Annotated in this window: 45 protein-coding genes, 1 pseudogene and 1 riboswitch (2 of these 47 cut by a window edge); of the genes and pseudogenes, 16 read left to right on the top strand and 30 right to left on the bottom strand. The window is 43.0% G+C overall.

Translation table 11 applies throughout. The features are described from left to right. Window positions 1-617: the 3' portion of a DnaJ domain-containing protein gene (locus tag RAM70_RS15265; protein ID WP_002735645.1), read on the top strand. 649 nt of this gene lie to the left of the window's left edge; only the last 617 of its 1,266 coding nucleotides appear in the window; its start codon lies beyond the left edge, outside the window; its stop codon occupies window positions 615-617. Here RAM70_RS15265 and RAM70_RS15260 read toward each other — a convergent pair. Further along, entirely contained in the window at window positions 570-1,184 is a 615-nt protein-coding gene (locus RAM70_RS15260) for a molybdenum cofactor guanylyltransferase (RefSeq protein ID WP_002737829.1), read from the bottom strand. The two genes, RAM70_RS15265 and RAM70_RS15260, sit on opposite strands and share 48 nt — an antisense overlap. 27 nt (window positions 1,185-1,211) lie before the next feature. Between RAM70_RS15260 and RAM70_RS15255 the strand changes: the two genes are divergently transcribed. The 6 genes from RAM70_RS15255 (at window position 1,212) to RAM70_RS15230 (ending at window position 8,329) form a co-directional block, all read left to right on the top strand. After that, window positions 1,212-1,529 (top strand): hypothetical protein, encoded by a 318-nt coding sequence (locus RAM70_RS15255; protein WP_312674478.1) that lies wholly within the window; start codon window positions 1,212-1,214, stop codon window positions 1,527-1,529. Window positions 1,530-1,811: 282 nt separating this feature from the next. Next, window positions 1,812-2,951 carry a DegT/DnrJ/EryC1/StrS family aminotransferase gene (locus RAM70_RS15250; protein WP_312674477.1) on the top strand — a complete coding sequence of 380 codons (1,140 nt, stop codon included), beginning with the start codon at window positions 1,812-1,814 and terminating at the stop codon, window positions 2,949-2,951. Window positions 2,952-2,988: 37 nt separating this feature from the next. Then, entirely contained in the window at window positions 2,989-3,894 is a 906-nt protein-coding gene (gene crtB, locus RAM70_RS15245) for a cyanoexosortase B (RefSeq protein ID WP_312674476.1), read from the top strand. After that, complete coding sequence (locus RAM70_RS15240; protein WP_045357218.1) at window positions 3,887-4,633, top strand: cyanoexosortase B system-associated protein; 747 nt, start codon at window positions 3,887-3,889, stop codon at window positions 4,631-4,633. Before crtB ends, RAM70_RS15240 begins: the two co-directional genes overlap by 8 nt. Window positions 4,634-4,790: 157 nt before the next feature. Next, the gene (locus RAM70_RS15235; RefSeq protein WP_312675943.1) at window positions 4,791-6,005 is read left to right on the top strand and encodes a polysaccharide biosynthesis/export family protein; all 1,215 of its coding nucleotides are present in this window, start codon (window positions 4,791-4,793) and stop codon (window positions 6,003-6,005) included. Window positions 6,006-6,130: 125 nt separating this feature from the next. Beyond that, entirely contained in the window at window positions 6,131-8,329 is a 2,199-nt protein-coding gene (locus RAM70_RS15230) for a GumC family protein (RefSeq protein WP_312674475.1), read from the top strand. Between the two features lie 12 nt (window positions 8,330-8,341). Here RAM70_RS15230 and RAM70_RS15225 read toward each other — a convergent pair whose 3' ends face one another. From RAM70_RS15225 to RAM70_RS15200, 6 genes and pseudogenes are all read right to left on the bottom strand, one after another. Continuing rightward, window positions 8,342-9,784, bottom strand: coding sequence for a family 10 glycosylhydrolase (locus RAM70_RS15225; protein ID WP_312674474.1), 1,443 nt, complete (start codon window positions 9,782-9,784; stop codon window positions 8,342-8,344). Beyond that, complete coding sequence (locus RAM70_RS15220; RefSeq protein WP_312674473.1) at window positions 9,768-10,694, bottom strand: hypothetical protein; 927 nt, start codon at window positions 10,692-10,694, stop codon at window positions 9,768-9,770. Before RAM70_RS15220 ends, RAM70_RS15225 begins: the two co-directional genes overlap by 17 nt. 204 nt (window positions 10,695-10,898) lie before the next feature. Beyond that, complete coding sequence (locus RAM70_RS15215) at window positions 10,899-12,263, bottom strand: DUF3370 domain-containing protein (RefSeq protein ID WP_045357209.1); 1,365 nt, start codon at window positions 12,261-12,263, stop codon at window positions 10,899-10,901. A 90-nt stretch (window positions 12,264-12,353) separates the two neighbouring features. Next, window positions 12,354-13,592, bottom strand: a pseudogene (locus RAM70_RS15210) (RNA-guided endonuclease InsQ/TnpB family protein). A gap of 289 nt (window positions 13,593-13,881) precedes the next feature. After that, on the bottom strand, window positions 13,882-14,331 hold the full coding sequence (locus RAM70_RS15205; RefSeq protein WP_002782037.1) for a YlqD family protein: 450 nt from the start codon (window positions 14,329-14,331) through the stop codon (window positions 13,882-13,884). 61 nt (window positions 14,332-14,392) lie between these two features. Next, a complete protein-coding gene (locus tag RAM70_RS15200) occupies window positions 14,393-16,312 on the bottom strand; it encodes a long-chain fatty acid--CoA ligase (RefSeq protein ID WP_045357190.1) in 1,920 nt (639 codons plus the stop codon). A gap of 470 nt (window positions 16,313-16,782) precedes the next feature. Here RAM70_RS15200 and RAM70_RS15195 point away from each other — a divergent pair, with 470 nt between their 5' ends. Then, window positions 16,783-17,376 (top strand): Uma2 family endonuclease, encoded by a 594-nt coding sequence (locus tag RAM70_RS15195; RefSeq protein WP_045357188.1) that lies wholly within the window; start codon window positions 16,783-16,785, stop codon window positions 17,374-17,376. A gap of 1 nt (window position 17,377) precedes the next feature. On the opposite strand, the gene RAM70_RS15190 is transcribed toward RAM70_RS15195, so the two are convergent. The 13 genes from RAM70_RS15190 to RAM70_RS15130 form a co-directional block, all read right to left on the bottom strand. Then, on the bottom strand, window positions 17,378-18,019 hold the full coding sequence (locus tag RAM70_RS15190; RefSeq protein WP_045357186.1) for an OmpA family protein: 642 nt from the start codon (window positions 18,017-18,019) through the stop codon (window positions 17,378-17,380). Window positions 18,020-18,041: 22 nt separating this feature from the next. Next, window positions 18,042-21,368, bottom strand: coding sequence for a coiled-coil domain-containing protein (locus tag RAM70_RS15185; protein ID WP_312674471.1), 3,327 nt, complete (start codon window positions 21,366-21,368; stop codon window positions 18,042-18,044). Window positions 21,369-21,459: 91 nt separating this feature from the next. Next, a complete protein-coding gene (locus RAM70_RS15180) occupies window positions 21,460-24,615 on the bottom strand; it encodes a tubulin-like doman-containing protein (protein ID WP_312674469.1) in 3,156 nt (1,051 codons plus the stop codon). Window positions 24,616-24,632: 17 nt separating this feature from the next. Further along, window positions 24,633-25,757: a vWA domain-containing protein gene (locus RAM70_RS15175; RefSeq protein ID WP_312674467.1), complete on the bottom strand. Its 1,125-nt coding sequence runs from the start codon at window positions 25,755-25,757 to the stop codon at window positions 24,633-24,635. Between the two features lie 387 nt (window positions 25,758-26,144). Beyond that, window positions 26,145-27,176 (bottom strand): GntR family transcriptional regulator, encoded by a 1,032-nt coding sequence (locus RAM70_RS15170; protein ID WP_045357173.1) that lies wholly within the window; start codon window positions 27,174-27,176, stop codon window positions 26,145-26,147. 316 nt (window positions 27,177-27,492) lie between these two features. After that, window positions 27,493-28,203, bottom strand: coding sequence for a lysophospholipid acyltransferase family protein (locus tag RAM70_RS15165; protein ID WP_045357171.1), 711 nt, complete (start codon window positions 28,201-28,203; stop codon window positions 27,493-27,495). Between the two features lie 112 nt (window positions 28,204-28,315). Beyond that, window positions 28,316-29,950, bottom strand: a complete 1,635-nt coding sequence (prfC, locus tag RAM70_RS15160) for a peptide chain release factor 3 (protein ID WP_002782023.1) — start codon at window positions 29,948-29,950, stop codon at window positions 28,316-28,318. Window positions 29,951-30,009: 59 nt separating this feature from the next. Beyond that, entirely contained in the window at window positions 30,010-31,128 is a 1,119-nt protein-coding gene (locus RAM70_RS15155) for a hypothetical protein (RefSeq protein WP_045357169.1), read from the bottom strand. Then, complete coding sequence (yhdJ, locus tag RAM70_RS15150) at window positions 31,109-31,996, bottom strand: adenine-specific DNA-methyltransferase (protein ID WP_002801664.1); 888 nt, start codon at window positions 31,994-31,996, stop codon at window positions 31,109-31,111. The genes RAM70_RS15155 and yhdJ overlap by 20 nt, the downstream gene beginning before the upstream one ends. Window positions 31,997-32,211: 215 nt before the next feature. Then, window positions 32,212-33,582, bottom strand: coding sequence for a DNA cytosine methyltransferase (locus RAM70_RS15145; RefSeq protein ID WP_312674460.1), 1,371 nt, complete (start codon window positions 33,580-33,582; stop codon window positions 32,212-32,214). Window positions 33,583-33,820: 238 nt separating this feature from the next. Beyond that, window positions 33,821-35,836, bottom strand: coding sequence for an ABC transporter ATP-binding protein (locus RAM70_RS15140; RefSeq protein ID WP_312674458.1), 2,016 nt, complete (start codon window positions 35,834-35,836; stop codon window positions 33,821-33,823). A gap of 54 nt (window positions 35,837-35,890) precedes the next feature. Beyond that, window positions 35,891-37,063 carry a glycosyltransferase gene (locus tag RAM70_RS15135; protein WP_045357152.1) on the bottom strand — a complete coding sequence of 391 codons (1,173 nt, stop codon included), beginning with the start codon at window positions 37,061-37,063 and terminating at the stop codon, window positions 35,891-35,893. Between the two features lie 107 nt (window positions 37,064-37,170). Further along, window positions 37,171-38,508 carry an ArsB/NhaD family transporter gene (locus RAM70_RS15130; RefSeq protein ID WP_312674456.1) on the bottom strand — a complete coding sequence of 446 codons (1,338 nt, stop codon included), beginning with the start codon at window positions 38,506-38,508 and terminating at the stop codon, window positions 37,171-37,173. 229 nt (window positions 38,509-38,737) lie between these two features. After that, window positions 38,738-38,867: riboswitch (cyclic di-AMP (ydaO/yuaA leader) on the bottom strand. Between the two features lie 189 nt (window positions 38,868-39,056). Between RAM70_RS15130 and RAM70_RS15125 the strand changes: the two genes are divergently transcribed. Beyond that, the gene (locus RAM70_RS15125; RefSeq protein WP_045357147.1) at window positions 39,057-39,635 is read left to right on the top strand and encodes a DUF3172 domain-containing protein; all 579 of its coding nucleotides are present in this window, start codon (window positions 39,057-39,059) and stop codon (window positions 39,633-39,635) included. 71 nt (window positions 39,636-39,706) lie between these two features. Here the strand turns inward: RAM70_RS15125 and RAM70_RS15120 are convergent, their stop codons facing one another. Continuing rightward, window positions 39,707-40,024: a P-II family nitrogen regulator gene (locus RAM70_RS15120; protein ID WP_190721326.1), complete on the bottom strand. Its 318-nt coding sequence runs from the start codon at window positions 40,022-40,024 to the stop codon at window positions 39,707-39,709. A gap of 73 nt (window positions 40,025-40,097) precedes the next feature. Further along, window positions 40,098-41,078: a sodium-dependent bicarbonate transport family permease gene (locus RAM70_RS15115; RefSeq protein ID WP_312674449.1), complete on the bottom strand. Its 981-nt coding sequence runs from the start codon at window positions 41,076-41,078 to the stop codon at window positions 40,098-40,100. Between the two features lie 789 nt (window positions 41,079-41,867). Between RAM70_RS15115 and rimI the strand changes: the two genes are divergently transcribed. The 4 genes from rimI (at window position 41,868) to RAM70_RS15095 (ending at window position 44,987) form a co-directional block, all read left to right on the top strand. Then, a complete protein-coding gene (gene rimI, locus RAM70_RS15110) occupies window positions 41,868-42,443 on the top strand; it encodes a ribosomal protein S18-alanine N-acetyltransferase (RefSeq protein WP_045357139.1) in 576 nt (191 codons plus the stop codon). A gap of 41 nt (window positions 42,444-42,484) precedes the next feature. Continuing rightward, window positions 42,485-43,675, top strand: a complete 1,191-nt coding sequence (locus RAM70_RS15105) for a glycosyltransferase family 4 protein (RefSeq protein WP_045357137.1) — start codon at window positions 42,485-42,487, stop codon at window positions 43,673-43,675. A 90-nt stretch (window positions 43,676-43,765) separates the two neighbouring features. Beyond that, window positions 43,766-44,383 carry a CP12 domain-containing protein gene (locus RAM70_RS15100; protein WP_149986108.1) on the top strand — a complete coding sequence of 206 codons (618 nt, stop codon included), beginning with the start codon at window positions 43,766-43,768 and terminating at the stop codon, window positions 44,381-44,383. 97 nt (window positions 44,384-44,480) lie between these two features. After that, the gene (locus RAM70_RS15095) at window positions 44,481-44,987 is read left to right on the top strand and encodes a DUF1269 domain-containing protein (RefSeq protein WP_190380949.1); all 507 of its coding nucleotides are present in this window, start codon (window positions 44,481-44,483) and stop codon (window positions 44,985-44,987) included. Window positions 44,988-45,185: 198 nt separating this feature from the next. Here RAM70_RS15095 and RAM70_RS15090 read toward each other — a convergent pair whose 3' ends face one another. Both RAM70_RS15090 and acs read right to left on the bottom strand, forming a co-directional pair. Beyond that, window positions 45,186-45,677, bottom strand: coding sequence for a hypothetical protein (locus tag RAM70_RS15090; protein ID WP_312674444.1), 492 nt, complete (start codon window positions 45,675-45,677; stop codon window positions 45,186-45,188). Between the two features lie 259 nt (window positions 45,678-45,936). Next, window positions 45,937-47,907, bottom strand: coding sequence for an acetate--CoA ligase (gene acs, locus RAM70_RS15085; RefSeq protein WP_312674442.1), 1,971 nt, complete (start codon window positions 47,905-47,907; stop codon window positions 45,937-45,939). A 251-nt stretch (window positions 47,908-48,158) separates the two neighbouring features. Between acs and psaC the strand changes: the two genes are divergently transcribed. Further along, on the top strand, window positions 48,159-48,404 hold the full coding sequence (gene psaC, locus RAM70_RS15080; protein WP_002764973.1) for a photosystem I iron-sulfur center protein PsaC: 246 nt from the start codon (window positions 48,159-48,161) through the stop codon (window positions 48,402-48,404). 242 nt (window positions 48,405-48,646) lie between these two features. On the opposite strand, the gene RAM70_RS15075 is transcribed toward psaC, so the two are convergent. Beyond that, window positions 48,647-49,336 carry a Uma2 family endonuclease gene (locus tag RAM70_RS15075; protein ID WP_312674419.1) on the bottom strand — a complete coding sequence of 230 codons (690 nt, stop codon included), beginning with the start codon at window positions 49,334-49,336 and terminating at the stop codon, window positions 48,647-48,649. 75 nt (window positions 49,337-49,411) lie between these two features. Between RAM70_RS15075 and RAM70_RS15070 the strand changes: the two genes are divergently transcribed. Beyond that, window positions 49,412-50,140: an ABC transporter ATP-binding protein gene (locus tag RAM70_RS15070; RefSeq protein WP_312674418.1), complete on the top strand. Its 729-nt coding sequence runs from the start codon at window positions 49,412-49,414 to the stop codon at window positions 50,138-50,140. A gap of 2 nt (window positions 50,141-50,142) precedes the next feature. Here RAM70_RS15070 and RAM70_RS15065 read toward each other — a convergent pair whose 3' ends face one another. From RAM70_RS15065 to tnpB, 3 genes are all read right to left on the bottom strand, one after another. Continuing rightward, a complete protein-coding gene (locus tag RAM70_RS15065) occupies window positions 50,143-50,913 on the bottom strand; it encodes a class II glutamine amidotransferase (RefSeq protein ID WP_312674417.1) in 771 nt (256 codons plus the stop codon). Window positions 50,914-51,394: 481 nt separating this feature from the next. Beyond that, on the bottom strand, window positions 51,395-53,005 hold the full coding sequence (locus tag RAM70_RS15060) for a hypothetical protein (protein ID WP_312674416.1): 1,611 nt from the start codon (window positions 53,003-53,005) through the stop codon (window positions 51,395-51,397). 274 nt (window positions 53,006-53,279) lie between these two features. Next, on the bottom strand, window positions 53,280-54,476 hold the full coding sequence (gene tnpB, locus RAM70_RS15055; protein WP_045357087.1) for an IS200/IS605 family element RNA-guided endonuclease TnpB: 1,197 nt from the start codon (window positions 54,474-54,476) through the stop codon (window positions 53,280-53,282). 340 nt (window positions 54,477-54,816) lie between these two features. Between tnpB and thrC the strand changes: the two genes are divergently transcribed. Then, entirely contained in the window at window positions 54,817-55,926 is a 1,110-nt protein-coding gene (thrC, locus tag RAM70_RS15050) for a threonine synthase (RefSeq protein ID WP_061430419.1), read from the top strand. Between the two features lie 30 nt (window positions 55,927-55,956). Here the strand turns inward: thrC and hisB are convergent, their stop codons facing one another. After that, entirely contained in the window at window positions 55,957-56,586 is a 630-nt protein-coding gene (gene hisB, locus RAM70_RS15045; RefSeq protein ID WP_002782099.1) for an imidazoleglycerol-phosphate dehydratase HisB, read from the bottom strand. Between the two features lie 173 nt (window positions 56,587-56,759). Then, window positions 56,760-57,671: the 3' portion of an energy transducer TonB gene (locus RAM70_RS15040; RefSeq protein WP_045357082.1), read on the bottom strand. 603 nt of this gene lie beyond the right edge of the window; the window shows 912 of its 1,515 coding nt (coding positions 604-1,515); its start codon lies off the right edge, out of view; its stop codon occupies window positions 56,760-56,762.

Below are 57,671 nucleotides of genomic sequence, written 5' to 3'. Positions count from 1 at the left end.
TTCGCCGCTATTATGCCATTGAAAATAAATTAAGAGACCCTCAGAAAAGTTATCGACAACAGCAATCAATCAAGTGGTCAAAAACTATTTTTATTGTTTTTGATTTGCTGAAAATCTCTTGCTCATCTTTGCTAAAACCAAAGACTGGTATGGCAGAGGCTTTTTTAAAGTCCAACCGTAATCAGGCTTTAGCTACGGGAGTATTGGCAGCAATAATCAGCAGTTTTTTCATCGCTGTGACTTGGCAAAACTGGACAGTTAAATCTGAGTTTTTGCTGTTATTAGGCTGGGCAGTATTTCCTTTTATTATTCTGACTTTATCTAGTTGGTTTGGCAGAAAATTAAGTAATAAATATGGTAGTTTTACTGGCGATATATTTTTAGCTGGCCTAATAGTTTTGCCCTTTTCCTTCGTCATTTTGCTCACTTCCTATTTATCCATAAATAGCGATATTATCGGCGCAATTATCGGTGTAACCGGCGGTTATCTAACCGGAATGCTCTACTATGGTTATCGCCATTTATCCAATATTTCTTGGCCGATATCTTTACTTTTACTCCCTTTTGTGCTAGGTTTTCTTACGGCCAACATCTGGGGAGTTTATTATTATCTCTAAATCTTCTGGGGTATTACAGTTAAATAAAATCTCGGAATTATCGATGATTAATTCCTCCACCACAGACACATTTAACCATTTTTGAAAAGAAGTTCCCCCTTGCTGAATATAACTCTGCAAAGATGCTAAACAACGACGATGATAGAAAGCACAGAGAGGTTCCCAACGATCGCTGCACCGGGGAACCAAAGCGATGGCATTTTCTGGTACAGTGTCTAATAATCTTGACCATGCTTGAATAATTGGGGGCGTTAGTAAAGGTAAATCGCAAGGGAGCAATAAAACCCAATCGGTTGATACAAAAGTTAATGCCAAGGCAAAGGCCAATAAAGGCCCCCTAGTGGGGAGAGGTTCGTTAATTATCTGGCAGCATTGGGGAATGATCAGCTGGTAACGTTCCGGCCAAGGCGTAATCACAGACACTTGTACGGCACAATCTTGGGCAATTAAACAGATATTCTCCAGAAAAGAGAGACCCTGAAAAGATAACAATGCTTTATCTCGTCCCATACGGGAACTTTGACCACCAGCCAGAATTAACGCCGTTAAAGCGGGAAAATCACTCATAATAACCAGTTCTATCGGAAAAATACCATGATTAATCACGATCCTTTCGGCGATCGCAAATTAGAGCGCCTGCAATTAATGTTATATCTAATTCCCTTTCTAGGAGTGATTCCCTCCGCTTGGACATGGTATCGAGGGGAAAGAAAAGGAGAACAAGGGCAAATTAGTCGCTTATCCCTGAATTTAACGCTAGGATGGCTACTTTTGTACGCTTTCCTCTGGACTGGGGCTACTTTCACCGACCAAACCTTGAGTTTTCGCTTTTTATACTTAAACGGTTTATTAACTTCTGCTTATATTCTCCTCTGCCTAGGAATTATCTTCAAAGTTTGGCGGCAAAAATAAATAGCTAGGCAGTCCACTTGATTCTTTTGGCCGAGTCAAGGCCAAACCCCCTGAATACCAATCGGCTCTCTTGCTTTAGCCCCCTAGATACTTTTTCTTAGGTTATCCCAGAAGGGTTAAAAATAAACCACAGAGGCACGAAGAACACAGAGAAGAGGACAGATTCAATGAGTAAAACCTACCCATCACACAAAGGACAAGAGTGCCTAGAAATCTAGCCAACTTGCTCAAATCTATGCTAGTCTCTTGATACTTAATAATATCTCCATAAACAAGCACTAGATGAATTCCAATTTAATCAAAGTTCCCTTTGTCGATTTAACTTGGCAAAATCAGCCCCTACAAGCAAAAATTACCGAGGCAATCCAAACAGTTATCGACCAGGGAGATTTTGTTTTAGGCCAAGCTTTAGCCGAATTTGAAACCGCCTTCGCCCAAGCTTGCGGAGTCGAGTATGCTGTGGGAGTAGCTTCTGGCACTGCCGCTCTTGCCCTTGCTTTACAAGCTTACGGCATCGGTGCCGGGGATGAAGTGCTAGTCCCCGCTAATACCTTTGTCGCTACCCTCATGGGTGTTATACAAGCGGGAGCCAAACCGGTTTTAGTTGATTGTCACCTCGATACGGCCTTAATTGACCTCTCGGCGGCCGCCCAAAGCATTACCCCCAACACCCGCGCCATTCTCCCCGTACACCTGTACGGACAGATGGTATCACCCCAACAATTACAGGATTTTGCCCGCAGCTATAATCTGATTATCTTTGAAGATGCGGCCCAGGCCCATTTAGCCAGTAGAGAAGGTTATCGCGCCGGCAGCGTCGGTGTGGCGGCGGGGTTTAGTTTTTATCCCAGTAAAAATTTGGGTGCTTTTGGCAATGGCGGAATGTTAGTGAGCAATGATCCCGAAATTAGCCAAAAAGCCCGCAGTTTAAGAAATTATGGCGCACCGAGCAAGTATTTCCACACCGCTATCGGCACTAATAGCCGTTTAGATAGCATACAAGCCGCCATTTTAAACGTTAAATTACCCCATCTGGAAGGCTGGAATCGGTACCGTCAGCGAGCGGCAAGACAATATGATCAGCTTTTGGCCCCTTTAGCCGATCAAGGTATTTTACCCATAAGAGACGAAACCGAGACTGGTCATGTTTATCATCTCTATGTTATTCGCATCCTCGCCCATTGTCCCGTTGATCGCCAACAACTACAAAAACAATTAGCTGCCGTCGGTATTCAAACTGGTATTCATTATCCGATTCCTTGTCATCTGCAACCGGCCTATCGCTACCTGGGTTATCAACAGGGAGACTTTCCTCATGCAGAGATTCTCTGTGAAGAAATTGTCTCTCTCCCTATGTACCCCGGTATCAGCGAGGAGCAGATTGAAATCGTGGTTGAACAGATCACTGCGATCATCGGGTAACATAAATTCAGAATTTGTCACTAAATCGCTCTGTCAGATGGGTATTAGTCCTTCCTTGTCCACCGTCTCCCACAAAAATCGGCAATCTTGGCTGATTATCGGTTTCTTGGCGGTTATCTATGGTCCGGTGATCTTTCATTGGTACGATGGTTGGCTGAATAAATCGATCAGCACCGAACACGAATACTTTAGCCACGGCTTGATCGGCCTTCCCTACGCCGCCTATATTGTCTGGCAGAATCGCCAAAAATGGCAACGCCTCGAAGATCGCTCCCACCCCCTCGGAGCGTTTTTGTTGACCCTGGGAGCGATTTTTTATCTGCTCGGTTCCTCTCTTTGGGTTAGTCTGTCTTTCCCGATTATTTTAGCGGGAATCTGTCTCTGGTTAAAAGGAACGGAAGGTTTTAAATTACAGGGATTTCCCCTACTTTTAACAGCTTTAGCGACTCCTAATGCCATCCCCTACCTGATCGCTCCCTATACCCTACCCCTACAGGTTTTTATTGCCGCTTGCTCTGGTTTTATTCTCCAGCAAGCAGGCCTAAATGTCTCCGTTGACGGTATCTATATAGCGGTAGAAGGTCGGATGGTGGAAGTCGCTCCCTACTGTGCGGGGCTGAAAATGTTATTCACCAGTCTTTACGTCACGCTCCTGCTGCTCCATTGGACTAATACCATCGAAAACGGTCGTAAAACCTGCTTTATGCTTCTCAGTGCCTTTGGAATTAGTGTCGGGGCTAATATCGTTCGTAATGCGCTTTTAGCTTGGTTTCACGGCACAGGACAAGAGGAAAACTTTAAATTACTCCACGATAGCTGGGGGGGTGATTTATACTCCGTCTTGATGTTATTACTCATCGTTTTGGTCTTCCAAATTATGCAGTACCGCGAGGCGGCCAAGAAACAGTCCCTAGCTCAAGAGGAAGGTAGCCAGGATGATTAGTCAAAAAATTCCAGCCGAGGTAAGTTTAGTGTTAGATAAAGTCAAAAAAAAGCTCCCGGGTAATTATTTACTGCTGTTGTGCTTACTGCTGGTCTTGATTTTAGGCGGTATCTTGCCCAATTTAATTTCTGGCCAGTGGTCTTGGGTGGATCAACCGAGAATCGGTAATATTCAGAAAATGAAGATCATCCAAAAATCGGGAATCGAGTTGTCTGACCTGAAAACGATCAACCAGAGCCAAGGGCAAATCGGTGAGGGAGAATGGTCGGTACAAGTGGTGGAAAGTCCTGATGGCAAGAGGATCACCGTGCTTTTAAAGCCACAGGTTTACTATAAAAATCAACCAGCAGTAGAATGGTCAGATATCAATGCGATTGGTCATTGGAATCAGGGGGAAATAACCGAGCTAAGAATTCCCACCCAGTCGGGGGGAAAGGCCACGGCTCGATTCTATCGTGCCTGGAAACAAAACACTTTTGCCGTGGTGCAGTGGTATGCTTGGCTAGGTGGTGGTCATTACGATCCCTCTGTGTGGTATTGGCTTGACCAATGGGCGCAATTAAAAAGACAAAGAGTACCCTGGATAGCCGTTTCCTTGTTTATTCCTTTAGAACCGACGAAAAAACTGCAAACTCTCACTCCCTTTGCTCTCAGTGTCGCCGGAGAAGTGCAAAGTTACTTAGAACAAAATGTCTTAAGTCAATTAACTTTTCTCCCTCAGACCAAAAAAGAAAAGTAATGAAGGCTGCTCCCAACCATCTCTTTAAAAAAACTAGCTCAAGGCACTTTTCTCGCCCCTAATAGCTTCTTTGTGCCTCCCCCACTAGAATAAACTCCCAGAAAATAAATTATCATCGTCAGAACCCAAAAATTGATAGATCTGTATGATTCCACCCATGCTCAACAAGTTTTTGCCAGTTAGTTTATTCAGAACCAGGGTCATAGTCTTATCAGGGTTGAGTCTGACAGGGTTCTTATGGGTAATTCACTCCGAGAGCCTCAAAGCCCAGGGTCCTTTGTCCATACCCCAGACTCAACCCGGATCTGGGTTAGAATTTTTACCCCCCCAACCGCCTAATCCCACCTTTCCTGAAAACACGATTCCCCCCACTGGCTACAGTCCACCGGTTTACTCTCCCAATAACTCCCAATCCCGACAAATTAAGACCTATAGACTCGATATCGGCGATCAAATTAGTGTCTCGGTTACCGATTTTCCCGAATTTAATTCCGCAGGTCCTGTGGATCCCGATGGTAATTTTCTGGTGCCGATTTTAGGGCGTATTCCTGTGCTGGGCCTGACTTTAGACGAAGTACAAACTAAAATCCGCCTGGAATTGGGGCGAAAATACCTGCGGGAGGAACCGGAAGTCATTGCGGTTTTAACCGCTGCCCGTCCCGTGCAGTTAACCATTCTGGGAGAGGTACAGCGACCGGGGTTTTATACTATTGCTCCTAATACTTCCCTAGCGCAGGTACTTTTGGCGGCGGGTGGTGGCACTCCCAGAGCCGATCTGCGTTCGATCGTTGTCCGTCGGGTTTTAGTCGATGGTACAGTATTAGAGGAGAAACTTGACCTTTATACTCCCTTAGTTAAAGGAGACCGCTTGCCAGATCTGCGTCTGCAAGGGGGCGATGCTGTGATTGTTTCCAAGTTAGAAGCGGGGCAAGAAACGGGATATAATCGCACCCTAGTGGCTAGAACCACCCTCACCCAGCAGAGTATCACGATCAGGGTTTTAGCTCCCTTACTTCCTTCGGGAATTGCCTTGAGAAATGTTTCGATTCCTAGTGGCAGTACCTTCCTCGATGTGGTGGCTAGTTTACCAGTTTCCGATCGCCTGCGGATTAATGTCAATGAAGTGTCCCTGCTACGTTTTGACAGTGCCAAAGGGGGAATTGTTAGTCAAACTTTGAGTCCGATCGCGGCAGTTAGGGGGGATATCTCCCAAAATGTTCCCTTAGAAGATCAAGACGTAATTATTGTCAGCCGCACCCTATTAGGGAAAATTTTCGCCGCTTTTAATATCATTACCCAACCCATCCGGGATATTACCAGTTTTACCAATACAATTCTCAACATTAGCAATCAATTCGATAACTTCCAATAATTGAGGGGCAACTCGCTCCCCTCACTCCTTAACACAACAACACAACTTCATAAGCTACGATTTCAAGGCCGAGAATAACTCTTGACCGCTAAAATGTAAAGAATCTGGGAATATATTAAAAAGCTATGGCTCTACCAATTGTTGAACGATTTCTCATCTCGCTAAATCAAAACAAATTTGTGGGAATATTCGTATTCTTCGTCTGTTTAGGCGGTTCTGTGGGCTTTGCTCTTCTACCTGATCCTGAGAAACCCCCCACCTTTTATCGTGCCGTGGGACAATTAGCCTACCGGGTGCCGCCGCCAGCTTTTACCAGTACAGGAACCCAACTGCAACAAGCGGGACGAACCATCGATCTCGATTTACTGCTGTCTCCCCGGGTGTTGATCAGTACCGCCGAAAAATTGCAATTTAATCAAGAACAGATCATTAAAGTTCGCGATCGAGATTTAAAAATTACCTTCCCCGGTGAAGCGGAGGGAAAAAATAATAGCAATCAACCCCAAGAGATACTTTTAGAGTTAACGTCCGATTCCAAACCCAGGGCGGAGTTAATTCTCGAAACCTTGATGAAGGAAATGGTGGAATACAGTCGCTGGCTTAATACTTCCCAGTTACGCGCCCGCGTAGAAGCTCTCAGTGTCCGACTTAACGAAGTCCAAAAAGATTTAACCAGAGCCGAAGAAAAGTTTTATCGCTACATTAGTACCCAGGGTTCAGATTTATTGGCGATTCAAGATGGGAGTTTATTCGCCGCTATCACCAGCAGTCAACAGCAACAGCGAGAAATTCGCCTACAACTGCAAGGTATTCAAGGACAAATTAATAGTCTGAGTAAACAACTCGATTTAACCCCCGATCAAGCTTACACCTCCTCGGCCCTTAGTGCCGACCCGATTATTGCCAGTATCCGAGCGCAGATCTTGGACACGGAAGCCCAATTGGATCGACTACAGAAGGATTTACGTCCCGAACATCCCACCGTCGTTAAATTACGCAAACAACAGGAAGTTAACGAATCTCTCTTACAAAAAAGAGCCGCCGAGGTGATCGGAAAAGATGGCATCCTGACTGATCTTCCCAGCAGTCGCATCCGTCAGCAAAGTAATCTCGATGCCACCCGTCAACAACTAGCGGTTCAATTAGTCGCCCTGCAAACCCAGCGCGAGGGTTTAATGAAACAATTAGAATCCTTAGTGACTCAGGAAAAGCAATTACGCTCCCAATACGAGAAATTCCCCGATAAACAGCTACAGCAAGCTCGTTTAACCCAAGCCGTCGCCTTTCAACGGGGTATCTACGAGAATATTCTCAATGCTCTGGTGGATGCTCAGGCCGCAGAAGCGGAAACTGTGGGTAGTCTCACCATCGCCCAACCGCCGGTAGCTCAACCGATCCAACAGGTGTTTCACCGCAAAGATCGTCTCTTGATTCTCTTGGCGGGGGCTGGTTTGGGAACTTTAGCCGGATTGGGTACGATTCTCCTGTTAGCAGTGATCGATGATCGCCTGCACAGTACCCAAGAATTGCGGGAAGCTTTGGTCAGTCGGGATATCCTGCTCTTGGGACAATTGCCAATTATCCGGAATTTAGAGGGCGAGGAAATCGAGCCGATTCTCGCCGATGCTAATGCCAATTATCTCCCCTACTACGAACGTTTACGCAGTACCCTGCGACGTATTGGCGGCGGCGAAAAGGTGAAAGTGGTTATTGTCACCAGCATTACTGGCGGAGAAGGTAAAACCGCCACTGCCTATAATCTGGCGATCGCTGGTGGTTTGGCGGGCCGACGGACTCTGTTAATAGAAGGAGATCTGAGAAATCCTTCTAAGGCCGAAGAAATCGGAGTCACTCCCGATCCTAATTCTTTCGAAGAACCCCTACTTTACTACGGGGCAAAAAGTAAATCGATCCGGCTGGCCTCAAATATTGAAAACCTTTCCATTTTGCCTAGTCCCGGTCCGCACAAACAAGCGGCAGCTCTGATTGAATCGAGTGAATTACAATTAATTCTCAAAGATTCTCGCGGCCGTTTCGATCTGGTGATTGTTGATACTCCTTCTCTGTCTAGCTGTAATGATGCGCTTCTTTTAGAGGAACTAGCGGACGGGATTATTCTGGTAACGCGCCAGGCGATAACTCGTTCTAGTCTCTTGAGTGAAGCAATTAACCAGTTAACAGAAGCGGAAGTGAAAATTTTAGGGGCGGTGATTAACTACGTCGATATTACACCGACTCTCAACACCGCCCAACCAGTGCCACCTGTGATAGTTACCCCACCACAAGAAAAAACAGAGACAAAGGAAGTGAAAGTGGAGGTGTAAATGGGGTTACATTTAACAAAATCTTCTGGCTCGATCGAATTGTGGTTCTTGCCAAGAAAAAGCGAAATGACTGATACTATCTATGGTGGGAAAAGCTAGGCGAATCGCTTCCATTTGCACTTCTAAGGAGGGACGATTGTTATAGGTTTGTCCCCATAAACCGGCTAAAGCTGGGATAACAGGAGTTTGATTTCCCCTGCTTGCCACTACTCTTTTGATCTGATTAACTACACAGGTACTATCGTTACAATTAGCGTAGGACATGGGATGCCATTCTAGGGAAGCGGGAAAACTATCCCAAGCTTGTAAACGGGAATCAAAACCTTGATTACCCACAAGACGATTACCATCGGGAAAAAACACCGCCCCGGCGGGGATTCCCTGCCGTTCCACTAGGGCAGAAAAATAACTAATATAATCAATGACACCCTGGGCAGCATGGGCAACTGCTAGGAACCAAAGTTCTAATTTGAGGCGATTAAAACGACTTTGAACTGATTGTTTCATCTCCTCCTCTAAAGGTATTCTTCCTTGCCAAAGAGGGGCAGTTTCTTGGGGATAAAGACGATCGGCTTCGACGATATCATTAGGGGAAATTTGGCCACGAGTCAGATAGCGATCGATTAAAAATTTGCCCTTATTATTCAATCCTCGATTAATTAAAGCTTGTCGGGATGCCGGACTAAAAATCCATAAATCTTTGACATCATCAGCAACGGAATCGACTCCCGTTCCTCTGGGATAGCGAATATAATCAAATAAAACTCCATCGGGACGACGTTGTAAAATGGCTTCTAGGAGAATTAAATAATCCTGTCGCGCTTGATTACTGTAGGGATCGACAAAAGTTTGGGATCGATCATCGACAAAAGAGGTGCTATCCTGTCCTTTACCATTGCGTGCCAACACCTCCTGTCGATCGGGTTTTAAGCTATAAGCATAGCCAAAATTGAGGCTAAATAACCAAGCGTACACCTTTAAACCGCGTTTATGTCCCTGTTCGATCGCTTCTGCTAATAAATCCACATTTCCGGCACCGGGATTTTTAATGACGCTATCCCAAACGGTGGGATTATTGTTAGGGGGTAATAAGACTTGACCATCGGCAAAAACTTCCAGATAAACTGTATTATAACCTTTGGCCACGATGCGATCGAGGATACTTTCGATCGAGCCGGGGCGGGTATCACAGGAGTAGAGACGTAACCAGATCGCCTGTTCCTGTAACCAGTGTCGGGAACGACAAAAGCGCAATTGTTCAGCATATTTCTGCAATAAAATGTTATATTCTTGGGGCGAAGTTTGACGCAGATTTTCTTGTTGTTGGATTTCTGATTCGGACAGTTGACAATTATCATTGACAGCGAGGCTAGAGTTAATTCCTAGAGGACTACTCCAGAGGATTGTAGCGAGGAAACAAGATAGCGAGCGCAGACAATTAACTTTCTTTAACATAGTTGTTTACAGCGTTTGCTATTTTTTTATTGTTGGCATTTTCAGATAAATAGCCATTTTTCAGGAGAAAAGCTCTCAGGGCAGTGGGAAAGTCTGGATATTTGCCGATCACTGTACTTTCGCCATAGATATCTAGTCCCCAATCGGAGTTTTTATCGTAATTAGCGAGGAGAAATTGCCAAGCTTCTTCGTATTCTCCTAGGAGAATTTTCTGTGCCACATAACCAGCCAAAATGCCATTAACTTCGGACTTTTCTTTTTTAGCTAACTGAAAAGCTTTCAACATTGCTGCTAAAGTTTTTCTTAATTCTTGAGGATATTTTCTAGTGACATCTGCTAATTTACCCTGTTGAAAAGTATAAATTTTGGAGGGAGGAAAAGAGGCGGCGTAGGAACTAAAAGCATACAAAAAAGCATTATCAACGGTGACAAATTCATAATTATTATCTCCATCTAAATCTTCAAAACAACCACCACTACCATCTAAAAAACCCGTTTCTTCTCTAATAAATTTATCTTTTTGCCAAGTATAAATTACCAAAGATGTGCAGCAATGAGCGCCGCCGCTATAGGTGGAGACGATAATCTCATCGATGCCATTATTATCTAAATCTCTTAATTCAACATAGCCAGACCCAAAGGCACTATACCCGCTATTTTCCTGATAAAGTCGATCATTATAAAAGATTTTATAAGAAACATTATTAATATCAAAATTATCATCAACTCTCTCGTTTAGTTCGAGGGGTTGATAGCTAACTTGTACCTTAATTTTCCCCGATCTAACCACTTGATTTGTGAGGGGTTGACCGGTATCAAAATCGAGTTTAGTCACCGCTAAACTCGCAGCTGCATTGCCCAAAAATTGAGATAATAAGCAGCAAATAAAGCAAGTTTTGCTAATATTCATCGGCTAATTCCCAGAGAGAGATTAATATCAGTGTAAGTAGCTGGTTATAATTAAATTAAAAATGGATTTTAGGTTCGATCCCCCCTGCCCCCCTGAATAAGGGGGGTGCCGATAGGCGGGGGGATCTGAAAGTTTTTAATACCCACCTACTTATCTTACTTATTCTTCCCGACAATCAGCCGTTAACTTTTCGAGAAAAACTATCTATTCCAAAGTTTTAACGCTCAAAACTTGGGGAGGGGTGGCATCGGGGGGATAGAGAAAATCGAGATTAACGTCGCGTCGGGCGCCGGGGGGAAGTTCTATCTGTACTAAAGCTTCTCCCTGTTGTCCTTCCCGTTGAACGAGATGGAAAAAACGTTCCTCGGTGCGTCCCAGGGCGTTACGATAGGTAACGCGTACCGCCCCCCGGAAAAATACCTGTCCCTGGACGGGTTCAACAAATAGCAAGCGATCGAGATAATTGTCTTCTTTGATGGGGGTTTGAATACTCAAAGCCACCACCTGCGTCTTGCTAGTGTTGTTATATAGAGGTAAAGTCAGATAGTAGTGAACACCGTAGTTACCGTGAGCTTTGAAAGCCGTATCGGGATAACGCACTAACATGGGGGCGCTTTGAATTTGTCTGGTTCCGAAAGTAGCTGCTGTCACCGTACTTAAAGGATAGGCAAAAGCTTGACCGGGTTGAGGAATGGTGAGATTAATTCCCCCTTTGGGATCGACAATGCGGGTTGCCCATTCCGAACCGACAGAAATTCCGGCCACGCGACCATAAAAATTTCTTCTTCCGGGGGACCATTGATCGGGGGGAGTGGGGGGAAAATCGCGAGGGGCGGCCAAATCACCTCTAACTAATAGGGTACGCCATTCCTCTAGGGTAGGGGGACGAAAGGTTTCTATTTCCCGATCTTCGATTTTGACTTTTTGGGGAACTTCGTAGAGGGCTAAATTAGCCATATAGACCGGTCCATCGCTGTAGAGACGGAGGAGAGTCGAGCGGGCGCTACTTCTGGGGATAACCAGATCGAATAGCATCCGACTTTCGCCGGGGGGAATGACGATCTGGGTGGGAAATTGGGTATCATGGCGACGACGCATGATATCGCTGGCTAAACGGGAACCGGGACCGGAAAAAACCCGGCCGTTGGGATCTTCCACCAGAGAGGGTAAATCGACAAAAGGGGCATCGGCGGAGGTGACGTAACTGACTCCTTGCAGGATGCGGATAACGAGGTTTTTGGAGGTGGGATTAGTAACGATCAGTCCCTGGTGTAGGTTGCGATTGGGATCGGTTTGACGGGCGATGTGGTGGGTGAAAACGTCAAAACGTCCTTGTAGGGGGTGATTGAGATGAGCTATGGGATAACGTTTTCCTTTACCGGGGAAAGTGGAGAGGAGAATTCCCTCTTTTTCTACCACTTCGGGACTATTGCTATTAAAAACTAGAACGTCATTTAGTTGACCGGGCAACTGACGCACTTCCTGATATTGGGTGATTAATTTCCTCTCTATCTGGGGCAGAACCGAGGCGGACTGAGCTAAAAGAATAGTGGGTAAGAAAGAAAGCATAGAGATTCTATATTTATAGGATCTAATTAAGGGTGAGTCGATGGAGAGTTGACATCCTCACCGCCGTAAACGGACGGTGATTCCCAAACCTCACGATTTAGGCTTCGGCCGTGAGCTCAGCGTTCGACCGAGCTCACGCCGAGGTCCGAACGGTTTCTGCTTCTTTCCCTTGCGGGGTTCCGCACCTGCCTTAACAGATTTACTCTGTTCTGGTCATCAGGTCGCTCCACAGACTGACACCGCAAGCCCTGCGGCCAAAATATTTTTACTGGCGTTAATGTCTCGGTCATGGTGAGTCCCACAGTTCGGACAGTCCCACTCTCGAACATTTAACGGCAGCTTTTTCACAATATACCCACAATTACTGCACCGTTTAGAACTGGGAAAACATCTATCTATTTCGATGTAATTTTTCCCGTACCAACGGCATTTATAGGCTAATTGTCGGGTGATTTCTCCCCAGCTTACATCAGATATTGCCTGAGATAATTTCGGGTTTTTGACCATATTCTTAACGGCTAAATTCTCAACCACAATCGTTTGGTTTTCACGAACTAATTGAGTGGTTAGCTTGTGTAAATGGTCTTTCCTGCTATCGGTGATTTGAGCGTAAATCTTGGCTACTTTGATTCTTGCTTTTTCCCGATTTTTTGACCCTTTCTGTTTTCTAGAAAGATTTTTCGATGCTCTTCGCAGTCTCCGATAATGCTTTTTAAAATGCTTAGGATTAGATACTTTGTCACCATCGCTGGTAATCACAAGGCTACTAATTCCTAAGTCAATTCCGATGGCTTTATCTGTTACTGGTAAAGGCTTAATCGTTGGGTCATCAAATCTTATTGAAATATGCCAACGTCCTGAGGGATGTAATCTGACTGTTACTGTGCTTGGTTCACAGCTTTCTGGGATTTGTCTTGACCATCGAATAGGTAAAGGTTCTGTACATTTGGCTAAATAGATTTGTTTGTCTTTAATTTTAAAAGCAGACTTAGTAAATTCGGCACTTCCTCCCTGATGTTTTTTCTTAAAGTTGGGATACTTAGTACGACCAGCAAAGAAATTAGTGAAAGCTGTTTGTAAATGTCTTAACCCTTGTTGTAAGGGTACACAGCTAACTTCGTTTAAAAAGTCTAATTCTTCTTGCTTTTTCCAATCAGTTAGCATTGAAGAAGTTTCAGTATATCCTACTCTTTCTTGTCTTTCGTACCATGCTTGTGTTCTGACATGGAGAGCTTTATTGTAAACTAATCTTACACAGCCCAATGTGCGCCGCAATAGCGACTCTTGTTCTGGTGTTGGGTAAAATCGAAACGAATAGGCTTTTTCCATGTCTCACATTTTAGCATATATCGTGTAAATGCGCTAGTATTTAACAGTAAAGCCAACCTAGAACGGCGGGGTTTCAGACGCAAATTTTCGATGAAGTTATACAACAATATAGGCGAGTTTGTCCGGGCGATCGATAAAGAATCTTAATATATTTTTCAGGTCTGATCAAGTCCTGTCAGGGGTGATGTGAGCTAGGGGCGGTTTTCTCGGTTAGCAAGGGATAAAAACCCTTGCTATTGCCGATTTTAACGGTTAAGTTGACAGCGAAGGGTAACTGCTCACCCTAGCTTTAAATTTCGCCGCGAATCTCTTCGACGATGCCATCTCTAAGGACGAGTTCCACATTCATTTTTGCCACTAAGTTATCGCCTTTTTCGACGCGGAAAAAGCTTTCTAGTTGTGCTTGGGCGACTTCTTGATTGAGTTCCAAGAGTTGTACCTGTTGCAATTGTTGCAGATACTGGTTTTTTTGTTCGAGAAACTCACTTTTCTGTTGATTGACTTGGATTTGAATATTATCAATCTGTTGGGCAGCCGCGGGGGGTAAGGGGATCAGACTCTGGCGCTGAATTTCGGCGATCGCTCTTTGTCCTTGGCTTTCTAATTGTTGAATTTGTGCATCAATTTGAACCATTTGTGCTTGTAATTGCTGTTGTGCTTCTTCTTTCCAGCGCGGAGTCACGATGACTTTAATTGTCACCGGGCGCTTCAGTAATAAACTGGTTTGTGCGTCATCCATGATTTGCTTATCCTAAAAAGGTCTTTTTGTCAAGGGGTTAAAGAATATTTGCCAGAAATATTTACTTGGCAAACATCTCGTTAATCATATCGCGATAGCGTTGCGTTACTACCGGTCGTTTAATCTTTAAAGTTTGGGTCATCATGCCGTTTTCTTGGGAAAAAGGCTCTAAAATTAACTCAAAGGTTTTAATCTGGTCATCGGCACGATAACCGGGCCGATTTCTTACCTCGCGCTTTAATTCTTGTTGGTAGATATCTAAGACTTTTTTGCTGTAGAGATCGCTAGAAAGAATCGTTGAGCGATCGCTGTGAAGATCGGGTAAATTTAAGGATATTTTCTGTTCTTGGGCCCAATTGGCCAGTATATCAAGATTAGGCACGATCAAAGCCCCCAAAGCTTTTTGATCCTGTCCCACTAGCATGATTTGGGAGATAAAGGGACTGCGTAAACAAGCATCTTCAATCGGTTGCGGTTCGATATTTTCACCATTGCTCAAAACAATTGTATCTTTGGCCCGTCCGGTTAAAACTAAATCCCCGGCAGCGGTTAACCAACCAATATCACCGCTATCAAACCAACCATCGGGAGAAATCGCTTTTTCGGTTGCTTCGGGTTTTTTATAGTATCCCTGCATCACCTGCGGACCACGAATCAAGACTAAACCGTGTTTTTCTGTGGGTAAGACTTCTTTGCTGTGTAAATCGACAATACAGATTTCTGTCTGAAAGACGGGACGACCGGCAGACCCGCGCAGGTTATGATCGATACGACGGACGGTAGCGACGGGAGAAGTTTCTGTCAGTCCATAACCAACTAAAATCGGGATTCCCGCAATCTCATAGAAAGTATCTAGATGTCTGGCTAAGGAACCACCGCCACTAACCAAGATTTTAACTTTATTTCCCACTGCTTGGCGAATTTTGCCATAAACTAGCTTATCACCGATGGCATGGAGGGGATAGAGTAAGAGGGATTGAATTCTTGCTTTTAGTCTTTCTCCGGGGGAAGCGTGAAGATGATCTAGACTGAGATTATCAGCGATACGTTTAGCAATAACGTAATTTTCCGACTTTTCTAGCAAAAATCGCACTAATTTCTGTTTTGTGGCCGATTGTTCGCTAAATTGCTTTTGGATACCCTCGTAAAGAGATTCCCAAAGACGGGGAACTCCCACCATTAATTGCGGACTAAATTGCTTTAAATCCTGCTTAAAAGTGCGAATACTGGTGTAAATCTGGGTGCAACCTTGAGCTAGACTGAAATACTCACAACTGCGCTCGTAGGAGTGCCATGAGGGTAGTATACTTAAAACTCGATCGCCGGGATCCGGTTGAAAGATAGCATTTAAGTTGCGTACCTGATGCAGGAGATTACCGTGACTTAACATCACCCCTTTGGGTTGTCCCGTCGTTCCCGATGTGTAGATGAGGGTAGCCAGATCATTTTCGCTCTTGGTGATGGGTTTAAGGGTGTTCTCAGCCCCGATCGCCATTAGTTGCTTGAAATTTAAGGTCTGCACGGAAATCGCCCCAGTAGCGGGGTCTTCGTCGGTGAGCAGCACGATTAATTTTAGGGGCAATTCAGGGATTTTTGCCAGCAATTTGCCTAAAGTTTGGTTATTTTCCACAATCAGCGTCTGACTGTCACTATCGGCCAGAATGTAGGCTAATTCCTCGGCATCTGCTTGAGCAGATCGTACCGCGTTGGCGGCCCCGGCTGCCATGGAACCTTGGTCGGCAATAAACCACCGGGGACTATTATCGGCAAATAAAGCGACATTTTCGGTTTCTGTGACTCCTAATGCTTGTAAAGCGGCGGCAAATTGCTGAATTTGTTGATAAAGTTCCCGATAGGTGAGAATTACTTCTGGTTTACTGTGGGGATCGTGCAGGGCGATAATATTGGGGAAACGCTGGGCAACTATTGACCAAACTTCGGGTAAAGATTGAATATTTGAATAGTCAATTAGGGTTGTCATAGCAGTAGTTATAGAGAGTTACAAGGGTAATAACATATAGATTAACCATTCGAGGCTCTTTTTGCTGGTTCTCCTAGACAGTATTTCAACAGGTATCTGTCCTGCAAAGTTAATTTCCTAGTTGAGACTCGGAGAGTGGAGACTTTTCGGTTATCGGTGAACAGTGAACGGTAATCAGGGAATGTACTGTTACTTAATACTGCTTACTGATTACGGAAAAAGCTAACGGTTTAGATGTATAATTAATTTTGCTTAGGTAAGTGGTTCTAATTAAATAGAAGATAGATTTTGCCTCTGATCCCCCCCACCCCTAGTAGGGTTGATTCATGAATCAACCCTACTATGAATCAACCCTACTATAAATCAACCCTACTATGAATCAACCCTACCCCTTAATAAGGGGGGTGCCGACAATTTTTAACACCTACCTGCTTAGGTACTTAATAAAGTTGTGATTAGGAGAAAAAACGATGATTGCTCTATCTAACTATAATAATCTCACTCCAGAAGAATATCTTCAGTTTGAAGAAAAAAGTCCCATTAAACACGAGTATATCGATGGGCAAATTTACGCCATGGCAGGGACGACGGATACTCATAATATTGTTTCGGGGAATATATACACAATTATTCGTAATCATTTGCGGGGTTCCGATTGTCGGGTTTATTTTGCCGATTTGAAAGTCAGATTAGAGAAGCGCAATCACTTTTATTATCCCGATATTATTGTCACCTGCGATGACAGAGATAGAGAAACCGCTACCTACAAAAGGTTTCCTAAATTGATTATCGAAGTTCTCTCCGATTCCACAGAAGCTTTTGACAGGGGTGATAAATTTAATGATTATCAAACTCTAGAAAGTTTAGAGGAATATGTCTTAGTCAATAGTAAACACCAACGAGTGGAAACTTTTCGACGGGGTGAACAGGGTTTATGGATTCTGCAAACCTATCAGGAAGAAAGTTTTAGTTTGCAGAGTATTAATCTGACGGCATCTTTTCGGGATTTATACGAGGATGTCACCCTAGAAACGGTTAATTATTCCGTGGAAGAAATAGAATAAATCATTGTTTTTTACCGGGGGGAATAAAACGGATTTCAATTCTGCGTCTGCTTGCATCTGCGTCACGATTAACCGCAGCTAAGTTACCCGATGGGAGGTATAACTGTCCTGCGGAAAAAGCTCGAAATTTGACGTTTTTGAGTTTACCGGTGTTTTCGATTTCTTGCACTACTGCTAAAGCGCGCATTAATCCTAAATCAGTGTTAGAACCGGGTACTAGCATTTTAACAGATTGTTTTCTGCTGGCAACCGATTCGATATTTTTATCGAGATTACTTGTCTTTTGTATTCCCTGTCCGTCGGTGTGTCCAATTACTTGAATAAAGTCGATTTCTCTGTCTTTGGTAATGGTTTCGATAGCGGGAATAATGCGCTGACGAATATAGGTTTTTAAAGCGGGGTTTAATTCAGCACTTCCCGACTGAAATTTGAATTTTCCTGATTTTTCATCGATAACTATCGGGGTTGCTGTTTGCAGTTTTCGGTTAGCTTCCTCCAGTTTGCTGATGAGATTATAGGACTGAAAAAGTGCCAAGAGGAGAAATAAACTCAGAATCATGAAAGCATTGGACATTAAATCGGTAAATGCGGGATAAACATCCACCGATTTATCTTCATCCCGGTAGTAGGTACGTCTAGACATAGTTACTTATATGTTGGTGAAGTTATTCAAATAGGGTGTTAATGTCATCCAGAACATCTTTTTGAGGAGGATTAGGGATTGTCTCACAAAGTTTTTCTATCTTATCCTTTAAGTTAGAAAAGTCAGACTGAACATCTTTTTTAGTAGGATTAGGGATTGTCTCAAAAAGTTTTTTAAGTTCTTCCAACTTCTTATTTAACTTATAAATGTCATCCTGAACATTTTTTTGAGCAGGATTAGGGATTGTCTCAAAAAGTTCTTCTATCTCATCCTTTAAGTTAGAAAAGTCAGAACGCATATCGTTAATTTTCTCCAGTTCTGCTAAACATTTTTGAATTTCTCCATAGATGTGTTCAATCATTTTCTGATTCGATTTATTTTCCTTAGCGATAACTTTCTCTAACTTATCTCGCAAAGATTCTAAGTTAGCAGTTAATTGACTGGTGTTGGTGTTCACTGAATTAATTACCTGAGAAAAATCTGATTTAAGGCTGCCAAATTGATTGGCTGTTTTCTCAATAGATTGGGAAACTGCTTTTAATTGTTCTGAGTTCTTAGTTAATTTATCATCAACTACCGTCCTTAAGTTATTGCTTAAAAGGTTTAACTCAGACTGTAAGCTTTCCTTGACTTGAGTAAGTTGCTCTGTCACTGTATCAATTAACTGAGACAAGTTAGCATTAGTCACCTCTGGATTATTACTAGAGCGCTCAATCCCATGGGAAGCAGTGAGAATTTTATCGGAGGTTTGGGAGAGTCTTTCATCGAGACTATTGATAAGTTGGTTTCCTAATTGTTTCGACTCGGAGTTAAAACTGTCTTGATAGGTTTTCACGGTTTCGATTAATTTTACTAATTCTCCCTGAATGTTAGATAACTTTTCTTGTTCGGTGACTAAGCGTTGCTGATTTTGTTCTAGGATTGTCTCAGATACTTGAGTAAGTTGCTCTGTCACTGTATCAATTAACTGAGACAGGTTAGCATTAGTCACATCGAGATTATTACTAGAGCGCTCAATCCCATGGGAAGCAGTGAGGATTTTATCGGAGGTTTGGGAGAGTCTTTCATCGAGACTATTGATAAGTTGATTGCCTAATTGTTTCGACTCGGAGTTAAAACTGTCTTGATAGGTTTTCACAGTTTCGATTAATTTTACTAATTCTCCCTGAATGTTGGATAACTTTTCTTGTTCGGTGACTAAGCGTTGCTGATTTTGTTCTAGGATTGTCTCAGATTTTTGATTCAAGTCAGTAATTTTTATTCCTAACTCAACCATAGTTGTCATGGAACGCTGGAAGTCTTGAGTTAAAGAAGCTAGAGATTGAGTTGATTGGTTTAAATCAGACTGTAAGCTTTCCTTGACTTGAGTAACTTGCTCTGTCACTGTATCAATTAACTGAGACAAGTTAGCATTAGTCACCTCTGGATTATTACTAGAGCGCTCAATCCCATGGGAAGCAGTGAGAATTTTATCGGAGGTTTGGGAGAGTCTTTCATCGAGACTATTGATAAGTTGGTTTCCTAATTGTTTCGACTCGGAGTTAAAGCTGTCTTGATAGGTTTTCACGGTTTCGATTAATTTTACTAATTCTCCCTGAATGTTAGATAACTTTTCTTGTTCGGTGACTAAGCGTTGCTGATTTTGTTCTAGGATTGTCTCAGATACTTGAGTAAGTTGCTCTGTCACTGTATCAATTAACTGAGACAGGTTAGCATTAGTCACATCGAGATTATTACTAGAGCGCTCAATCCCATGGGAAGCAGTGAGGATTTTATCGGAGGTTTGGGAGAGTCTTTCATCGAGACTATTGATAAGTTGATTGCCTAATTGTTTCGACTCGGAGTTAAAACTGTCTTGATAGGTTTTCACAGTTTCGATTAATTTTACTAATTCTCCCTGAATGTTAGATAACTTTTCTTGTTCGGTGACTAAGCGTTGCTGATTTTGTTCTAGGATTGTCTCAGATTTTTGATTCAAGTCAGTAATTTTTATTCCTAACTCAACCATAGTTGTCATGGAACGCTGGAAGTCTTGAGTTAAAGAAGCTAGAGATTGAGTTGATTGGTTTAAATCTGTAGTAGAATTAGCAAACTGTTGATGAGCAGTCATTAAATCTGCGGTTGCTTGCACTAACTTATCAGCAAATTGACTACTTTCGATTTTTTCGGAAGCTTCCAGAAAACCTAGCGCACTATTTTGTAATTTTTGAGAAGATTCTTGGATATTTAAATACACTTGTTCTGCTAAATCGTTAGCTCTTTTATTACTGCTGATAATCTCCCCGATATTCTGCTCTAGTATTGCAGTGGATTGAGAGAATCTCCCTTGGGTTTCTGCTAAACTAGCGGTAAAACTTTCGATATTACCAGAGAAGTTACTTTTTTCAATTAACTCTGACGCTTGTTTAAAAAGCAGTACACTATTTTTTAGTTCCTGAGAGGATTGTGTAAACTCTCGGTTTGCTTGCGTGATAATTGGTACTTGCTCGTTAAGTTCAAAAGCTGAACGCTGAAAAGTCGTCGCACCGGTAGATAAAGTTCCCGCAGTTTCAGTTAATCTTTCACAAACCTGGGTGACTAACTTAGCGGTTTCCTGATTACGTTCGGCAATTTCTTTAGCAACTTCTCTTAAAGAAGATTCTAATACTCTCGTCACCTCAGTATGAAAGTTATTTAGAAATGTTTCCTGTTTCTCCACCATGCGATTAACCGCTTTATCCAAGCGACTATTCCCTTTTACAGTGTTATCTAAATAGTCTTCTAGGGAGCTAATTAGATTTACTTTAGCAAGGTTGGTGTTAAAGATTAAGTTAATCACAGTCAGTAAAGAACTACAAGCTAAACCAATTAAGCTAGTGATAAAAGCAATCCCCATACTTTCTAGGGGAGTTTTGAGCTTTTCTCCTAAACTTTGCACATCGACATTATTAATATCGATAAGTGTGCTGATTCCCGTCAGATTGAGGGTAATTCCGAGGAAAGTTCCCAATAAACCAAAAGCGAGGAGGAGATTGGGTAACACTCTCACAAAATAATCCCATTTCTCGCATCTGAGAGATTTAGACATGAAAGTAAATTTTTCCGCATGGTATAAACTATCCACCAAAGCTGCGGTATTAACATCATCTAGTTGATTACTGGCTATCTTAAATCTATTCTCTAGATTGGAGACAATTTTTGGTTGAACACCGCGACTTTTCCCCCGAATTAAACGCTTGACTTTTGCGGTTGACTTTTGGAGATGTTTATAGAGAGCAATCCGGATTCCCACAGCTAAGACGGTGGGAAAAATAACCAAGACTAGAGTTAAAAGAATCAGATAGGGGGGAAAAAGGTTAAGTAATGCCATGATAGTTATTGGATACCTCGAATTGTGGTTGATAGAGAGAGTTGGGGGTGAATGTTTCCTCAGATAGCTGGGGAAACATTATTAAGATTGATTAATTTGACCATTCATCAGTAGTGCTAACCTCTGCGGGTAAACTGGGTTGACTACTGTTATTGTTTGTTCCCAGTAAAGTTTGTTGCTTTTGCTGTTGTTTGTCGAGTTTTTTCTGTTCAGCAGCACGTTTTTCTAGTTCCATTTTCAGTTGATTAACAAAACGGGTGATAATTCCTTCTTTTGCCTCCTGTATATGATTTCCATCTTGTCCAGCTACCTTATCTTTGTAGCGATAATTAGGGTGATAGGAGGGTAAATTTTTGACATTGTTGACAAAATAGCTGACGTTCTGGAAATAATCACCCTCGTTAGTAAATAATAGAGGAGGATTAGCCAAAATCTCATTTTTTGCGTGATTAAGCAGTACCTGCAAAGCATTAATCATGTCCTTCCGAGAAGCAAATTGTTCTAAAGCAAGTCGCCAATTACCGCTAATGTCAATGATGGACTTATTGTTAAATAAATCGCCTTCAATGACTAATTGATAAGTATCATCTTCCTCATCGTATTCTAGTAAACCGAGAGCAATTGCGGGATAGAAAATAAACTCTAATTCCTCAATTAATTTGGCAGGTGGTGGGATAATATCAGCAAAATCTATCCTGTAATCATTGTGTAAAATGCTGATTCTCTTTTGGTCTTGATAGATTTTTTGTAACCCAGATAAATCAGTAATGATTCTTAGGGGAAACCCACCAAACTCGTAGGTAATTAGGATTTCTTCGTCGGTTTGAATTGATTCAAAAGAAGTCCCCCGATTAATATTTAAATCAGATTCGAGAGTCTTCATAAATCTTTGCATGGTGGGTGAATTATCATCCTTAGTCCCAATTAGTAATGCTTTATCTGTATGCAAACGATAGTAAGCATCATTAACATTTATGGGTAACATTAAATCAGCTTCTCGCAGAATTTGCGCCAAGCGTTCAGGAAAATCATGTGGTCTATATTGACCCATAAATCGCTTAATTACTGCATCAATTTTATTAGTGCTTACTGATTGAAACTGTTTCTCGATTGTTGCTGTTAGGGTATCTTTGAGAGTTTCATTATCAATAACAAAAGATTGGCTAAATAAACTGAATAGTGAAGCATTATAGCCTAAATTATTGGTGACTTTTTGGCTAACGGAAATGTATTGAGTTCGGGAGTTACTGTCAGGGATACAGTTATCAATATTCTCCTCTGGGAAAATACCTTCCCCAGTCATCTCGTCGAGATTTAACTGCATTAACTCCTGTTCGTATTTATCGTATTCTGTGATTAGCTGATATAGGGTTTCTTTCAGTTGTTGTATCTGCAGCATTCGACTGGAAATATGCTTGAGAATCGCTTCAACAATCTTTCTGGATTCCCCATTGATGCTGAAATTAAAGTTATGCTGAATTAATTTTTGTCCGCTTTGAACGTAGTCTCTTAACTCGGCCTTGATTCTCTCACTATTGGCATTTTTATTGAACATCTTGAAGACAGACTTTTTCCCGTTTATATCTTCGAGAGTTTGTTTGAGATTTCGCCAAATGTTATCAATTTTTTCCGAGGAATGAAACCCTTTATTATCCTGAGATAATTCCTCTAGATTCCCCTTGTAGGTATTAATCTGTACTTGTAAAGCGACCAAAAAAGATAGGCTATTTTCCAAAGAAAATTCTAAGCTATCAGGATTAAGAAGAATCTCCAAAAATTGGTCAATATCTGACTTAAATTTTTCGATTAATTTAGGTTGAGTTTGTTGGGTCAGAGTTAACCAGATTCCGCGACTGCTATCTGTTTCTCCTCCTTGTACTTTGCGAAACTCTTTTTCTAGGGATTGCTTGACGGTTTGGGGTAAATTCTCCAAATCTTGACTATTGGATATTTCTTCCTCTAGGGAATTTTTCCAAGCGGTTAAAGTCTTAGAAAAAGTTTTATTATTCTCTAGGGTTGCCTCTTCCAATCTGGCAGTAAAATAATCCTTATTACTTTGGGTACTCCAATTAGCTAGGAACTTACTTAATAACTCTTGTCCACTGGGACTTTGACCATATCCCTCTAACCAAAATTTAATTAATTTGAGACTAAAACGATTGAGACCAATCTGCACAATTCGGTCGCGAGTAAAATAAATCCTCGCTAGTCCAAAGGAGATATAACCTTGACACATCTGAAAAGGATGATTATCTTTACGAATCATCGGGTCTTTATAGTTATCCCGATTTCTTTTGATGGGGAGAGATAACTCATCGGCAAAATCCAAGAAAATCTTGTAAGCAATGACATTACATAATTTACCTTTATTATTAATCTGGTAATCTCCCGCAGTGCGATTAGAAACTAAGTAGGCAAAATCAAAAGGAGAACGTTTTTCATCGATGTGGACGAAATTTTGTTTATCATAACAGACTTGAAAGGAATTACTTTCATTGGTATAATGATCTAACTCTTTCAAAGCTGCATAGGTATTAGCTCTCATAATTGCCCCATCACCATAAAGTTTAGGACTAATTACCAAATAACCAAAGGATGTATATTCGGCGGTTTGTTGTAAAATATGACGCAAAGTGTAGGCCACATCGAGGAAAATACCGCTACCAGTTCCCCCACACAAAGAACCGACAACAAAGACATTTAACCCCCCTTGGACATTAAAACTTTGACCGTTAACTTTACCGCTAAACATAAAGGATTCATGACCAGAAGTTCGTCTTTCCGCTGCTTCAATTGCTTCCTGAATTTTTTGATAGTTATGGAAGAAAGCTAAACGACCGACGGGACGAATACCCCCCGCACCATTTTCAATGGCAGTTATTTGTTTTTTTAGTCTTGGGTCTAACCAGCTTTCAATATGGGAAAAGGGACTTTCAAAAAGGGTTTGGTGTTCAAGTTCATAGGTGAGATTGTTAACATCCTGAGCATTCATATTAATAAATACTCTTTCAGCAGCTGATAGAAGAATTTCTTCCCCGTGATAGCTATTTCCGGTGGGTAAACCCGAACCATTAAAAGCATTTTTATCTGTGTCAATATGAACAAAACTGACAACGGGTAGGTTAGATAACTTCCCATACTTATCAATAATAAAGCGACGAATTCTCATCAACACATCTCGACCAGTACCACCTAATCCGATGATAATTGTCCGTTTGATAGCGCGGGTTTGACTGGTGTTAGCCATGGTTTAAATCTCCTGAGTTATTTTTTGCTAATCTGAATTTGTAGGTCGAAATCTTGATGGTTATGGTGATAGGTTAAAGTCAGGTAATTTTTATCTATTTTCACCTCCTGAGTTAGTTGACTACCTCGATAAAAAATCTCTGCTTGTTGACTGGGTTTCAGATATAACTGATTGCCGCGTCTTTCTAAATAGCAGCGAATTTCTTCCCCAGGACAAGGGATGGTATTCTTATGATATTCATCACCACCGATGTTAATTTTTCCAGATGTTTTTAAAATATATTTTTGGGTTTCATCTTCATCATCATTAGAGGAGACTTCAATAGTCCAAGCAGTATTTAACAGCAACCAGTGACGAATTCCCAAAATACTCGCTACTATTCCCCCAATTCCCATTAATGTAATTACCAATGCTGGCAACCATAACTGACTCAAGAGATAAGAATTAATCAAACAAGTTTCTTGTCCTCCCGGTGCGGGAGTACAAAACTCTTGTGCTGTGGGAGCAATATCGACAACTGATAGTTTATATTTATTGCCGTTAGTGGCGGTAATTTCTTGGGTTCTTAGATTAATTGGTAGGGAATTAAGCCAGTTTTGTCTCTCCAAACTTTCGGGAGAATCAGCAAGACGAAAAGGGCTATTTTTTGGGTTTTCTATCCACTGTTGTGAAGTAATCCCCGCAGCGGTAGAAAGGGGTGCATCGGTAATCCAAACTACCGACTGGGGTTTGATAGCTTGATTGGCAGTTAAACGACACTGATTTAAGCGTGCCAGTCGGGGATAAACGTGCCATTCTGCGCGCTGAATATCGGTATTTTTAGCACTTTGGCTAGATTGCCAGGGAATCGCTTTTAAAACCGCATCTATATCTTCCTTTCCGCGAATTAAAATCGGTTCTGTAATCGGTTGGACATTATCAGCAAAGGGAACTAAATAAACGGAATCGTTATTTTTTAAACTATCGCGAATAATTTGACCGAGGCGCGTGCGTCCTTCATCATTAAAGTTAACACTACCGGTAAGATCGATCGCTAGGATAACATCTCGTCCCTGCCAACGAGCCACAAAATCTAATCCCAGTTTTTGCCAATCAGTAAGCGGTTCCCCGGGGGATACCGTTAAACATTCAGCACTTTTCATCTAACCTCGTCCGAGAGTGAAAAATTGAGCTTATCCCTATCCTTCCGCCATTGTACTAAAAAGTTAATACTTCTTAAAAGTTTTTTTCGCTTTTATTCTCGATTTGCCCTAGGTCATTGTCAATAGTAACCATAGAGTAAAATAAATTTTAAAGTTCAGCTGCCCGCGCATTTAAATTGCTTGTTGAGATAAGGCACTCTTGCAAGAGGCAACCCCCCCTTGCCCCCCCGACGTCGGGGGGGTTGGGGGGGTGGGGGAGATTCAGAGGTTAAAATGGGTCCTATAGCGGTGTGCAGTCGTATGAGGTACAGTGTCACGAGCTATAAACCATGCTAGGCAAAGCTTGGTTTGTATCTCACTCAAGCGCTTACCGCTATAGCTTATCCTCTAACCACCTAATCCTAATTCTCGTCTGAGCAATTGAATTGATTTATCCCCAATATAATTATCACTACAGATAATTTCTGGCAGACGAATTAAATCCGATCGCACTTCATTAATCAGATTTTTAATTAAAGTATAACTCGCTTGATCACTGATAATTGTCTGGGAAGTTCGGGCTAAAACTTTTAACTTATCCGTTTCATGAATTTGGGCAGACATAACTAATAAATCATCGCCCCGTAAACTATGAATTAAAATTTCGGCCACCTTAATAATACCGGTGCTAATACTGACAATCCCCAAACGGCTATCGGTGGGTAATTTTTTGATTAATGCCAATTCCTTGCTGTAATCATAGATATCGATGGGAATGACTCGTAGGTGAAAAGGAGCGGCAATTTCCTCCGCCACACTGATAAAATAGCGACTGGTGACAACGGTGGCAGATTTAGTATTGGCTAAAACTTGGGCTAAATCCTCCATGGCCACTAATTGGACGGGAATTTTGAGGGATTGCTCTAATTCTCTCAACATTAGTTCTCCTGCACCCAAATCGTGACGGGGAATGGTGACAAGAACTTGGGAACTACACTGCGATCGCCAATCAATTTCCGCCAGTAATAACTCGCGAATTTGCTCTAAAGTTAAACCTTGAGCGAGAAAACTAGCCAAACTCTGGCGAATTAGTCGGCCTATTTCTGGATTTTGTTCCAATAGGGGCGAACCCGATAAATTATCGTTTTCATGCCCGCGAGCCTTGACATAAATCCCCGAACCTGCTATGGATTCTACTAACCCATCGTCTTCCAGTTGCTGATAAATTTTACTTATCGTATTACGGTGTAATCCCGTGATCATAGCTAGTTGACGGGTACTAGGTAAACGATGGCCTGGTGGATACTGACGAGAGGCGATAGCGAAGCGAATTTGGTCAAATAATTGCTTAGAGGCGGGGATTTCACTGTCTGGCTGGATTTGGAACTGCATCGGATCACTTCGCTCACAAACTACTTTCGCTGATGCCCATTCTATCATTAGACCCCCTGCAACAATCGGACATCTTCACCGGTCTGATGGGTCTCCGAGGCAGTATTCAGGAGCCAGAAATAGAAAAAACCAAGATGTTATACTAAATCCGTTGAGTAACGCACAGAAAACGGGTTTCTCCGAGAAACCCGTTTTCTACTCATGCACTCATGCAAAAAGGGGAATAAATAATCAGTCCTTAATAACCAGATTTAGTATTATTTATTTAAACCAGAAAAGCCACTTTTTTACTTAAAAATAGTTAAAACAATCATTTTAATCCGTCCCCGAAATCCCACTCATGGGGTAGATAGTCAACAGCTGATTAAGGTGATTGATCCTCGTGGAGAAATTTTAAGCGATCGCTCAAGGTTTTGGTTAAGCGGACAGTTTCCCGTTTTAGCGAATTTTGCTGATAATCAAGCACATCAATCCCTTGACCGATATTTACTGTCGCTTCGCTTCCCCATCCGGGGTAAGGCTGATTATAACTAATACTTACCGGCAAAATCTTGATATCTGCATCGGGTTTCATGATCTTAACTTCCAACGCGATCCGCGCTACTCCCGGTTTCAGGGGATGAACCACTCGATCGCGACAGATACCCCCTTCCGGAAAAATCGCCACCATTTCCCCCGCGGCCAAAAGTTCGACGCTATGGATCAGACTACCCATACCGGGGTGATCGGTGTTGACGGGAAAACCCCCCAAGCGTCGGATAAACCAACCTTGCACCCCTTTGATCTCATTAGCGGAAACCATAAAGCGCAAATCGCGTCCAGTAACTAAGCGCCCCACCGCGTAGGGTAAAATCAGCGCATCCCAACGGGACCGATGGGTAGGTGCAAGGATGACACCCCCCGTTAGGGGAATATTTTCCTGGCCTGTCACCGTTATTTTGCTGAAAAAAGCCGGTAAAACCAGATAATTTCCCAGAAAATAACAAAAGCGAATTAAACAGGGATTAATTCGGGAATTGACAGGAGGACTTTTTCTAATGGTGAGGGACTCGTCAACGATACTGCTTTGAGACATCCGAGTGTTAGGAAAGATCGAGACTTTCTGACCACTTCTACTTTAGTCTAGTTATCTGGGGGGTCGCTATCTTGTCCTGACCAGTTCGGCAATTGTCTTGGGGGATTAAGGGTTAGGATTGCGGTTGTACTCCCGATCCTACTGGTGCGATCGAGTTTAATTGCAAAGAGGGGTGATCTTCTTTAACTTGCTGTAAATTCCACTCATTTTTGAATAATAAGACGGGACGACCCCAGTAATCTTTGACAGTTAGAGTATTAAAGAGTTTACCTGCTTTTTCTAAAGCGGCCCAACCCCCGGCGACCCAACGGGCTAAACTATAGGCTAGGGGTTCGAGGGTAGTTTCGACTCCGTACTCGCTTAAAAGACGGAATTGCACCACTTCAAACTGTAATTGACCGACGGCGGCTAAAATCGGGTCGCGTTTAAATTCATCGATCGAGGATAATATCTGTACGGCCCCTTCTTCCTGTAATTCCGAGACTCCTTTTTGAAACTGTTTGAACTTGGAAGGGTTAGGATTTCTGAGATAGGCGAATAATTCCGGGGAAAAACAGGGAATCCCTTCGTATTCGAGCTTTTTACCCATATAAATGGTATCACCGATCGCAAAGACCCCGGGGTTATTCAATCCGATCACATCTCCGGGATAAGCTTCTTCAATAACTGCCCGATCTTGGGCAAAAAGTTTCTGAGGACGGGATAAACGGATAGTTTTACCAGTTCTAGCGTGGTTTACTACCATATCCTTCTCGAATTTCCCCGTACATACCCGCACAAAGGCCACCCGGTCCCGATGTTTGGGATCCATGTTTGCTTGCAGTTTGAAGACAAAACCGGTGAAATCGGGATAGGTGGGATCAAGGACACCGAGGGAGGAATTGCGTCCTCTGGGTGGCAATCCATAGTCGAGGAAGGATTCTAGGAATAATTTCACCCCAAAATTGGTCATGGCGCTACCAAAAAAGATCGGGGTCATTTCTCCTGCGTGGACTGCTGGCAAATCCAATTCCGCACCCAATTCCGAGAGCAGTTCTATATCCTCTTTTAACTGGTAATACAGGTCTTTTTCGAGATAATCCTCAATTTTGGGGTCGCCAAGCTCGATCACGGTTTCCTGCGCCTCCTGAGAGCCGTGGGAGCGACGTTCAAACAGGTGTATGGTCTGGGTGGCCCGATCAAAAACTCCCCGAAAGCGATCGCCAATTCCGATCGGCCAATTGACGGGATAGGTCTGTAATCCTAATTCTCGCTCGATTTCGTCCAATAAATCCAGAGGTTCGCGGCCGGGGCGATCCATTTTGTTAACAAAGGTAAAGATGGGCAACTGACGCAGTTTGCACACTTCAAAGAGTTTTCTCGTTTGGGGTTCTAAACCTTTGGCTGCGTCGATTAACATCACCGCATTATCGGCAGCGGCTAGGGTACGATAGGTATCTTCGCTAAAATCTTGGTGGCCGGGAGTATCGAGGAGATTAATCTGAAAATCACGATAATCGAACTGTAAAACCGTGGAAGTAATCGAAATTCCCCGTTGTTTTTCCATTTCCATCCAGTCGGAGGTGGCCTTGCGTTGGTCGCGTCTTGCTTTGACTGCACCCGCTTGATGGATTGCACCCCCGTATAGTAACAGTTTTTCGGTCAGGGTGGTCTTTCCCGCGTCAGGGTGGGAGATAATGGCAAAATTTCGCCGTTTTTCCAAGACAGCTTCGCCGGTTTCTAGTTCTTTTTCAATTTCGGTCGTCATTCTAATTTCGATCGCTTTCCTATCTTTCTATTCTAGTTTAGCTGGGGAGTTAGATATCTTTATGGCTCTGATTCTAGGTTAAACTCAATCCGGCTCTGTAAAACCATTTCTGCAATTACCGCTCCTCCTTTACCTTGAGCTAAAACCCGCTCAAAACGGTTGATTAATTCGGGAATATTGATCACTTCCTCTACAGATTCTAGATATCTTTCGACAATTGCCCTGATCTTGTATCTTATCTTAGCTTGCTCCGCAACTTTTTCTAAAATTTCCTCGCAAGTCTGCTCGGTTTTAACCACAAAAGTAATGGGATATTTTTGCACTTTATCAATATCTAAAAAATATTTATCAGCAGCTATCGTTTCCGTAACTTGAAAAAATCGTCCTAGGGGTTTCATGACAAAATCTATCCCCCCGTCATTGGCATTTGTTCGACCAGTTTTATATAAAAGTAAGTATTCAGAGTTTAAGCGATCAGGCGACCACCCCCAATATATTTTCTGTTCCCCATAATACTCTTTAAGAATTGCATAACTGACAATCTCAAAAACTCTAGCATCAATGTTTGGTCTGAGTAAACTCCGAATAAATTCAATAGCTTTCTGGGGATCTTGCTGTTGAATATCAATCATCTGTTGACAATAGCTGATAAATTGATTAAATGCTTTTTGTCTTGTTTGCACATAGGCATCAATTATATCTATAATCACTGGCGCAATATTAACTTGATTACCCTCTAGATAAAACTTAATTAGATTCTCATTAATCCAGTATCTATTGGTTTTAACATCTCTAATTATAGGCAGATAAGATAAAGTGGGAAAATACTTTTTAAATTCCTGATTTAATCGATGATTGAGAGCATGATTTTGTAATTTATCGCCAAAAGGAAGCTCCCTTTGCCTGCGAAAAAGTGTCATATACTGAGCGCCTTGATACTCGTCGTATCCATCCTTAAGATGAAACTCATTATTAATATAGTCTTCCACTAAAACATAAATGGCATAATGATTAGCCAATCCTGCTCGGGATTTAGAACCTCGATTAGCGGCTCTAGTTTTAATGTTCAAATATTGCAATAACTCACTAGCATTTAAAATGCTATTTCCCTGATTGGGAAAGTAATTATCGATAATTTTAATAATTATCTTGGTGAATTCATGCTTTACTATCGACATCGAAAAGACTCTCCTGTACAAAGTTAGATTCTTGTTTATTTTCGCTTTTTCTACTATAGCTTTTTTGAGGAGGGAGTAACTTTTCTCCCTTGTATTCTTGCCATCCGAGAATCCGTCGAAGACCAATTTTTAAATACTCCTCTTGTAATTCTATACTAATAGAAATTCTTCCCAAACGTTTAGCTACAGCTGCAGCTGTAAAAGTTCCTGCAAATGGATCAAGCACAATTCCACTCTTGTCAGTGCTGGCCAAAATAATTCTTTCTAGCAATGATTCAGGTTTTTGTGAAGGATGATTTTCGTATTCATCCATGCGATATCTGACCCTAGGAAAATACCAAACATTGCCCGGTACTTTCTCTGTATTGTATTGACTCGGAATCGCTTTTCTATAATCAATTAGTTTTCGTTTTGCTCCGGTTTTTGCTTCTATCTTAATATCCTTTGAATTAAAAGTGTAATTATTTTTATCTTTCACACAGTGAAGTATTGGTTCATACATCGAACCAAAGTATTTTGTTGCTTGTACTCCTGAACTATCATAATGCCAGATAATGCGACTAAGAATCGTCATTTTTTGTCTTAAGTAAAGATCAAAGTAAGGCATTGCTTGAGTGCTGGCCATAACATATAATGTTCCCTGGGGTTTCAAGATGCGAAGACAATGATCAAGAATTTGATTTGCCCAATTTATATAATCATTTTCCGATTCCCATTTGTCGTAAAAATCGGCAAAATGCTTACCTATATTATAGGGAGGATCGAGAAAAATTAGATCTACAGAATTAGAGGCAATCTCACTGGATAAAATCGGCAAAGAATCACCATGAAATATAACTTGTTCATCAGCTTCGTATCGTTTAAACATGATCATTTTTTCAATTTAAAGTAGTTAGATTTTTACTAGGAAATGCCTCAATTTTTAACCTCCTTAGCAATTAGGATAATTTACAGACTTTCTCATAAATATGAAGTATAACCTAATTTGGTATTGATGACCGACTTCTGACGACAGACTCCCCACAACGAAAACTTGGATTTTTAAGCCTTTAAATATTTTAATATGATTCAGTATCCTGCGGTCTAATAATCGGGACGAATTATTTCCAGTAAATTTCTTGCTACTGCCTCCACCACTGGTACAGGAACAGCGTTTCCGAATTGTTTTTTAGCGATAGCCGGCTGTGGATGATAGATAAAATTATCAGGGAATCCTTGTAATTTACGCGCATCTTGGGGAGTAATTTCTCGAAACTTTTTGGGTTTATAGATTTTCTTTAAAAACAATTGTTTGTATTCTTGGGGATGAGTAGCGGTAATTGAAATAGTGGCAATATAATCTTTAGCACCCGTAGCGGTTAGGGTAGGAATAATATCGGCCGTCGGTAAAATAATCCGATAAATGCCGTTAATTCCCGTCATATTTTTCGAGTTAATAAATTCATACTTACCCTCCTGCGTTTGCCAACAAATACCGAGAGAAACTAACTGATTTAGTTCCTCAATTTTTAGATCGGGTATAATTTCCAAAAAAGCAGAAAAAGCCACGGGATGACCATCTTTTTCGCCATACTTTTTACTGCGTCTTAATTTCAGCAAAGCTAAACAGATACTTTTTTGTCGTTCGGTAGTTTTGATAATATCCCAAGAATGAATAGTTGTGTGACCATTTCTTAAATCAGAAAAAATAAAGAAGTCATTTAATTCATCTTCTTTTTGAAAACGAGTTCTTGATGGGGGAACAAACCCATTAAATAAAGTATCCGCAGATAACTTGACTTTCTTAACTGGTTGAATATTTTTGATGTCTTCTAAAATATCTAAAACCTTCGGATGGATACCCAAAGGTAAGGGAAATTTAAACCGCTCATAGTTATCTATATTTTTTCTAATTCCTACGATAAAAACTCTCTCGCGATTCTGGGGTAAACCAAAATCGTAGGCATTTAATAACTGCCAGTAAACTTGATAACCACAGCTAGTTAATTCATCGATAATTAACTCTAAATTCTCCCGATTGCGAGGACTAGCTAACCCACTGACATTCTCGAAAATAAAGCTTTTGGGTTGACTTTTCTGGACTAATTTAATCACATCAAACCAGAGTTTTCCCCGGGGATCTTCAAATCCCCGTAAACATCCCGCCACCGACCAAGGTTGACAGGGAACGCCGCCGACAATAAGATCGAGATTATCGGGTAAATTGCTGATTTTACTCACATCTCCGAAAGCAATTTCATCGCTGTTGAGATAGCTAATAAAATTCTGTTGATAAACTTGGATGGCCTGTTTATCAATTTCTGAATAGCCTGAACAACGTCCTCCCAATTTCTCCAAAGCGATTCTAAACCCACCGATTCCCGCGAATAAATCGACAAAACGATACTGGGGATGGGTGATAACTAGATGTAGGGGTAATTGGGTTTGTGTGCTGACTTTAACTGTGGTTTTCAAGGGTAAATAATTCCTTTTCACCGTCTGGGAAGATGCCTATCTGTACTAACTATTTTAGTATAAATTAAGAGTTTTTTTCCAGAGACCTCTTGATATCTAAAAACTCAGATAAATTTGACATAATCTTAGATTTTATGCCTTAGGATAGTTGTCTCTTCTGTTTTTTCTCCTCCTGTCTCCTATCTCCTGTCTCCTGACTCCTCACTAACTACGACAATTTTTGATTTTTGCAGGAGATCTATCGAGTCGAGGAATACTCGTAGTCTTCGATAATATGGAGAAGTCGCATAGCTGAACTACAGGATTCTTCTAAAATTTCCTGTTTCTCCTGAGAATCTTCGATTAAATCTTCAGATACTAGACGCAAAGAACCTAAAAGACTATTAAGACTGCTTCTCGCTTCGTAGGATAAATAAGCTTTTCTTTTTTGCTCATCTTCCCTCTTCTTAGAGTCGGCCTCTTTGCTATCACTAAATTGCAGAGCGTGTAAACGGGCATAATGACCGCCTTGAGCTAATAATTCCTCATGATTGCCGATTTCTGCCACTTTTCCCTTGTCCAGCACCACAATTTGATAGGCTTTTTGAACAGTGGAAAGACGGTGAGCGATCACAAGAGTAGTCCGCTCGCGACAGAGTTCGTCGATCGCTTCCTGCACTAAACGCTCAGAAATTGTATCTAAAGCACTGGTAGCTTCATCGAGAATGAGAATATCTGGATCTCGCAGTAAGGCACGAGCGATCGCTAATCTTTGTTTTTGTCCTCCTGAAAGTCTCACTCCCCGATCGCCAATTTCCGTATCCAGTCCTTCCGGCAGTTTGGAGATAAACTCGTAGGCATTCGCCCTTTTTGTCGCTGCTACAATTTCTGCATCACTAACATCGCTTAATCCGTAGGCAATATTAAAACGGAGAGAATTATTAAAGAGAAAAGTATCTTGACTGACTATTCCCATCGCTTTTCTCAGAGATTTGACCTCATAATCGCGTAAATCTTGACCATCAAAAAGAATCCTCCCGGCTGTAGGATCATAAAAGCGTGGTAATAAATCAGCAATTGTCGATTTTCCCGCCCCCGAAGCACCAACAAGAGCGATCATTTTTCCTTTTGGAATCCAAAGATCGATGCCCTTGAGAACTAATTCTTGATGACCGGGATAGGAAAATTGGACGTTATCAAAATGAATACCTGTCTCTAATCTTTGATAGGGAATAGAGCCATTGCTCATAAATGGTTTATTCTCTCGAATGAGAAAATCCGCTACCACCTCTACTGCGGAAACATCACCCAATAGACTACTCCTAGCACTGTTAATCTGACTAACCATCGGCAAGGCCCGGAAAAGTACATAGAGATAGGTTAATAAAATCGTCGCTAAAGCTTGCAGTTGTTCATTAAAAAGATAACGACCAGCAATGATAATTAAAGCAATAATAATTACCCCACCGATCTCATTGAGCGGAGCGATTACAGCATTATTAGTCTGGGCATCTAAACCCGCTTTCTCCCGGGCTTCTATATCTTCCACAATAGATTCTAATTCGTATCTTTCATTGCCAACTGCTTTAATTAGCCGAATTCCCGTTAACAGTTCCAACAGTTTATTAGTTTGCTGTTTAGCCGTTACGGTGATAATCTCTCCAAACTTTTTCGATCTCTTGACAAAGTATTGATTAAGCAGAGCTAAAAGGCCACCCAAAAGACTAGAAAGAATAGTTAATTGCCAAGAAATTGATAATAAAATAGCTAAGTACATGAAAGCTGTGGCGATAATCTTAATCAGGTTTATGTAATTTCTAATTGATCCCACGGCTCGATTAATCTCCGACATGAAACGATTAAAAATATCTCCTATTTTACTTTTTACATAATAATCTATATCCACTTCTAGCAGCAGAATAACTGAATCAATTCGCATATCTCTTGCCATAATCAAAGACAAGTAAGTGCCTAGCCAATTACTGACAAAATTGGTAATGTGCTTGAGAATTAAAATCAATAATATCGCCGCAAACATCCAGAAAAAACGAGTCTCGACCGAGAAAACCTCGAAAACTGAGAGCAGCTTTTTGATAATTTGGGGGGCATTTTTTAATATATCATTTTCGGGATTAATAAAAGAAATTAGCAAAGGGATAACTAAAATAGCTCCTACCCCATTAAATACGGTACTGACAAAGCCGATAACAATGCTGGAAACCACTAATATCCAGTGTTTCAGCGTATATTTAAGGAGAATTTGATTAGGATTCATCGCTATAAGTAATAAAGTAAATAGTCAACGGTCAATTATCCTACTCGCTACAATCTAATATTTCCCTTCCAGAGAAGTAATTATGCCAGAGAGAGTTGTCGCCATGGCGGTGGTACTATAGGAGGCAATACAGCGCTCTCTCGCTTTTAGTCCTCGTGCATTAGCCGAGTCGAGATGATTAAAAACTTCTCTAATTATGACAGCTAGTTGCTCTGGCGATCTAGGTTCGACTAAATAGCCAATATCAGCTAAAATTTCGGGAATATCTGCCACTTTAGTGGAAATAATCGGTTTAGCCATCGCCATAGCATCGGTGAGTTTAATCGGAAATTGGGCGTTAGCCGTGGCTTCATCCCTCTGGGGAACGATAATAGCATGAGCAGCGGCCACAACTTCCGGCATTCGATCGAGCGGTTGAGCAGGTAAATGAATTAACCAAGGTTGACCTTTTTCTAGCAAACTATCCAGATAACCATCCCCGATTTGGCGACCACCGACCACCACCAATTTAAAATCAGGATCACCAATTTGATCTAAAGCGATTAAGACATCTTCTAAACCTTTGTGGGGTCTAGCTGTACCCGGGAACATTAAGACTTTATACGCGGATAAACCGTATTTTTGACGACAAGCGACAGGATCGTAGAGATTGGGATCGAAAAGTTGCGTATCCTTGCCATTCGGTAAGTAAATCCCCCCATAGCGCTTTTGCAAAAATTGATTATTAACCGTCACCGCATCGGCGCGGTCAATTAAATTTTCCAGCCAACGCAGATAGAGAGGGTGATTCGGGTCTCTAAGCGCACCATTTTTTTTGAGGATATCCCTAGCTAATTGTCGGGGGTGAGGACGATAGGACCATTGATCGCCACCAAACCAACTCATTTCCCAATCGTCAATATCGAGAATTAGGGGACGTGGGGAAAAAAAACGTTTCAGTAAACCGATGCCGAAACTGGTGGGACGGGGTTTAACCGCATAGATAATCTCTCCGGAGAGGCGATCGAGTAAAGTTTTGATCTGGCCAAAAAACTGGGGATAATTATTGCCTTTGACCGATATCACGGGTAAATTCTGCGGTGGGGTTGGATAGATTTCCCGGCCAAAAATCGGGCCATAGACCGTCACCTGACAGTTTAGCTGTTGCAAGACTTGAGCAATCAAATAGACTCTTGTGCCACCACCACCGGATAAATCTGGTGCTAAAACAGAGATTTTTTTGTTCATGATCGCCGATCAATCCAGATTATCTAGCACGATAGGAGAATGTTAATCAATGTTAACGTTTTTGTCAATCTTAGGCGAACTTAACATTAATGCCCCCCAGAGATAGACTAGACAAAGAAAATTAACATATACATTGCCGAGACGACTAACTGAGTAAACATCACTGGTAAACCGTAGCGCAGAAAGGTATGAAAGGTAATTTTGCCCCCGTGTTGTTCAGCGATGCCGGCGGCGACAATATTAGAAGAAGCCCCCACTAAAGTACCATTACCCCCTAGGGTGGCCCCATACATCATCGCGTAGAAAAGCGGTAAAACTTCGGGGGGAAAGGAACCGGCATAATCGGGAGAAAGAACCTCTGTCCCGACTAAATTAACATTAACAAGGTACTGTTTCAGTAGTGGAACCATGGCCACCACTAGGGGAATATTCGGAACTACACTGGAAATAAAACCGACAAAAAACAGCAAGACTAGAGAACCTAAAAAGATATTTTTGCCTAAAATTATCGCCAGAAATCCCGATAAACTATTAACTACACCAGTTTTTTCTAAGCCGCCAATTAGGACAAAAATCGACATAAAAAATAATAGGGTACTCCAGTCCACATCCCGGAGAATATTATGCACCGTATCGATTTTCGATTGCTGGGCTAAAAGTAGGGCTAAAGTTGCCCCCATCAAAGCAACGGCAGCGGGAGAAATGGGTACGGGAAAAGATTCACCGACGACGAATAAAAATAAGACTAAAAAGACGATAATTCCCCCCAGAGCTAAGACGCGAGGATGATTAATTTTCGGATGGGGTAATTCTTCTAAATGCTCGAATTTTGTCCGCCAGATTTTCGGGAATAACCAAGGTAACATAACCAGAATGGTAATTACTGCCAAGGCACCACCTAAACTCAAGCGCTGTAGGTATTCCATGAAGGTGATATTAATAGAATCACCGACGATATAAGTAGCGGGATCACCAACAATCGTTAATAATCCGGAACTGTTGGCTACGAAAACCATCAGGATTAAGAGCGGCACAAAATCCACACCGATATCTTGAGCTAAGGGGGGAATCAGCGGGGCTAATAACATCACCGTGGTAGCGTTGGGTAATACCGCACAGATTGGGGTAGTAATGGCGACAATTCCTATTAATAATAATTTGCCCTGTCCCTTCGCTAAAAACACCATTTGTGCCGCTAAATAATCAAAAATTTTCGTTGGTTCAAAGGCTCTCACTAACACCATTACCCCAAAAAATAGGGCGAGAGTGGCATAACTGCGACTGATATAACCCACCGCCTCCTGGAGAGTCATGATATGGGTAAAAACTAAGATTAAAGCCCCCAGTAAAGCCGCTACGGTAATATGAAGCCACTCGAACATAATCACCACAATGACTGCAATAAAAGTCATCGCAGCAATCCACATTGGTAAAGATTCCAGCATTTTTGATCCTGTTTTTACTTTCGGTTTCTCGATAGGACTAAAAGTTTGCCCGAATGTACAGCAAACTCATAGAAAATATGGTTATCTACGGAAAATCTTAAAATTGTTGCGATCGGTAAGCTGACATGAGAATCTCCATAAACAATGTCTCCTGTAAGTTATGACTATCAAGTAGTACCAGCGACATAACTGAACCGATCAAGACATTACTAGGAATGTAGTGATGTTTCAGTCTTCCCCCCCACGCCGACGAAGTTAGCTGACGGGCTAGGATAGAGAGATATCCTTTTCTAGGCTAAAAAATCTAGAAATACGCCCCAAATATGGTTCCTCCGCTCCGAATTTGTCTAGCTAATATCTAGCATAGAAACTTGGATTAGGCTGACTTACTCTGTTTAGTGATCCACCATAACATATTAACCCCAAAAAAAACGATATAGCCCTATACCAGACCTATCCTGTCGGTTATCCCCCGGGTTGCTAGGATAGAACAGTGATAAGCTAATAGCTAACGACTGACCGCCATAGCAGCCACATCAGCAATTTCTATGAATAGAAGACCTCGTTATACTCCTCCCCGATCGCGTGATCGTGATTATGACCGCTCCTATGGCGATGACTCTCGCAGTTCGTCCCCCGGAGGCCTATTGGCAAAATTAAACTATGCCATGATCGCCCTGATTGGCGGTATTTTTGTACTAGGGGTGGGTCTCGGTCTGGTATTCAGTTCTACCGCTAATTTTAGCCCCGAAAACGTCGCTTCCCGGGAAGTAATTGATCGCAGCGCCCCCAATGCGGAATTATGTGTGCAATTTGGGGCCAGCGCCATTGTCACCGATTTGCGGGTTTATGTCACCCTTAACCCCTTTAATGTTTTTGTCACCCAACCGGTTATGCAACCCGGTTGCGTTTTGCGACGCAATAACTGGTCAATTTTAGAACAACAAAAATTAGTCGATGGACAGCAGGTACAAAGTTGTAAAAACCGGATGAATACCTTTGGTTATACAGGTCCCTTGGAAGGCAAACCGAAAATCGATTGTATCTTCCAAAATGAAGCTGGGGGCAATCTTTTTGTTAATCCCGCCGGCGCTGTTGGTCCCAGACCAGATACAGATAAATTCTAAACCGGAAAAGCTCTTTCTCCTGACTACTGACTCCTAATCAACCGGAACAATTTTTGATTTTTACAAGAGGTCTAATGACTTAGCCATTGGCCCGTAGTCACCACAAAAATTCCGCCGGCTTTTTTTAAAAAAGGCTGAATTTTATCGATCAGACGACCAAGTTGTTCGTCACTATTACAAACCGTCATAATGTAGTTACCACTGTAATCACAATCCAAGTCATCACAGGATAAACCTCGATCACCTTTTCCCGAAGTACTGCCAAAGACGGTATAACCGGAAACTCCGACAACATCAAGAACGCTTAAGGTTTCTTCCAGAAAAGCATGACTAACAATTATGTCCACTTTTTTGACAGTTTGTAGGGAAGGATGCGGGGATTCAAGCATGGTAGTTAGGTACAAAAAGGATAAGTGAAAGAGAAAACTTTTGACAGGAATTATTTAAAACCCACCGGGCCTTTTAGACTCCACAGCCAATGATTTTAATCATCTCTAGGTACAGAGGAATACCGATGATGATATTGAAGGGAAAAGTTAAAGCCAAGGCCATAGAAACGTATAAACTAGGATTCGCTTCGGGAACAGTCATTCTCATGGCCGCAGGAACAGCAATATAAGAGGCACTGGCACACAAAACAGCGAATAATAAAGCATTGCCCTGTTCAAATCCGAGAACCTTAGCGATGAGAATCCCCACCATAGCATTGATGACGGGAATGAATACCGCAAAACCGATGAGAAAAGCACCAGTTTTGCTTAATTCTCGGATTCTTTTCGCCGCCACTAATCCCATATCCAGGAGAAAGAAAGTTAAAGCACCATAAAAAATCTCTTGGGTGAAAGGTTCTAATTTTTCCCAGCCTTTTTCCCCTGTGAGCATACCAACAACAACACTACCGACTAAGAGAAATACCGAACCATTTAAAAAGGCTTCATGTAGAACCTTTGACCAAGAAAACGCTTCTTCTTCGCCATTTTTCTCTTTAAAGACTCGCACCAGGATTAAACCCACTACAATTGCCGGCGATTCCATTAAAGCTAAGGCCGCTACCATATGACCGCCATAGGAAATATGAAGTTTTTCTAAAAAAGAACTGGCGGTGATGAAAGTAACGGCACTAATGGAACCATAGGCTGCGGCGATCGCTGCTGCATTGGCACTATCGAGTTTAATTTTCAGGATAAAGAAAGTGTAAATGGGAACGATGCAAGCCATAACCACAGAGGCAATCAAAGTTAAAGCGATTTGGTTATTGATGCCACTTTCCGCTAGTTCATAACCTCCCTTGAAACCAATCGCCATCAACAGATAGAGAGAAAAGAGTTTAGGCAGTGGTTGGGGAATCTCTAGGTCGGATTTAAAAAATACTGCCAGCATTCCTAAGAAAAAGAACAAAACCGGCGGATTGAGAATATTGAACAGGATTAAGCTGCCATCCATAGGTTTGCGTACATTGAGTTATTCCAATCTATACTATTCGATTTTGAGAATACTGGGAAAATGTTAAGAACCGGATTAAAACGCTTAACGATGGCCGCCCAAAAAAATTAAGATGGGTGATGTTTCAGTGATCGGTGATCAGTTATCTTGAAACCGTCAGCTTTTCTCCCCTCTCCCCCTCTACAATAATTACTCGCAGCCAGGAATCACTTGGGCTAATATCATACTTTGTGTCTTTTGTCAAAAAAACTTTTTTTTTGCAATAAAACTACACAAAAAAAAGATCATCGTTGTGGGTGAAATTGACTGATTTAACCGTCTTAATTGGGATTACCTTCTAGGTGTGGCAAAGGTTTCAACCATTGCTGCCCAAAAAAGCACAAAACAACCCACTATGAAATTCTATCAAATCGCTGTAACTATGATAACATCGTTGTTAAATAAAAATCTTTCTCAATTAATTCTTAAGAATTTATAAATATTGCGGAATGTTAATTTAAATATTCTCAAGTTTTTGCAGTCAATAAATAACTTTTGCTTATCTTTGTCGGAAAATAGAACTCCTGCAAAAATCCCACATCTACTATTGGGTTAGGAGTCAGTATTTAGGAGACTCCGAGACTATTTTTATTTATTCTCCCTTCTCCCCACACCCCACACCCCACACCCCCACCACCCCACACCCCACACCCCACACCCCACACCCCCACCACCCCACACCCCACACCCCACACCCCACACCCCACACCCCACACCCCACACCCCACACCCTGCTCCCTTCCCCGATAAATGCCAAAAATACAGATTAAAACCCCAAAATCCGCACATCTTGCCGCCATGGTGGCACTCGATCGCACCAGTCTCGGCGGTATTTGGACCCTATCTGGTTATGAACGGGAATTAAACAGCCCCAACAGTGAATTATTAATTCTTACCCTGGACAAGAAGGACGAAACCCTAATCGGATTGGCTTGTTTTTGGGCAATTCTCGAAGAAGCACATATTACCCTCCTGGCAATTTATCCCGACTATCAAAGACAAGGATTAGGAAAACTGCTTCTCTACAAACTGCTTGAAAAGGCTGTACAAAGACAACTGGAAAGGGCTACGCTAGAGGTGAGGGTGTCGAACCAGTCAGCGATCGCACTCTACGAGCATTTTGGCTTCCGCATCGCTGGAGAGCGTAAAAATTATTATCCGCAAACTGGCGAATCAGCCCTAATTTTCTGGCGCAACGATCTACAAACGGCCGCTTTTCGGGAACAATTAAGCAAGTGGCGACAAGAAATCCTCTCAAGACTGGCGCAGGGAGAGTGGCAATTAGAGGAAGAAACCAGAGCCAAAATAGATACCATGGGGATGTAATGATTACTTACCAGCTTAAATCAGGTCGAGGTTAGGGAAAAATGAGGATTTTAGTCTTGGCGTGGGAATTTCCACCGCGATTAGTGGGCGGTATCGCCCGTCATGTCGCCGAACTCTATCCCGAAATCGTCAAACTCGGTCATGAAGTCCATTTAATCACGATCGAATTCGGTCAGGCCCCCAGTTATGAACTGGTGGAAGGTATTCACATCCACCGCGTCCCCGTACCCCCTGGCAATGACTTTTTCCATTGGGTGGTCAACATGAATAACAGCATGGGGCAACAGGGCGGCAAACTAATCGCCGAATACGGAAAATTTGACCTTGTTCATGCCCACGATTGGTTAGTAGGGGATGCAGCCATCGCCTTGAAACATCTCTTTAAAATACCCCTGATTGCCACGATTCACGCCACGGAATACGGACGTTATAACGGACTGCACACCGACACCCAACGCTATATCGCCGGCAAAGAGGGAACCCTCGTCTATAATGCTTGGCGCGTCATCGTCTGTACCGGCTATATGCGTCATGAAGTCCATCGGGCCTTGGGCGCACCCTGGGATAAAATCGATGTGGTTTATAACGGTATTCGGGCCGAGAAAAAGCAAAGAGACCCTAACTTTGATTACCGAGCTTTTCGTCATCAATATGCCGAAGATTACGAAAAAATCGTCTATTACGTCGGGCGCATGACCTTTGAAAAGGGGGTTTCGGTGTTACTCAACGCTGCCCCAAAAGTCCTCGCCCAGACTGGGGCTAAAACTAAATTTGTCATTATCGGTGGCGGCAATACCGACAAACTCAAACAACAGGCCTGGCATCTCGGTATCTGGCATCATTGTTATTTTACGGGCTTTATGTCCGATGAAAACCTCGATCGCTTCCAAACCGTGGCCGATTGTGCCGTTTTTCCCAGTCTTTACGAACCTTTTGGCATTGTCGCCCTGGAAAGTTTCGCCGCTAGGGTTCCCGTGGTAGTTTCCGATACCTGCGGTTTTCCCGAAGTTGTCCGTCATGGCCAAACGGGAATTGTCACCCGCGTCAATAATCCTGATTCCCTCGCTTGGGGCATTTTAGAGGTTTTAAATCATCCTGAATACGCCCACGAATTAGCTAATAACGCCTACGAAGACCTAGAAAAACGCTTTCATTGGGCGAATTTAGCCCGTCAAACCGAAACAGTATATGGTTTGGTTGTCCAAGAACGACAACTGGTAGAATGGCGTTAATCAGGGAGCGGTTTTTTAGCCGTCAGCCGTCAGTATTAGGGGTCAGTTTATGTCCTAAAATAACAAAGGCACAACTTAACTTCTCCAACTATGACCATGAAAGCAGCTGAAATTATGACCACGGAGGTGGCCAAGATTAAAGGTTCTGAAACCGTCGCCAAAGCAGTACAATTGATGAGAGAAAAGAACATTAGAACTCTCATTGTCGATCGCCGTCACGATGAAGATGCTTACGGAATTATCACCGAAACCGATATTGTCTATAAAGTCGTCGCTTTCGGTCAAGATCCGCAAAAGGTGCGAGTCTATGAAGTGATGAGCAAACCCTGCATCGTGATTAATCCCGACCTCGGGGTTGAATATGTAGCTCGCTTATTTGCTAATACTGGTATTCGTTTCGCACCGGTAATTAAAGGTGATTTGCTCGGTGTTATCTCTGTTAGTGACATCCTCCATAAAGGTAACGCCGTCGAAAAGCCCCGCAGTCTTGATTTAGAAGCGGAGATTATCAAAGCTAGAGATATTGCCCGGGCAGTATGTGCTGAAAAAGGGGGAAATTCTCCCGATTGTGCTGCAGCTTGGGATATTGTTGAGGAATTACAGGCAGAATTGGCACACCAACGCGCTAAAAAACCGGAAAAAACCTATTTTGAGGAATACTGTCAAGAAAATCCCGATGCTTTTGAAGCGCGTATTTATGACACCTAATCTCCATGGGTTTCAGGTATCGGAGAATACCTCAAACTTTTTAATCCGGCAAAAGTAGTGTATAAAAGTTTTATTTACTAATAATCGAGGAAAAACTATGGCTGATCTATTTGTCATCGCCTATGAGGACGAATTTAAAGCAGAAGAAGTTCGTTTAACTTTGGCTAAACTGCAACGGGAACATCTCATCGAGCTAGAAGATGCCGCCGTAGTGGTTAAAAACAAAGATGGCGAGATTAAACTCAAGCAAGCGGTCAATTTAACGGCAGCGGGAGCCGCTAGTGGCAGTTTCTGGGGATTATTAATCGGAATGCTCTTTTTATCCCCTTTATTAGGGGCCGTCCTCGGTGCTGCTGGTGGCGCTTTGGGAGGTGCTTTAAGTGATATCGGTGTGGATGACAATTTTATGCGCGAATTGGGAGAAACCATGCAGCCAGGTACATCTGCTCTCTTTGTTCTCGTCCAAAAAGTTACCCCCGATAAGGTCCTCGATGAAGTGGCCCCCTACGGAGGTAAAGTATTACGCACTTCTTTGACCAAAACCGACGAAGCAGAATTACAGAAAATTCTCGACCAAAGAGGTGTTAAACCCGAACCCGTTTAGGATATGGATCCATAAAAGCCAGAAAAAGGGAATATATTTCCCTTTTTCCTTTTTTTAGGTAATTTCCTACTCTCATGAGGTAATTTGAAGTAGCCCGACAAAATTCAAGTTAATCCTAAGAGAAGGGAACAGGGAACAGCGACGATTAATTAACAGCCTTTCTCATAAAACTGTTATATAGCAATTCTCTTGCTGAGATTAGGGATTATTGTCGATAAAAAAACTTCTAAATCCCACAGCTAGTAGGGAACCACTTAAGACAGTTATCAATGTCCAAATTTGATTCTTTTGGGTTCCTTCGACTTTCTCTAAGCGTTTATTCATGTCATCAAATTTACTATCAAGAGTTTTAATATCACCTTTAACTTCCGTGAGTTCAATCTTTAAATCGGTAGTATCTTTTTGAACAGTTTTGACATCAGCTTTCATTTCCGCTTGTCCATTCTCGATCACCTTCAATCGATTGTCCACCTCAATCAGTCGAGTTTCCACGGTAGTGAGTCGATTGTCCACCTCAATCAGTCGATTGTCCACCTCAATCAGTCGAGTTTCCATGGTAGTGAGTCGATTGTCCATGGTAGTGAGTCGATTGTCGATCTCGTTGAATCGATGTTCGATTATCTTCTGTCCATTGAGGATTAAATCTTCTAGTCTTTTTAAATCATTATCGGTAGTAGTGGTGGTGGTCATTGATTAAACTCCTATAATTTCCCTTCGCTCTTATCTTTATCATTATACCAAATCCGTTTTTAATCCTGTGATTAACTCCCAAGTTATGGATTGTTTCTCCCCACTTCCCCACTTCCCCTATACCTTTTAAACAGGATTTATTATTAGCTATAGATTTGGTGCTTGAGCAAATATGTTCACCGATAATCACTCCCGTTAGAGTGAGATAAGATTAACTCTGATTCCTCACCCTAACTGCTAGGAAAAACCAGTAATTAAATTAGGCACCTTGCCGTAATTTATCCAAAACCGATCGATCTTCTAGAGTAGAAGTATCACCAGAAATCTCTTGACCTGATGCTAAAGTTCGCAAGAGACGACGCATAATTTTACCCGATCGCGTTTTTGGCAGTACATCGGTAAAACGGATTTCTCCCGGTCGAGCAATAATGCCAATTTCCTTGACAACGTGATCCTTTAATGCTTGCGCTAACTCCGGACTCGCTTCATAATGCCCCTCGAGAGTCACAAAAGCATAGACTTCTTCCCCTTTAATTTCATCCGGTCGTCCCACTACAGCCGCCTCTGCTACCGCGGGATGAGATACTAAAGCTGATTCGATCTCCATTGTCCCTAAACGGTGGCCAGAAACGCTCATCACGTCATCGACGCGCCCCATTACCCAGAAATAACCGTCTTCGTCCTGACGACTACCATCCCCGGCAAAATAGAGATATTGGCCATCTTTGGGGGCGATATGTTCCCAGTAGGTATTGCGGAAGCGATCGGGATTTTTATAGACTGTTCGCATCATACCGGGCCAGGGATGTTTGACCACCAGATAACCCCCCTCATTCGCTTGGGTGGGATTGCCCTCTAAGTCCACCACTTCGGCCATAATACCGGGGAAAGGTAGGGTTGCTGACCCCGGTTTGGTGGCAATTGCCCCGGGTAAGGGAGTAATCATAATTCCCCCGGTTTCCGTTTGCCACCAAGTATCGACAATCGGACATTTTTCCTTACCGATAACTCGGTGATACCACATCCACGCTTCCGGGTTAATCGGTTCTCCCACGGTTCCCAGTAAGCGCAAAGAGGATAAATCCCGGCTATTGGGGATATCTTCACCCATTTTGATAAAAGCGCGGATAGCAGTGGGGGCAGTATAAAAGATATTAACGCGATATTTCTCAATTACATCCCAAAAACAGCCTAAATTAGAGGGACGGGGAACCCCTTCATACATTACCGTGGTGGCACCGTTGGAAAGCGGTCCGTAAACGATATAACTATGGCCGGTAATCCAACCCACATCGGCAGTACACCAGTAAACATCGGTGTCTTTCAGGTCAAAAATCCATTTGCTGGTGACATGGGTGTAGAGATTATAACCGCCGGTGGTGTGGACGACTCCTTTCGGTTTGCCGGTGGAACCACTGGTATAGAGGATAAATAACATATCTTCGCTATCCATGGGTTCGGCCGGACAATTAGCAGATACCTGTTTTTGTAGATCATGCCACCAGTAATCGCGATCGGCAACCATATTGATTGCTTCCTTGCTGCGCTGAACAACGAGAACTTTTTCCACACTGGGGGCGCTATTATCGGCTAGAGCCAGATCTACCTGTTCCTTGAGGGCAACGACTTTATCCTTGCGGAAACCACCATCGGCAGTGATTACCACCTTAGCGGCCGCATCATTAAGACGATCGCGCAAAGCATCGGCACTAAATCCCCCAAAAACTACACTGTGGGGCGCACCAATTCTGGCACAGGCTAACATAGCGATGGCCGCCTCGGGAATCATCGGCATATAAATTCCGACCACATCGCCTTTTTTAACGCCTAATTCTTTTAAAGCGTTGGCAAATTGACAGACTTCTCGGTGTAGCTGTTCGTAGGTAATGGTGCGGCTGTCTCCCGGTTCTCCTTCCCAGATGATGGCGGCTTTATTGCGTCTCCATGTGGTGAGATGTCTGTCAATACAGTTGTAACAAATATTAATCTTGCCGTTGACGAACCATTTAGCAAAGGGGGGCTGCCAGTCAAGAATCTCTGACCATTTTTCAAACCAATGTAATTCTTTTTCGGCTAATTGGGCCCAAAAAGCTGGGGGATCGGCCTTGGCTTTGGCGTAGAGTTGCTGGTATTCTTCAAGGCTTTTAATGGTGGCATTCTGGGAAAATTCGGCACTGGGAGGAAACAGCCGATTTTCCTGTAGGATCGATTCGATCGCTATTTCTGTCATACTGGAAAACGAAATAAATTATCTTGCGATCCAGATTACCTTTTTCGGTTCCCCCCGTAACCCCGGCAAGCAATTCTTTAAGGCTATTTCTAGGATTAGCCGAGATGCGACCAGCGATCGCCATTTTGCCCAAGTGTTACAGAGTTTAAAGTTATGTCACCGATCGAGCGATGAACAGATCGCTGTAAGGTAAACTAACCGATAAACCCGAAATTTAACATGGAGAACACTCGGTAAGGAGTCATAATTCAATGTCTCATAGCGTTAAAATTTACGATACCTGTATCGGTTGCACCCAATGCGTTCGGGCTTGTCCCCTCGACGTGCTGGAAATGGTTCCCTGGGATGGCTGTAAAGCTGCCCAGATTGCCTCTTCCCCCCGCACGGAAGACTGTGTTGGTTGTAAGCGTTGCGAAACCGCTTGTCCGACGGATTTCTTGAGCATTCGGGTTTATCTCGGAGCAGAAACCACCCGCAGCATGGGTCTAGCCTACTAGGCCTGGCAATCATTCTGTGTTTAACATTTAGCGAAAACTAATCTTGTTAAGAGGACTAACCAGTCCTCTTTTTTTGTTAAGTAGGTAGGTGTTAAAAATTGTCAGATACCCCCCTTATTAAGGGGGGATTAAGGAGAGATCGGCACCCCCCTTATCAAGGGGGGCAGGGGGGGATCGAAGGCAAAATCTATCTTCTATTTAATTAGAACCACTTACTTATACTCCCGTCGCTAGTTCAAATTTTAGTTAGGTAATTCCCCAAAAAGTTGACGATATTTTTGCAGTTTTGCCTCCATTTCTACTAACTGCTGATTAGCCTGTTCAGCCCGTTGGCGTTCATTTTCAGCCCGTTGCTTTTCCTGCTCCAGTAGTTGATTAATTTCGCTGTAGGACAAAAATTGAGTACCATCAGGACGATAAATTTTTAACTCGTCGGTTAAGTCAAAACGAATGCCTAAACGGGGACTCACCCAATTATTAACCTCACTAACACTGTCTAAACTGTCACCAATTCGCTGCCAAGCTTCTAGACTATTATCATCGGGATCATAGACGTAGTATTCTTGGACTCCATAGCGATCATAAAATAGCAATTTTTTGGCCATTTCGATGGAGGTATTACTGGGAGAAAGAATCTCAAAGACGACTTGAGGAGCAAGATTATCTTCTTGCCATTGTTTATAGGAACCTCGATCCCCTTTCGGTCTGCCAAATACTACCATCGTATCAGGAGCATCGGCAATTTTCGGCTGGCCTTGCACGGGATACCACAACAGATCCCCCGCTACAAATACCTGGGGATCATCGATATATAACCAGTCGATATTCTGCTTAATCGTCACTATCCAGTTAAATTGTTTAGTATTATCTGCCATCGGTTTACCGTCGCTCTCAGGATAGATAATCTCGGTTTTGTTAACTTGACTAACCATGGGGAATACCTGCCGAACTCATTGGGCTATTTTTATTATATAATAAATTTGAACTAAGTAAGGAAAAGACCAATCTTGATTTTAGAACTACAGCAAGTAAATTTAGCTATCCGACGGGGCAGTGCTTATCTGTTAGAAGATATTACTTTTAGCATCAAGCAAGGAGAAAAGTTAGCTATTGTCGGAGCATCTGGGGCAGGAAAAACCACTCTTTTGCGATTGTTAAATCGTTTGCAGGAACCAAGCACGGGAAATATTTATTTTCAAGGTAAATCGATTAAGGAAATACCGGTTATTTCCCTGCGACAACAGATAGTTTTATTGCTACAAGAGTCGAAGTTATTAGGGATGACTGTTCGAGATGCTCTCGCTTATCCTCTGCAATTAAAAAAACTTAACCCTGCTGAAATTAATCAGAGAATTGACCGTTGGACATCCCTATTAAAAATTCCTGAACAGTGGTTTGAGCGCGGGGAGTTAGAATTATCTTTAGGACAAAGACAATTAGTAGCAATTACCAGAGCCTTGCTGTTAGAGCCGAGCATACTGTTATTAGATGAACCCACCTCTGCTCTAGATACAGGCACGGCCAGCAGGTTATTAGAAGTATTAAATAATCAAAGTTCAATGACGATAATTATGGTCAATCATCAACTGGATTTTTTAGAGGAATTTGCCGAGCGAGTCATTTATCTAGAAGCGGGGAAAATTGGCTCAGATTGCCTCGCCAATCAATTAGATTGGTTAGGGCTAAAAACTCAGTTAATTGACTTAGAAAAATCTCGACAAAGTGACCACTGGTAAGATTAACTTAAAATTGCTGCGCCCTCCTGAAAAACTAATAATTCTCCTGCATTAATCGGTGTCCAAACTTCATTATCAGTTAAGGGTGTAGTGGCAATAATTGCCACTTGATCGCCCAGACGAGCTAAAGCTTGAAAGTCAACGCTCACATCTTCATCAATTAAATGAGCAGCGGCAAAAGGATATTGCCGGATTATATAGCTTAATTTAGTTGAACAATGGGCAAAAAAGTGTTCACCATCGGATAAAAGATAATTAAAAATACCTTGACAAGCGATAGAGTTTGTGATAGTTTTTAGGACTGGATAGAGTTGTTCTAGGGAAGGTTTGCCCTGGGGAAAAGTCTCTCGCAGGGTATTAAGAATTAAACAGAAAGCTCTTTCCGAATCTGTGTCCCCAACCGGTTGATAAAAATCTCCCGCAGCCGGTGAGAAATTTTCTAAATTACCATTATGGGCAAAAACCCAATATTTTCCCCACAATTCCCGCCGAAAAGGATGACAGTTTTCTAGTTTAATTTCTCCTTGGGTGGCTTTGCGAATATGGGCGATAACATTGGTAGAATGGATGGGATAGTTTTTAATTAATTCCGCAATCGGAGAAGCGATCGAGGGTTTAACATCAATAAAAGTTCGACAACCTAAACCTTCAAAAAAGGCAATTCCCCAACCGTCTCGATGTTCGTCGGTTTTTCCTCCCCGCGCACAAAATCCCTCGAAGGAAAAACAGATATCCGTGGGGACATTACAATTCATGCCTAAAAGTTGACACATAGTTGCTTGAGTTTGAATATCAGATGCCAGCAAAATTACTTACTGCCAGCAGCCGTGACAGGAGACAGGAGAATTTTTTCCAGCTGCCTCTTGCCTATCCTAGCTAAGAAATTAATCTGGCACTAAGTAGCTAGGTGTTAAAAACTGTCAGACACCCCCCTTATCAAGGCTGACAGGGGGGATCAAACCCCCTCAAGGTAGGGTTGATTGTCGGTAGGTGTTAAAAACTGTCAGACACCCCCCTTATCAAGGCTGACAGGGGGGATCAAACCCCCTCAAGGTAGGGTTGATTGTCGGTAGGTGTTAAAAACTGTCAGACACCCCCCTTATCAAGGCTGACAGGGGGGATCAAACCCCCTCAAGGTAGGGTTGATTCATGAATCAACCCTACTATGAATCAACCCTACTATGAATCAACCCTAGGGGCAGGGGGGGGGAGATTCGGCTAATCTAAGAATAAGCGGTTTAAATGCGTCTTAGCTTACAACCTAGAAGAACAGCAAGTTTTCCATTTTTGGGCGATAGAAAGGATTAATTCTTTTTCTGCTTGGGGTAAATTGGCAGCCTGTCGGTCGATTATATCGCTTAATTCCCCGATAATCCGATCTCTACTTCTCTGTGCTAAAGCTATTTCTGTGATAACTCGATTTAAACTGCTGATAGCTTGCCAAGTTTGCGGACGTAATGACGGTTCTGCGGCAATGGGGGCAACCTCCAGGGAAGCGATACTATCGAAAGTTGCTGCCCGACTAAATCGGTGTAAAGTTTGGGCTAGGCTATACATTTCTTCCCCGTAGGCGAGGGAACGTACCACAGCAAAGGCTTTTTCGGCTTTTTCGGTGTCCTGTTGGTGAAGATACCAAAAACCGGCGGCGGCGGCGCGAGCAGGAGTATCTAGACGGATTTGGCTGTCAGCAAGAGAAAACAGTTTCGCCGACGCGGACGCATATTTTAACAATTGCCAATCGGAGGGATTTTCTGCCAGACGGGAGACGCGATAGATAATTTCTGCCTCTGGGAATTGCGGTAAAACGCGATTAACGGCGGCAAGGACAGGAATAAACTGGCGGCTGTACCGAAGGTATTGATTGAGGTTATTAATAGCTGTTTCCCAGTCTTGCTGTAACCATTGTTGTAGAGTCGAGGTTAACCCCGGCAGCGGTAGAAGGGTAATACGGGGAAAAAGTCGCCCTTGAGGGCCCGCCAAAAGCCCGATTAGCCAATTATCAAGACGGAAAAAGGCGAATATAAACACCACGCCCAACACCCCGCCCGACACCCCGCCCCACACCACGCCCGACACCACGCCCAACACCACGGACCGCACCCCGCCCGACATCACGCCCAACACCACGCCCGACATCACGCCCCACATCACGCCCCACATCACCCCCGACATCACCCCCGACATCACCCCCGACATCACCCCCCACACCCCGCCCCACACCCCGCCCCACACCCCGCCCCACACCCCGCCCCACACCCCGCCCCACACCCCGCCCAACACCACGATCAACACCCCCCCCAACACCACGCCCCACACCCCCCCCAACACCCCGCCCCACACCACGATCAACACCACGATCAACACCCCCCCCAACACCACGCCCCACACCCCCCCCAACACCCCGCCCCACACCACGATCAACACCACGCCCCACACCCCGCCCAACACCACGCCCAACACCCCCCCCAACGCCACGCCCCACACCACGCCCAACGCCACGCCCCACACCACGCCCCACACCACGCCCCACACCACGCCCCACACCACGCCCCACACCACGCCCAACGCCACGCCCCACACCACGCCCCACACCACGCCACCCCAATCAACAGAAAGTCCTAAATTTGCCGCTATGCTACAGATAATCAGAGGGGTAATTACAGTTAAGAGAAGACCCTGAATCCCTAGACGCAATTGTACGGGATGGTTATCGCCGCCGTCTCTCGTTTCCACATACCAGCGCACTGCTTGGGGAAAATAAAACACCCAGTACAACAGCAAAAGATAATCAAAGGGATTCCGTAAAGATAAATCGCGTCTGAGTTTAGGGGCGAGATTAATGGTGGGGACGGTGCTTTCCTTCATAATTTTTATCTCTGGCTATTTACCCGGTGATGGTTTATTAAGTAGGTAGGTGTTAACTGTCAGACACCCCCCTTATCAAGGGGGGCAGGGGGGATCAAACCCCCCTTATCAAGGGGGGCAGGGGGGATCAAACCCCCCTTATCAAGGCTGACAGGGTAGGGTTGATTCATGAATCAACCCTACTATGAATCAACCCTAGGGATTAAAGGGGGAGCCATCTTCAATTTAAATATAACCAGCTAAGTGAACTACTCTCAACAGAGTTGAGAGCTTCCTATTTCACGGGGGATTGCCTCAAGACGGACTTACGCCCAACTTTTGGTCTTACATCCCCTCTATAGGCAGTATCGCTAGTTCCTAACGACAATACTTCGGCTTTGCTCAGTACAAGTATCCGTAAGGCTTCATTTTTGATGTTTATCGCCGCATTTATATCACGATCATGGGTTGTTTTGCAATGCTCACAAGTCCATGTTCTAACATCAAGTGGTAAACTCGCTACTTGATTTAGACAGACATTACAAGTTTTAGAACTAGGGAAAAACCTATCAACTTCGATATAAGTTTTTCCTTCCCATTCTGCCTTGTATTTAAGCATTGTACAAAACATTCCCCAACCACAATCACTAATAGCCTTAGCTAAATTATGATTGCGTACCATGCCTTTAACATTGAGATTTTCTACCGCAATAACTTGGTTTTCGTTAACTATCTTACGGGATAGCTTGTGGAGAAAATCCTCACGACATCTTGAGATTTTAGAGTGAACTTTAGCTACTTTACGTCTAGCTTTTTGACGGTTGTTACTTCCCTTCTTTTTACGGGATAACTTTTGTTGTTTACGCTTTAAATTACGTTGATGTTTAGCTAAATGTCTAGGATTCTCATACTTACTACCATTGCTGGTAATGGCAAAATGAGTAAGTCCTAAATCAATTCCTATGCCTTTGCCATCCTTTGATGTCTCAGGCAACTCCAATTCGTCATCAACTAAAATAGAAGCGTAGTATTTACCGTCTGGAGTTTTTGAGATAGTAACGGTTTTAATTGTTCCTTCAAATTCCCGATGACGCACACAATAAACTAATCCAACTTTACCCGGTAATTTGAGGTAGTCACCTTCAAACTTGACATTAGCTGGATAGCTAATTGATTGCCTACCATGTTTGGACTTGAATCTTGGTAATCTAGCCCGTTTTTCAAAGAAATTTTGATAAGCTTGCGATAAGTTCAAAGCAACAACCTGTAAGCACTGAGAATAAGCATCTGTCAACCACTCATATTCTTTTTTGAGACTAGGCAATAGTCCCTGAATATAGTTTCGTGTTAGCCCTTTTCCTGTGGTTTTATAGGTTTCTTGGCATAAATTCAAGGAATAGTTCCAAAACCAGCGACAACAGCCGAAGCCTTTAGCTAAGGCTATTTCTTGCTCGGTATTGGGTTTTATTGTGAATTTATATGCTTTGTACATAGCTGTTATCAAGAATCTATATTTATGATAACACAACTTTATAGAATTGTCTATATGCTGGTCAGCATTCATCCCATCGCTAAAAGCGAGGGACTTCTGCTGACACTAAGTTAAATCAACTTCTGAAAGACAAAAAGGGCAAAAAATCAGAGTTTTAGCAATAAAATAACTATTTTTTGACCAAAAAAGTCATTTATTGGCTTTTATTGCCTTTTATCTCCCGGCATCCCTGTTTTAACCCCCATGAATCCCAATCGGGCGATCGAGATTAATTTTTTGGACTGCTTATTCGATAAAATAGGAAGCTGGGCCATCTAATCAAATCTGTATCCTTAAGGCTATGACAATTATTTCTCGATCGATCCCCCAATCACCCACTAAATCATCGTCTATCGGCGGCTGGCGCGGTTTGATCGAAGAATATCGCCAATTTCTGCCCGTAAGCAGTAAAACCCCTGTAATTACCCTCCTAGAAGGCAATACACCCCTGATCCCCGCCCCCTATCTCTCAGCACAAATCGGGCGCGATGTCAAGGTTTTTGTCAAATATGATGGTTTAAATCCCACCGGCAGCTTTAAAGACCGGGGCATGACGATGGCCATCTCGAAAGCTAAGGAAGAAGGGGCAAAAGCGGTGATTTGTGCCAGTACCGGGAACACCTCGGCGGCGGCGGCAGCCTATGCAAGAAGGGCCGGGATGCGGGCCTTTGTGATTATCCCCGACGGTTATGTGGCCTTAGGAAAATTAGCCCAGGCTTTATTGTACGGAGCGGAAGTCATCGCTATTAATGGCAACTTCGATGATGCCCTCAAGATTGTCCGCCAACTATCAGAAAATTATCCCGTAACTTTAGTCAATTCCGTCAATCCCTACCGTTTAGAGGGTCAAAAAACCGCCGCTTTCGAGATTGTCGATGTCTTGGGTAATGCTCCCGACTGGTTATGTATTCCCGTGGGTAATGCGGGCAATATTAGCGCCTATTGGATGGGATTCTGTCAGTATCACCAGATAGGTAAATGTGACCAGCTGCCGAAGATGATGGGTTTTCAGGCCGCCGGGGCCGCCCCTTTTATCTCTAAACAACCGGTTGACCATCCCGAAACCCTAGCCACGGCTATCCGTATCGGCAACCCCGCTAACTGGGAAAAAGCTTGGGCTGCTAGTCACGCTAGTCAAGGGCAATTTCACGCAGTCAGCGATGAGGAAATATTGGCAGCCTATCGGATTTTAGGGGGCCAAGAGGGGGTTTTCTGTGAACCAGCCAGCGCCGCTTCTGTGGCAGGATTATTAAAAGTGCATCAACAGGTTCCCGATGGAGCCACCGTAGTGTGTGTTTTAACGGGAAATGGCCTAAAAGACCCAGATTCGGCGGTAAAACACAGCAATAATCAACTAAAATCTGGTATCGCTCCCGAATTAACCCAAGTGGCTCAAATTATGGGCTTCTAAGCTAACGTTAATTCGGGTTAAGCAGTGCTTCTATAAAACTCCCTTAGAACTGGGAATTATACCGGCGCGACGGGGATCGATCGCTATGGCCATACTCATCGCCCGGGCAAAAGCTTTAAAAGTAGCCTCAATAATATGATGGGAATTAATCCCGTCTAATTGACGAATATGTAGGGTCATTTGACTGTGATTGACCAAAGCAACAAAAAATTCCCGCACTAGCTGAGTATCGTAGGTTCCCACTCTTTGGGTGGGAATTTCTAGACCATAACTGAGGTGGGGACGACCGGAAAAATCGAGGGCAACCTGCACTAAAGCTTCATCGAGAGGGGCGACAAAATGCCCGAAACGGACGATCCCTTTTTTGTCTCCCAAAGCTTGCAGTAAAGCTTGTCCGAGGGTGATTCCCACGTCTTCATTGGTGTGATGGTCATCAATTTCTAGATCTCCCGTGGCACGCACATCGAGATCGATCGCAGCGTGGGAGGCGATTTGCTGCAACATATGATCAAGAAAGGGAATTCCTGTCTGGGCGCGACAATTGCCGCTACCATCAAGATCGATCGTCACCTGTACATCGGTTTCTTTGGTAGTACGACTAACGGAGGCGCGACGGCAAGGTGAGACAAAAGAATCGGGTATCTGGGAAGTGGAAATCATTTAAGTAGGGTTTGCGGCAAAAAGTTTGTTGGTGGGGTTAGGAGTCAGGAGTCAGGAGTCAGTAGCCGGGAGTTTTTTTCAGTAATCAGTAAACCTAAAACTCACATCTGATAACTCACATCTGATAACTGATAACTGATAACTGATAACTGATAACTGATAACTGAAAAGGCCTAACTTTCTGGTTCAGTTTTAGCTTCCGCCGGCGGACTGGGGGGCAAGGCTTCCTCGCTCAGGGGTTGAGGATTTTGGCTAGTGGGGGGACTAGCGGGGGAACCCTCCGGCTGATTGAGAGCGGGGGTTTGGGGAGGAGTTTCTGGGGCTTTTTCTTCGATTATCGCTTCTTTGGGCGGTTCTGACTGGGTTGGGGCCGGATTTGGACCTGTGGTTTCGGGCGGCTTGACGTTATCCGGTTGGGGGCTAACGGCCGGTTGCGGCGGTTGATTAGGACGAAGCGGGGTTTCAATTGCCGGCGTTACGGGGGGGGAGTTACGCGTATTGAGGTTACTACCCTCTGGTTTTGGAGGATTAGCGATCGCACCTCGGCACACTTCCGGGTTAGGGGCAAAACTGACTCGCACCTGATAGATTCTCGACTCACCACTGGGATTATTAAAACGAGTTAAGCGCACTTCCCTAGCCCCCTGTTGATTGAAAATCGGGAAGCCAGCACTTTTAATTAACTGGGGTTCACTGCTGAGGCGGCCTTGACCATCCACCGTCACCCCATAAACCGCCGTCCCCGCTAATTGACGGGAACAAGCCGTAGCGGGATAATTACCGGTCAAATTGACGGTAGTTATGCCTCTGCTGCCCTGATTGGGCTGATTTAGTTCATTTAAGGCGTTAGGATTAGTTTTTTGGACTCTGGCCAGCCAATCCACCTGATTTCTCATGGCATCCTCGTTACTGGTATTACTTTTATCCGCCTCCAGGGAGCGCAAACGTTCCTGCATTTCCCACATTAATTGTTGACGACGCTGTTCATCAATGGGCGATTGACCATTCGGCTCCGGCGTGCGGGCCAAGGAATTGTTTAATTGTTCCTGTGCCTGTTGCGATGCACTAAGAGGGGATTTTCGCAA

It is taken from the genome of Microcystis wesenbergii NRERC-220, from assembly GCF_032027425.1.
Classification (GTDB): domain Bacteria; phylum Cyanobacteriota; class Cyanobacteriia; order Cyanobacteriales; family Microcystaceae; genus Microcystis; species Microcystis wesenbergii_A.
Note: the sequence above shows the minus strand (reverse complement) of the source record. Positions and strands in the feature narration are given on the sequence as shown.

Coding starts and splice junctions, on each gene's coding strand:
- RAM70_RS15260 (WP_002737829.1), bottom strand. CDS start 1,184: ATGAGTGATTTTCCCGCTTTAACGGCGTTAATTCTGGCTGGTGGTCAA.
- RAM70_RS15255 (WP_312674478.1), top strand. CDS start 1,212: ATGATTAATCACGATCCTTTCGGCGATCGCAAATTAGAGCGCCTGCAA.
- RAM70_RS15250 (WP_312674477.1), top strand. CDS start 1,812: ATGAATTCCAATTTAATCAAAGTTCCCTTTGTCGATTTAACTTGGCAA.
- crtB (WP_312674476.1), top strand. CDS start 2,989: ATGGGTATTAGTCCTTCCTTGTCCACCGTCTCCCACAAAAATCGGCAA.
- RAM70_RS15240 (WP_045357218.1), top strand. CDS start 3,887: ATGATTAGTCAAAAAATTCCAGCCGAGGTAAGTTTAGTGTTAGATAAA.
- RAM70_RS15235 (WP_312675943.1), top strand. CDS start 4,791: ATGCTCAACAAGTTTTTGCCAGTTAGTTTATTCAGAACCAGGGTCATA.
- RAM70_RS15230 (WP_312674475.1), top strand. CDS start 6,131: ATGGCTCTACCAATTGTTGAACGATTTCTCATCTCGCTAAATCAAAAC.
- RAM70_RS15225 (WP_312674474.1), bottom strand. CDS start 9,784: ATGTTAAAGAAAGTTAATTGTCTGCGCTCGCTATCTTGTTTCCTCGCT.
- RAM70_RS15220 (WP_312674473.1), bottom strand. CDS start 10,694: ATGAATATTAGCAAAACTTGCTTTATTTGCTGCTTATTATCTCAATTT.
- RAM70_RS15215 (WP_045357209.1), bottom strand. CDS start 12,263: ATGCTTTCTTTCTTACCCACTATTCTTTTAGCTCAGTCCGCCTCGGTT.
- RAM70_RS15205 (WP_002782037.1), bottom strand. CDS start 14,331: ATGGATGACGCACAAACCAGTTTATTACTGAAGCGCCCGGTGACAATT.
- RAM70_RS15200 (WP_045357190.1), bottom strand. CDS start 16,312: ATGACAACCCTAATTGACTATTCAAATATTCAATCTTTACCCGAAGTT.
- RAM70_RS15195 (WP_045357188.1), top strand. CDS start 16,783: ATGATTGCTCTATCTAACTATAATAATCTCACTCCAGAAGAATATCTT.
- RAM70_RS15190 (WP_045357186.1), bottom strand. CDS start 18,019: ATGTCTAGACGTACCTACTACCGGGATGAAGATAAATCGGTGGATGTT.
- RAM70_RS15185 (WP_312674471.1), bottom strand. CDS start 21,368: ATGGCATTACTTAACCTTTTTCCCCCCTATCTGATTCTTTTAACTCTA.
- RAM70_RS15180 (WP_312674469.1), bottom strand. CDS start 24,615: ATGGCTAACACCAGTCAAACCCGCGCTATCAAACGGACAATTATCATC.
- RAM70_RS15175 (WP_312674467.1), bottom strand. CDS start 25,757: ATGAAAAGTGCTGAATGTTTAACGGTATCCCCCGGGGAACCGCTTACT.
- RAM70_RS15170 (WP_045357173.1), bottom strand. CDS start 27,176: ATGATAGAATGGGCATCAGCGAAAGTAGTTTGTGAGCGAAGTGATCCG.
- RAM70_RS15165 (WP_045357171.1), bottom strand. CDS start 28,203: ATGTCTCAAAGCAGTATCGTTGACGAGTCCCTCACCATTAGAAAAAGT.
- prfC (WP_002782023.1), bottom strand. CDS start 29,950: ATGACGACCGAAATTGAAAAAGAACTAGAAACCGGCGAAGCTGTCTTG.
- RAM70_RS15155 (WP_045357169.1), bottom strand. CDS start 31,128: ATGTCGATAGTAAAGCATGAATTCACCAAGATAATTATTAAAATTATC.
- yhdJ (WP_002801664.1), bottom strand. CDS start 31,996: ATGTTTAAACGATACGAAGCTGATGAACAAGTTATATTTCATGGTGAT.
- RAM70_RS15140 (WP_312674458.1), bottom strand. CDS start 35,836: ATGAATCCTAATCAAATTCTCCTTAAATATACGCTGAAACACTGGATA.
- RAM70_RS15135 (WP_045357152.1), bottom strand. CDS start 37,063: ATGAACAAAAAAATCTCTGTTTTAGCACCAGATTTATCCGGTGGTGGT.
- RAM70_RS15130 (WP_312674456.1), bottom strand. CDS start 38,508: ATGCTGGAATCTTTACCAATGTGGATTGCTGCGATGACTTTTATTGCA.
- RAM70_RS15125 (WP_045357147.1), top strand. CDS start 39,057: ATGAATAGAAGACCTCGTTATACTCCTCCCCGATCGCGTGATCGTGAT.
- RAM70_RS15120 (WP_190721326.1), bottom strand. CDS start 40,024: ATGCTTGAATCCCCGCATCCTTCCCTACAAACTGTCAAAAAAGTGGAC.
- RAM70_RS15115 (WP_312674449.1), bottom strand. CDS start 41,078: ATGGATGGCAGCTTAATCCTGTTCAATATTCTCAATCCGCCGGTTTTG.
- rimI (WP_045357139.1), top strand. CDS start 41,868: ATGCCAAAAATACAGATTAAAACCCCAAAATCCGCACATCTTGCCGCC.
- RAM70_RS15105 (WP_045357137.1), top strand. CDS start 42,485: ATGAGGATTTTAGTCTTGGCGTGGGAATTTCCACCGCGATTAGTGGGC.
- RAM70_RS15100 (WP_149986108.1), top strand. CDS start 43,766: ATGACCATGAAAGCAGCTGAAATTATGACCACGGAGGTGGCCAAGATT.
- RAM70_RS15095 (WP_190380949.1), top strand. CDS start 44,481: ATGGCTGATCTATTTGTCATCGCCTATGAGGACGAATTTAAAGCAGAA.
- RAM70_RS15090 (WP_312674444.1), bottom strand. CDS start 45,677: ATGACCACCACCACTACTACCGATAATGATTTAAAAAGACTAGAAGAT.
- acs (WP_312674442.1), bottom strand. CDS start 47,907: ATGACAGAAATAGCGATCGAATCGATCCTACAGGAAAATCGGCTGTTT.
- psaC (WP_002764973.1), top strand. CDS start 48,159: ATGTCTCATAGCGTTAAAATTTACGATACCTGTATCGGTTGCACCCAA.
- RAM70_RS15075 (WP_312674419.1), bottom strand. CDS start 49,336: ATGGTTAGTCAAGTTAACAAAACCGAGATTATCTATCCTGAGAGCGAC.
- RAM70_RS15065 (WP_312674417.1), bottom strand. CDS start 50,913: ATGTGTCAACTTTTAGGCATGAATTGTAATGTCCCCACGGATATCTGT.
- RAM70_RS15060 (WP_312674416.1), bottom strand. CDS start 53,005: ATGAAGGAAAGCACCGTCCCCACCATTAATCTCGCCCCTAAACTCAGA.
- tnpB (WP_045357087.1), bottom strand. CDS start 54,476: ATGTACAAAGCATATAAATTCACAATAAAACCCAATACCGAGCAAGAA.
- thrC (WP_061430419.1), top strand. CDS start 54,817: ATGACAATTATTTCTCGATCGATCCCCCAATCACCCACTAAATCATCG.
- hisB (WP_002782099.1), bottom strand. CDS start 56,586: ATGATTTCCACTTCCCAGATACCCGATTCTTTTGTCTCACCTTGCCGT.